The 54,873-nt window shown below is 65.8% G+C and carries 51 protein-coding genes, 1 tRNA gene and 1 pseudogene (1 of these 53 only partly in view); 21 read left to right on the plus strand and 32 right to left on the minus strand.

The genetic code is table 11. The annotated features are described in order from the left end of the window. Nucleotides 1–80 precede the first annotated feature (80 nt). The 4 genes from AS93_RS0110670 to gpmI all read right to left on the minus strand — a co-directional run bounded on the left by AS93_RS0110670 (nucleotide 81) and on the right by gpmI (nucleotide 5,142). Nucleotides 81–842 (minus strand): divergent polysaccharide deacetylase family protein, encoded by a 762-nt coding sequence (locus tag AS93_RS0110670; protein ID WP_155956142.1) that lies wholly within the window; start codon nucleotides 840–842, stop codon nucleotides 81–83. Nucleotides 843–909: 67 nt separating this feature from the next. Continuing rightward, nucleotides 910–2,229, minus strand: coding sequence for a S41 family peptidase (locus AS93_RS0110675; protein ID WP_027590605.1), 1,320 nt, complete (start codon nucleotides 2,227–2,229; stop codon nucleotides 910–912). A 31-nt stretch (nucleotides 2,230–2,260) separates the two neighbouring features. Beyond that, on the minus strand, nucleotides 2,261–3,499 hold the full coding sequence (locus AS93_RS0110680; RefSeq protein ID WP_027590606.1) for a peptidoglycan DD-metalloendopeptidase family protein: 1,239 nt from the start codon (nucleotides 3,497–3,499) through the stop codon (nucleotides 2,261–2,263). A gap of 110 nt (nucleotides 3,500–3,609) precedes the next feature. Beyond that, nucleotides 3,610–5,142 (minus strand): 2,3-bisphosphoglycerate-independent phosphoglycerate mutase, encoded by a 1,533-nt coding sequence (gpmI, locus tag AS93_RS0110685; protein ID WP_027590607.1) that lies wholly within the window; start codon nucleotides 5,140–5,142, stop codon nucleotides 3,610–3,612. Between the two features lie 145 nt (nucleotides 5,143–5,287). On the opposite strand from gpmI, the gene AS93_RS0110690 reads away from it, so the two are divergent. Genes AS93_RS0110690 through secB form a run of 3 tightly spaced genes read left to right on the plus strand, consistent with a single transcriptional unit; the run spans nucleotide 5,288 to nucleotide 6,438 of the window. Further along, on the plus strand, nucleotides 5,288–5,701 hold the full coding sequence (locus AS93_RS0110690) for a rhodanese-like domain-containing protein (protein WP_027590608.1): 414 nt from the start codon (nucleotides 5,288–5,290) through the stop codon (nucleotides 5,699–5,701). Nucleotide 5,702: 1 nt separating this feature from the next. After that, nucleotides 5,703–5,963: a glutaredoxin 3 gene (grxC, locus tag AS93_RS0110695; RefSeq protein ID WP_027590609.1), complete on the plus strand. Its 261-nt coding sequence runs from the start codon at nucleotides 5,703–5,705 to the stop codon at nucleotides 5,961–5,963. Beyond that, the gene (gene secB / locus AS93_RS0110700; RefSeq protein ID WP_256214736.1) at nucleotides 5,911–6,438 is read left to right on the plus strand and encodes a protein-export chaperone SecB; all 528 of its coding nucleotides are present in this window, start codon (nucleotides 5,911–5,913) and stop codon (nucleotides 6,436–6,438) included. Before grxC ends, secB begins: the two co-directional genes overlap by 53 nt. 78 nt (nucleotides 6,439–6,516) lie before the next feature. Here secB and AS93_RS0110705 read toward each other — a convergent pair whose 3' ends face one another. Next, nucleotides 6,517–7,011 carry a tRNA (cytidine(34)-2'-O)-methyltransferase gene (locus AS93_RS0110705; RefSeq protein WP_027590611.1) on the minus strand — a complete coding sequence of 165 codons (495 nt, stop codon included), beginning with the start codon at nucleotides 7,009–7,011 and terminating at the stop codon, nucleotides 6,517–6,519. Here AS93_RS0110705 and AS93_RS0110710 point away from each other — a divergent pair. Further along, nucleotides 7,010–7,459, plus strand: coding sequence for a hypothetical protein (locus AS93_RS0110710; RefSeq protein ID WP_027590612.1), 450 nt, complete (start codon nucleotides 7,010–7,012; stop codon nucleotides 7,457–7,459). The genes AS93_RS0110705 and AS93_RS0110710 overlap by 2 nt on opposite strands. 387 nt (nucleotides 7,460–7,846) lie before the next feature. On the opposite strand, the gene ntrC is transcribed toward AS93_RS0110710, so the two are convergent. The 5 genes from ntrC to glnA all read right to left on the minus strand — a co-directional run bounded on the left by ntrC (nucleotide 7,847) and on the right by glnA (nucleotide 13,204). Beyond that, complete coding sequence (ntrC, locus tag AS93_RS0110715) at nucleotides 7,847–9,283, minus strand: nitrogen regulation protein NR(I) (RefSeq protein ID WP_027590613.1); 1,437 nt, start codon at nucleotides 9,281–9,283, stop codon at nucleotides 7,847–7,849. Beyond that, a complete protein-coding gene (gene glnL / locus AS93_RS0110720; RefSeq protein WP_027590614.1) occupies nucleotides 9,280–10,359 on the minus strand; it encodes a nitrogen regulation protein NR(II) in 1,080 nt (359 codons plus the stop codon). The genes ntrC and glnL overlap by 4 nt, the downstream gene beginning before the upstream one ends. Nucleotides 10,360–10,513: 154 nt before the next feature. Then, the gene (locus AS93_RS19185) at nucleotides 10,514–11,104 is read right to left on the minus strand and encodes a DUF4124 domain-containing protein (RefSeq protein WP_051587443.1); all 591 of its coding nucleotides are present in this window, start codon (nucleotides 11,102–11,104) and stop codon (nucleotides 10,514–10,516) included. Beyond that, nucleotides 11,104–11,661, minus strand: a complete 558-nt coding sequence (locus AS93_RS0110730) for a DUF4124 domain-containing protein (protein WP_027590615.1) — start codon at nucleotides 11,659–11,661, stop codon at nucleotides 11,104–11,106. Before AS93_RS0110730 ends, AS93_RS19185 begins: the two co-directional genes overlap by 1 nt. 139 nt (nucleotides 11,662–11,800) lie before the next feature. Beyond that, a complete protein-coding gene (glnA, locus tag AS93_RS0110735; RefSeq protein WP_027590616.1) occupies nucleotides 11,801–13,204 on the minus strand; it encodes a glutamate--ammonia ligase in 1,404 nt (467 codons plus the stop codon). A 341-nt stretch (nucleotides 13,205–13,545) separates the two neighbouring features. Here glnA and thiI point away from each other — a divergent pair, with 341 nt between their 5' ends. Beyond that, nucleotides 13,546–15,003: a tRNA uracil 4-sulfurtransferase ThiI gene (thiI, locus tag AS93_RS0110740; RefSeq protein ID WP_027590617.1), complete on the plus strand. Its 1,458-nt coding sequence runs from the start codon at nucleotides 13,546–13,548 to the stop codon at nucleotides 15,001–15,003. A 146-nt stretch (nucleotides 15,004–15,149) separates the two neighbouring features. Beyond that, on the plus strand, nucleotides 15,150–16,970 hold the full coding sequence (gene typA, locus AS93_RS0110745) for a translational GTPase TypA (protein WP_027590618.1): 1,821 nt from the start codon (nucleotides 15,150–15,152) through the stop codon (nucleotides 16,968–16,970). A 162-nt stretch (nucleotides 16,971–17,132) separates the two neighbouring features. On the opposite strand, the gene AS93_RS19190 is transcribed toward typA, so the two are convergent. After that, complete coding sequence (locus AS93_RS19190) at nucleotides 17,133–18,206, minus strand: extracellular solute-binding protein (protein WP_051587444.1); 1,074 nt, start codon at nucleotides 18,204–18,206, stop codon at nucleotides 17,133–17,135. 275 nt (nucleotides 18,207–18,481) lie between these two features. On the opposite strand from AS93_RS19190, the gene AS93_RS0110755 reads away from it, so the two are divergent. Next, a complete protein-coding gene (locus tag AS93_RS0110755) occupies nucleotides 18,482–19,672 on the plus strand; it encodes a patatin-like phospholipase family protein (protein WP_027590619.1) in 1,191 nt (396 codons plus the stop codon). Between the two features lie 118 nt (nucleotides 19,673–19,790). Continuing rightward, nucleotides 19,791–21,695 (plus strand): autotransporter domain-containing SGNH/GDSL hydrolase family protein, encoded by a 1,905-nt coding sequence (locus tag AS93_RS0110760; RefSeq protein WP_027590620.1) that lies wholly within the window; start codon nucleotides 19,791–19,793, stop codon nucleotides 21,693–21,695. Here AS93_RS0110760 and AS93_RS0110765 read toward each other — a convergent pair. The 5 genes from AS93_RS0110765 to rpsU form a co-directional block, all read right to left on the minus strand. Continuing rightward, nucleotides 21,692–21,883, minus strand: coding sequence for a hypothetical protein (locus AS93_RS0110765; RefSeq protein WP_027590621.1), 192 nt, complete (start codon nucleotides 21,881–21,883; stop codon nucleotides 21,692–21,694). The two genes, AS93_RS0110760 and AS93_RS0110765, sit on opposite strands and share 4 nt — an antisense overlap. Before the next feature lie 106 nt (nucleotides 21,884–21,989). Continuing rightward, a tRNA-Ile gene (locus AS93_RS0110770) sits at nucleotides 21,990–22,066 on the minus strand. Nucleotides 22,067–22,160: 94 nt separating this feature from the next. Next, nucleotides 22,161–24,014: an RNA polymerase sigma factor RpoD gene (rpoD, locus tag AS93_RS0110775; RefSeq protein ID WP_027590622.1), complete on the minus strand. Its 1,854-nt coding sequence runs from the start codon at nucleotides 24,012–24,014 to the stop codon at nucleotides 22,161–22,163. 66 nt (nucleotides 24,015–24,080) lie between these two features. Beyond that, entirely contained in the window at nucleotides 24,081–25,940 is a 1,860-nt protein-coding gene (dnaG, locus tag AS93_RS0110780) for a DNA primase (protein ID WP_027590623.1), read from the minus strand. Between the two features lie 126 nt (nucleotides 25,941–26,066). Continuing rightward, complete coding sequence (rpsU, locus tag AS93_RS0110785) at nucleotides 26,067–26,282, minus strand: 30S ribosomal protein S21 (protein WP_003085057.1); 216 nt, start codon at nucleotides 26,280–26,282, stop codon at nucleotides 26,067–26,069. 203 nt (nucleotides 26,283–26,485) lie between these two features. Here rpsU and tsaD point away from each other — a divergent pair, with 203 nt between their 5' ends. Beyond that, nucleotides 26,486–27,511 (plus strand): tRNA (adenosine(37)-N6)-threonylcarbamoyltransferase complex transferase subunit TsaD, encoded by a 1,026-nt coding sequence (gene tsaD, locus AS93_RS0110790; RefSeq protein WP_027590624.1) that lies wholly within the window; start codon nucleotides 26,486–26,488, stop codon nucleotides 27,509–27,511. A 5-nt stretch (nucleotides 27,512–27,516) separates the two neighbouring features. Here the strand turns inward: tsaD and plsY are convergent, their stop codons facing one another. Beyond that, a complete protein-coding gene (plsY, locus tag AS93_RS0110795) occupies nucleotides 27,517–28,086 on the minus strand; it encodes a glycerol-3-phosphate 1-O-acyltransferase PlsY (RefSeq protein WP_027590625.1) in 570 nt (189 codons plus the stop codon). A gap of 75 nt (nucleotides 28,087–28,161) precedes the next feature. On the opposite strand from plsY, the gene folB reads away from it, so the two are divergent. Both folB and folK read left to right on the plus strand, forming a co-directional pair. Beyond that, on the plus strand, nucleotides 28,162–28,515 hold the full coding sequence (gene folB / locus AS93_RS0110800; protein WP_027590626.1) for a dihydroneopterin aldolase: 354 nt from the start codon (nucleotides 28,162–28,164) through the stop codon (nucleotides 28,513–28,515). Next, on the plus strand, nucleotides 28,506–29,045 hold the full coding sequence (folK, locus tag AS93_RS0110805) for a 2-amino-4-hydroxy-6-hydroxymethyldihydropteridine diphosphokinase (RefSeq protein ID WP_027590627.1): 540 nt from the start codon (nucleotides 28,506–28,508) through the stop codon (nucleotides 29,043–29,045). The genes folB and folK overlap by 10 nt, the downstream gene beginning before the upstream one ends. A 68-nt stretch (nucleotides 29,046–29,113) precedes the next feature. Here the strand turns inward: folK and AS93_RS0110810 are convergent, their stop codons facing one another. From AS93_RS0110810 to AS93_RS0110870, 12 genes and pseudogenes are all read right to left on the minus strand, one after another. Further along, the gene (locus AS93_RS0110810; RefSeq protein ID WP_027590628.1) at nucleotides 29,114–30,250 is read right to left on the minus strand and encodes a CCA tRNA nucleotidyltransferase; all 1,137 of its coding nucleotides are present in this window, start codon (nucleotides 30,248–30,250) and stop codon (nucleotides 29,114–29,116) included. Between the two features lie 48 nt (nucleotides 30,251–30,298). After that, on the minus strand, nucleotides 30,299–30,796 hold the full coding sequence (locus AS93_RS0110815; RefSeq protein ID WP_027590629.1) for a DUF4136 domain-containing protein: 498 nt from the start codon (nucleotides 30,794–30,796) through the stop codon (nucleotides 30,299–30,301). Between the two features lie 36 nt (nucleotides 30,797–30,832). After that, nucleotides 30,833–32,386 carry a SpoVR family protein gene (locus AS93_RS0110820; RefSeq protein WP_027590630.1) on the minus strand — a complete coding sequence of 518 codons (1,554 nt, stop codon included), beginning with the start codon at nucleotides 32,384–32,386 and terminating at the stop codon, nucleotides 30,833–30,835. Further along, nucleotides 32,386–33,657 (minus strand): YeaH/YhbH family protein, encoded by a 1,272-nt coding sequence (locus AS93_RS0110825; protein ID WP_027590631.1) that lies wholly within the window; start codon nucleotides 33,655–33,657, stop codon nucleotides 32,386–32,388. The genes AS93_RS0110820 and AS93_RS0110825 overlap by 1 nt, the downstream gene beginning before the upstream one ends. 91 nt (nucleotides 33,658–33,748) lie before the next feature. After that, a pseudogene (locus AS93_RS19195) lies at nucleotides 33,749–35,670 on the minus strand (PrkA family serine protein kinase). A 237-nt stretch (nucleotides 35,671–35,907) separates the two neighbouring features. Beyond that, nucleotides 35,908–36,237 carry a thiosulfate sulfurtransferase GlpE gene (gene glpE / locus AS93_RS0110835; RefSeq protein WP_027590632.1) on the minus strand — a complete coding sequence of 110 codons (330 nt, stop codon included), beginning with the start codon at nucleotides 36,235–36,237 and terminating at the stop codon, nucleotides 35,908–35,910. Continuing rightward, entirely contained in the window at nucleotides 36,234–37,169 is a 936-nt protein-coding gene (locus AS93_RS19200) for a symmetrical bis(5'-nucleosyl)-tetraphosphatase (RefSeq protein ID WP_051587445.1), read from the minus strand. Before AS93_RS19200 ends, glpE begins: the two co-directional genes overlap by 4 nt. Next, nucleotides 37,169–37,546 (minus strand): Co2+/Mg2+ efflux protein ApaG, encoded by a 378-nt coding sequence (gene apaG, locus AS93_RS0110845; protein WP_027590633.1) that lies wholly within the window; start codon nucleotides 37,544–37,546, stop codon nucleotides 37,169–37,171. The genes AS93_RS19200 and apaG overlap by 1 nt, the downstream gene beginning before the upstream one ends. A gap of 29 nt (nucleotides 37,547–37,575) precedes the next feature. Next, a complete protein-coding gene (gene rsmA / locus AS93_RS0110850; RefSeq protein ID WP_027590634.1) occupies nucleotides 37,576–38,388 on the minus strand; it encodes a 16S rRNA (adenine(1518)-N(6)/adenine(1519)-N(6))-dimethyltransferase RsmA in 813 nt (270 codons plus the stop codon). 95 nt (nucleotides 38,389–38,483) lie between these two features. Next, complete coding sequence (gene pdxA, locus AS93_RS0110855; RefSeq protein ID WP_027590635.1) at nucleotides 38,484–39,476, minus strand: 4-hydroxythreonine-4-phosphate dehydrogenase PdxA; 993 nt, start codon at nucleotides 39,474–39,476, stop codon at nucleotides 38,484–38,486. A 152-nt stretch (nucleotides 39,477–39,628) separates the two neighbouring features. Then, a complete protein-coding gene (locus tag AS93_RS0110865) occupies nucleotides 39,629–40,927 on the minus strand; it encodes a peptidylprolyl isomerase (protein ID WP_027590636.1) in 1,299 nt (432 codons plus the stop codon). After that, a complete protein-coding gene (locus tag AS93_RS0110870; protein ID WP_027590637.1) occupies nucleotides 40,908–43,640 on the minus strand; it encodes an LPS-assembly protein LptD in 2,733 nt (910 codons plus the stop codon). The genes AS93_RS0110865 and AS93_RS0110870 overlap by 20 nt, the downstream gene beginning before the upstream one ends. Nucleotides 43,641–43,769: 129 nt before the next feature. Between AS93_RS0110870 and AS93_RS0110875 the strand changes: the two genes are divergently transcribed. From AS93_RS0110875 to AS93_RS0110885, 3 genes are read left to right on the plus strand one after another with little or no spacing between them, the layout of a single operon-like run. Further along, nucleotides 43,770–44,798, plus strand: a complete 1,029-nt coding sequence (locus AS93_RS0110875) for a phosphotransferase (protein WP_027590638.1) — start codon at nucleotides 43,770–43,772, stop codon at nucleotides 44,796–44,798. Next, nucleotides 44,795–45,466, plus strand: coding sequence for an N-acetylmuramate alpha-1-phosphate uridylyltransferase MurU (gene murU / locus AS93_RS0110880; protein WP_027590639.1), 672 nt, complete (start codon nucleotides 44,795–44,797; stop codon nucleotides 45,464–45,466). The genes AS93_RS0110875 and murU overlap by 4 nt, the downstream gene beginning before the upstream one ends. 2 nt (nucleotides 45,467–45,468) lie before the next feature. Then, nucleotides 45,469–46,257: a DnaJ domain-containing protein gene (locus AS93_RS0110885; RefSeq protein ID WP_027590640.1), complete on the plus strand. Its 789-nt coding sequence runs from the start codon at nucleotides 45,469–45,471 to the stop codon at nucleotides 46,255–46,257. Nucleotides 46,258–46,272: 15 nt separating this feature from the next. On the opposite strand, the gene AS93_RS0110890 is transcribed toward AS93_RS0110885, so the two are convergent. Further along, a complete protein-coding gene (locus tag AS93_RS0110890; RefSeq protein WP_027590641.1) occupies nucleotides 46,273–47,340 on the minus strand; it encodes a DUF3530 family protein in 1,068 nt (355 codons plus the stop codon). A gap of 144 nt (nucleotides 47,341–47,484) precedes the next feature. On the opposite strand from AS93_RS0110890, the gene rpe reads away from it, so the two are divergent. The 6 genes from rpe (at nucleotide 47,485) to trpC (ending at nucleotide 52,961) form a co-directional block, all read left to right on the plus strand. After that, nucleotides 47,485–48,159, plus strand: coding sequence for a ribulose-phosphate 3-epimerase (rpe, locus tag AS93_RS0110895; protein ID WP_027590642.1), 675 nt, complete (start codon nucleotides 47,485–47,487; stop codon nucleotides 48,157–48,159). Further along, complete coding sequence (locus AS93_RS0110900) at nucleotides 48,156–48,857, plus strand: phosphoglycolate phosphatase (RefSeq protein WP_027590643.1); 702 nt, start codon at nucleotides 48,156–48,158, stop codon at nucleotides 48,855–48,857. The genes rpe and AS93_RS0110900 overlap by 4 nt, the downstream gene beginning before the upstream one ends. Before the next feature lie 179 nt (nucleotides 48,858–49,036). Next, the gene (gene trpE / locus AS93_RS0110905) at nucleotides 49,037–50,521 is read left to right on the plus strand and encodes an anthranilate synthase component I (protein ID WP_027590644.1); all 1,485 of its coding nucleotides are present in this window, start codon (nucleotides 49,037–49,039) and stop codon (nucleotides 50,519–50,521) included. A 3-nt stretch (nucleotides 50,522–50,524) separates the two neighbouring features. Next, a complete protein-coding gene (locus AS93_RS0110910) occupies nucleotides 50,525–51,121 on the plus strand; it encodes an aminodeoxychorismate/anthranilate synthase component II (protein WP_027590645.1) in 597 nt (198 codons plus the stop codon). Then, entirely contained in the window at nucleotides 51,118–52,164 is a 1,047-nt protein-coding gene (trpD, locus tag AS93_RS0110915; protein ID WP_027590646.1) for an anthranilate phosphoribosyltransferase, read from the plus strand. Before AS93_RS0110910 ends, trpD begins: the two co-directional genes overlap by 4 nt. Next, nucleotides 52,161–52,961: an indole-3-glycerol phosphate synthase TrpC gene (gene trpC / locus AS93_RS0110920; RefSeq protein ID WP_027590647.1), complete on the plus strand. Its 801-nt coding sequence runs from the start codon at nucleotides 52,161–52,163 to the stop codon at nucleotides 52,959–52,961. The genes trpD and trpC overlap by 4 nt, the downstream gene beginning before the upstream one ends. Before the next feature lie 51 nt (nucleotides 52,962–53,012). On the opposite strand, the gene crp is transcribed toward trpC, so the two are convergent. After that, nucleotides 53,013–53,657: a cAMP-activated global transcriptional regulator CRP gene (crp, locus tag AS93_RS0110925; RefSeq protein WP_027590648.1), complete on the minus strand. Its 645-nt coding sequence runs from the start codon at nucleotides 53,655–53,657 to the stop codon at nucleotides 53,013–53,015. A gap of 229 nt (nucleotides 53,658–53,886) precedes the next feature. Here crp and AS93_RS0110930 point away from each other — a divergent pair, with 229 nt between their 5' ends. Further along, nucleotides 53,887–54,309, plus strand: coding sequence for an OsmC family protein (locus AS93_RS0110930; RefSeq protein WP_027590649.1), 423 nt, complete (start codon nucleotides 53,887–53,889; stop codon nucleotides 54,307–54,309). Between the two features lie 55 nt (nucleotides 54,310–54,364). Here the strand turns inward: AS93_RS0110930 and coq7 are convergent, their stop codons facing one another. Then, nucleotides 54,365–54,873: the 3' portion of a 2-polyprenyl-3-methyl-6-methoxy-1,4-benzoquinone monooxygenase gene (gene coq7 / locus AS93_RS0110935; RefSeq protein WP_027590650.1), read on the minus strand. 139 nt of this gene lie beyond the right edge of the window; only the last 509 of its 648 coding nucleotides appear in the window; its start codon lies off the right edge, out of view — the gene reads right to left on this strand; its stop codon occupies nucleotides 54,365–54,367.

Below are 54,873 nucleotides of genomic sequence, written 5' to 3' on the forward strand. Positions count from 1 at the left end.
CTTCGACCCCAAACTGGCGCTTGCGCGGTAGGGAGCAAGACGGTATCTACGTCCCCTGGACGCCCTTTTCTACCTCAATCCTACCGATACTGGCCGTTGCGCCCATGCGCCGGCATGGCCTGGTTGCCGCGCAGGGCAATCATCGGCGGCACGTCGATCCAGTCGATGCCCTGGGCGGCCAGTTTGGGCAGCTCGCGTTCCAGCACCGCCAGGGTGCTGGCGTGCGGGTGGCCGATCATGACCACGGAGCCCTCGCGGCGGGCGATGTCGAGGCCGCGCTGGAAGGCGGCGGCGACTGCTTCCGGGCGGCTGTCGTGATCCAGAAACAGATCGCGGGACAGACTGGCCAGCGCAATGCGCTGGGCGTTGGCTGCCGCCACGGTCTTCGGCGTGGTACGGCTGTCAACGAAGAACAGGTGGCGGCGCTGCAGTTCCGGCATGAGCACCTGCATGGCGGCGTCATCGGCCGTCATGCGGCTGCCCATGTGGTTGTTCAGCCCGCTGGCATGCGGCACTTCGCGCAGTGCCGCCTCCAGGCGCTCCAGCCAGACGAAGGGCGGTTGGTTGGGCAGCCACGCGAAGGCGCCGTCGGCGGGGGCCATGGGCATGTGCAGCATCACCGTGCGCCCGGCGCGGTGGGCATCGCGGGCCAGGCTGGTCGCGTGCGGCGCGTCCGGCAGTATGGCCAGGGCGACCGGGCCGGGCAGAGCCAGCACGCGCCGGTCGCGCTCCGGGTCATGGCCCAGGTCATCGATGATCAGGCTCAGGCGCACCGGCTGTGCTGCCTGGGTAACGGCCGCGAACAGCAGGCCGAGCGCGACACACAACGCGCGCCAAGGCATAGGAAACCTCATTCGTGACGGAATTGCCTCTGTATCGGCCGCCACGGCCGCCGCAACAGGCCGCCCATCACTGACCGCGGGTGATATTCAGCCCCTTGAGCAGATTCAGCGCCTGACCCAGCTGGTAATCCTCATCCTGCGGGCGTGGTGTGCGGACGGCCTTGCCGTTGCTGGGACGGTCTGCGCCGCCATTGCCGTTGCCCAGGTGACCGGCCAGATCGGCTTCCTTCACGCCGGCCATTTCGTCCTCGCGGGTCAGGCGCGCACGCTGTACCTCGATGTCGGGCACGATGCCCTGGGCCTGGATTGAGCGTCCGTTGGGGGTGTAGTACAGCGCGGTGGTGAGCTTCAGGGCGCGGTCGTTGTTGAGCGGCAGAACGGTCTGCACCGAGCCCTTGCCGAAGCTGTCGGTGCCCATCACCACGGCGCGGCGGCTGTCCTGCAGGGCGCCGGCGACGATCTCGGCGGCCGAGGCGCTGCCACCGTTGATCAGCACCACCAGCGGCACGCCCTGGCTGGCATCGGCCGGGTCGGCCGAGAAGCGCAGCTCGGAGTTGGCGATGCGACCCTGGGTGTAGACGATCAGCCCTTTCGTCATGAAATGGTCGGCGACTTCCACCGCCGCCTGCAGCACGCCGCCGGGGTTGTTGCGCAGGTCCATCACCAGGCCTTTCAGGGGCGCCTTGTTGTCCTTGCGCAGGCTGGCCAGGGCCTTGCCGACTTCCGCGCCGGTGTTGACCTGGAACTGGGTGATGCGCAGGTAGCCGTAACCGTCCTCGAGCACCTCGGTGCGCACGCTCTGCACCTTGATGACCGCGCGGGTCAGCGTCACGTCGAACGGCTGGCCGCCTTCGCGCACGATGGTCAGCTCCACCTTGCTGCCGGGCTTGCCACGCATCATGTCCACGGCTTCCTGCATGCTCATGCCCTTGGTCGGCTGGCCATCGATGCGCACGATCAGGTCGCCCGCCTCGATGCCGGCGCGCGACGCGGGAGTGTCGTCGATGGGCGAGACGACGCGGATGAAGCCGTCCTCCATGCCCACTTCGATGCCCAGTCCGCCGAATTCGCCGCTGGTGCTTTCCTGCAATTCCTGGAAGGCCTGCGGGTCCAGATAGGCGGAGTGCGGGTCCAGGTTGCTGAGCATGCCGCGGATGGCGTTTTCCAGCAGGGTCTTGTCGTCCACCGGCTCGACGTAGGCGCTCTTGATGCGGTCGAGGACCTCGGCGAAGGTGCGCAAGTCGTCCAGCGGCAACTGCGCGCGGGCGGCCGTGCTGGTGGACGGATCGGTGGGTGCGCTGCTCTGCGCGTGGGCTCCCCCTGCTGCCAGCGCCAGGCACAGGGCCAGGCTCTGTGTAGTAGTGCGGAAAATGGGGCGCTGCTGCATGGGGAAACTCCAGGTTTGCGGGATGGCGCGCTCAGCCTTGCGCGCGGCACCACTGGGCCGGGTCGCTCGGGCGACCTTGCTGGCGAATGGCGAAGTACAGCGCGGGAACGCTCTGCCCGCCACTGCTGCCGACGGTGGCGATGGTATCACCGGCGGCAACGATGTCGCCGGCCTCCTTGAGCAGCGCCTGGTTGTGGCCGTAGAGGCTCAGGTAGCCGCCGCCGTGGTCGAGGATCAGCAGCAGGCCGGCGCCGCGCAGCCATTCGGCGAATACCACCTTGCCGCCGTGCACGGCGCGCACCGGCTGGCCGGCCGATGCGCCGATCAGTACGCCGTCCCAGGTGGTGCGCGAGTCCTCACCGCGTGGCGCGCCGAAACGGGCGATCAGTCTTCCTTCCACCGGCCAGGGCAACTTGCCCTGGGCCTGTCCGAAGGGGCCGCCGTAATAGCGCACCGCGGTATTGCTCAGCCAGGGCGCCTCGTCGGCGGGTGCCTGGCGGCGCTGCTCGGCAAGCTGCCGCTGACGCGCGGCTTCCGCCTCGCGTTCACGGGCCTGGCGGGCCAGGGTTTCCTCGATGGTTTTGAGCACCTGCTGCAGCTCGGCCTGTTCACGCTGGCGTTCCTGCAGGCGGTCGGCGCGGTTGGCGCTGTCGCGGTTCAGACGCGCCAGCACCTGCTGGCGTTCCTTGCGCACCTCGGCCAGGCGCGCCTGGCGCTCGCCCAGCGCCTGCTGCTTGCGGGCCAGGGCCTCGCTGTGGACAGTGCGCTGGCGCTCCAGCTCGCCCAGCTGTTCGCGGGTGCGGGCGTAGTCGGCCAGCTGCTCCAGGCGTGCCCGGTTCAGGTACTCGTAATAGGTCAGGGTGCGGGAGAAGGTGGCGGGATCCTGCTGGTTGAGCAGCAGCTTGAGGGGTTCGGCGCCACCGCTCTGGTACAGCGAGCGGGCCTGCTGGCCGATCAGTCGTTGCTGTTCGCGGCGCGATTCATCGATTTTTTTTTTCTGCCGCTCGAGGTCATCAAGCTGCTTCTGGTTGTCGCCGGCTTCGCGGCGCAGGTCGCGGATCTGCTTCTCCAGCGCGCCCGCCTCGGTTTCCGTCTGGCGCAGTTGTTGCTGCACCTGGGATTTTTCCCGCTGCAACTGCTCGAGCATTTTCTTCAGCTCCAGCACTTCCTTACGGGCGGCTTCCAGCTGCTGCTCGGTCTGCACCTTGGAATCGGCGCCAGCGGGCGGCGCGAGGCAGGTCAGAAGGGCAAGGAAAAGGGCTCGGAACATGGAGGACACGGCACCTGGATCTGGGGCGTCAAGTATGCCTGCAAACGCAGCCTGAGCGGCAAGCCGGCGACGTAGCGGGCCGAGGGGGCAATCCCCCTCGGCCTTCCAGCTTAGTGCAGTTCGATGATGCTGGTGCCGGTCATTTCCTTGGGCTGCGGCAGGCCCAGCAGTTTCAGCATGGTCGGCGCCACGTCGGCCAATACGCCGCCTGCGCGGATGCTGACGTTGCGCTTGCCGACATAAATGAAGGGCACCGGCTCGCAGGTGTGGGCGGTGTGCGCCTGGCCGGTGACTTCGTCTTCCATCTGCTCGACGTTGCCGTGGTCGGCGGTGATCAGCGCTTCGCCGCCGACCTTGTCCAGTGCGGCGACGATGCGGCCCATGCATTCATCCAGGCATTCCACCGCCTTGACCGCCGCCTCGAACACGCCGGTGTGACCGACCATGTCGCCGTTGGCGTAGTTGACGATGATCACGTCGTAGCGCTGGTGCTCGATGGCGTCGACGATCCGGTCGGTGACTTCCGGCGCGCTCATCTGCGGCTGCAGGTCGTAGGTGGCGACGTTCGGCGAGGGGATCAGGATGCGCTCTTCGCCGGGGAAGGGTTCCTCGCGGCCGCCGGAGAAGAAGAAGGTCACATGGGCGTACTTCTCGGTCTCGGCGATGCGCAGCTGGGTCTTGCCCTGGTTGGCCAGGTACTCGCCCAGCACGTTGGTCAGCGGCTCCGGCGCGAAGGCACTCGGCGCGTCGATGCTGGCGGCGTACTGGGTGAGCATCACGTAGCCCGCCAGTTGCGGCACGCGGGCGCGGGCGAAGCCGGCAAAGTCCTTCTCGACGAAGGCGCGGGTGAGCTCGCGGGCGCGGTCGGCGCGGAAGTTCATGAACACCACGGCGTCGCCATCTTCCACGCGCACCGGTGCGCCAATCACGGTGGCCTTGACGAACTCGTCGCTCTCCTCGCGGGCGTAGGCGGCTTCCAGACCGGCCACGGCGCTGGCGGCCTGGAACTGGCCCTGGCCGTCGACGATCAGGTTGTAGGCTTGCTCCACGCGGTCCCAGCGATTGTCGCGGTCCATGGCGTAGTAGCGGCCGATCAGGCTGGCGATGCGGCCTTTGCCCAGGCGCGCAAAGGTGGCGTCGAGCAGCTCGATGGACGGCTGCGCGCTGCGTGGCGGGGTGTCGCGACCGTCGAGGAAGGCGTGCAGATAGATGTGCTGGGCGCCGCGGCGGGCGGCCAGCTCGACCATGGCGACCAGATGGTCCTGGTGGCTGTGCACGCCGCCATCGGAGAGCAGGCCCATGATGTGCACTGCCTTGCCGGCGGTCACCGCCTTGTCCACGGCGGTGCAGATGGCTGGGTTCTCGAAAAACTCGCCGTCGCGGATCGCCTTGGTGACGCGGGTGAAGTCCTGATAGACGACCCGGCCGGCGCCCAGGTTCATGTGGCCGACCTCGGAGTTGCCCATCTGGCCGTCCGGCAGGCCCACGTCCATGCCCGAGCCGGAAATCAGCCCATGCGGCTGGGTGGCACGCAGACGGTCGTAGACCGGCGTGCTGGCCGCGTGGATGGCGTTGTACTCGGGGCGATCGCTGTGGCCGAAGCCATCCAGAATCATCAGAACCAGGGGTTTGGGCGTAGGCATGGGTCGACTCGCTCGGCGGCTGCACGTGGATGCGAAGGGCGGGGATTCTAAGCGCTGTAGCGCGCTGCGTCACGGCAGGGGCAGGGTGCCGCCCGCCAGGGGCCCTGTGTATACTGCCGGCATTTTACCGTCCGGGAACCTGTAGATGCTTGCGCAGCTGATTGAATTCGTCTCTAACCACTATGTACTGAGCACCCTGCTGGTCGTGCTGCTGATCCTGTTTGCCTTCAACGAGCTGAACAAGGGCGGCCGCAGCCTGAGCAACCGCGAGCTGACGTCGCTGGTCAACAGCGACCAGGGCCTGGTGCTGGATATCCGCGCCAAGAAGGACTTCGACGCCGGCCATATCGTCGGCGCCGTGCACATCCCCTACGACAAGCTGGCCACCCGCATGGTCGAGCTGGAGAAGCACAAGGACAAGACCCTGATCGTCGTGTGCGCCATGGGCCAGACGGCCGGTCCGGCGTGCGCCCAGCTGAAAAAGGCCGGGTTCACCGTGGCCAAGCTGGCGGGCGGCATGGGCAGCTGGCGTGGCGATAACCTGCCCGTGGTGAAATGACATGAACGACGTGGTGATCTATACCACCGCCTGGTGCCCCTACTGCATCCGCGCCAAGCAACTGCTGCAGCGCAAGGGCGTGGCCTTCAAGGAGATCGCCGTGGATGGCAACCCGAGCCTGCGCGCGGAAATGGCCGCCCGGGCCGGCCGCACCTCGGTGCCGCAGATCTGGATCGGTGAGCAGCACGTGGGTGGTTGCGACGATCTTCATGCGCTGGAGCGCGCCGGCCGTCTGGACGCGCTGCTCGCTCAACCTCAATGACAACAAGGCTCAGCCAATGACCGAACAAGCAACTCCGCAGTTCTCCCTGCAGCGCATCTACGTCAAGGACCTGTCCTTCGAAGCCCCGAAGAGCCCGGAGATCTTCCGCCAGGAATGGAACCCGAGCGTTCAGCTGGACCTCAACACCCGCACCAAGACCCTGGACAACGATTTCCACGAAGTGGTGCTAACCCTCTCCGTGACCGTGAAGACCGGCGAGGAAACGGCCTTCATCGCCGAAGTGCAGCAGGGCGGGATCTTCCTGATCAAGGGCCTGGACGCACCGTCCATGAGCCACACCCTGGGCGCCTTCTGCCCGAACATCCTGTTCCCCTACGCCCGCGAGGCGCTGGACAGCCTGGTGACCCGCGGCTCGTTCCCGGCCCTGATGCTGGCGCCGGTGAACTTCGACGCCCTGTACGCGCAGGAAATGGCGCGGGTAAACGCCGAAGCCCAGGGTGCGACCCAGCAGTAAGGGTTTCGCTGAAGAAAAAAGCGCCTGTGGGCGCTTTTTTCGTTTATGCCCCGGCGGCAGTGGGCCGGCACGGCACCTTCATTCGCCGCCGGCAAAGCCCTGCTGGCGCCAGGCCTCATAGACCGTCACCGCCACGGTGTTGGACAGGTTGAGGCTGCGGCAGCCCGGGCGCATGGGCAGGCGCACGCGCTGTTCGGGCGGCAGGGCTTCGCGGATTTCCGGGGGCAGCCCGCGACTTTCCGGTCCGAACAGAAAGGCATCACCGGGTCGGTACTGCACCGCATGGAACGGCTGCGAGCCCTTGGTGGTGAAGGCATAGAGGCGCGGCGCATCCGGCTGGGCAGGCGCGCCGAGCGTCAGCCCGAGGCTGTCGAGGCAGCGCTGCAGGTCGGGGTAACGCTTGAGCGTGGCGAACTCGTGGTAGTCGAGGCCGGCGCGCCGCAGGCGCTTGTCGTCGGTCTCGAAACCCAGGGGCTCGATCAGATGCAGGTGGCTGCCGCTGTTGGCGCACAGCCTGATAATGTTGCCGGTGTTGGGTGGAATCTCCGGCTGGAACAGGATGACGTGGAACATGCAGGACTCGGGACGCGAGGAAGGTGCGCATTCTAGCGCCGATGTGGATCCGCGGCGGCGGGTCTGGCCGCGCTTTCTGCTCGGCCTGGCGGCCACCGGGCTGCTGGTCGGTCTGATGCTCGGCAAATGGCTTAACCCGGGACCGGCCTACCTGCTGGAGGTGCGCGAAGCGCCGAATGGGCTGGTGCTGTGGTTCGATCGCGAGCCGCTGGCGCCGCGTCTGCAAACGCTGGATGGTGCGTTGCTGGTGCAGCTGGACGACGCCCAGGGCGCTGCCCAGGCAGGACGCCTGGCGCTGGACCAGGGCGAAGTGCGCTGGCGGTTGCGAATGGCGGATTCGGCGCTGCTGCTGTCGTTCGTCGCCACCCGGCCGCTGCGGGCCGAGTGGCGGGGCGAGGCGCGCGGCGGCCAGTGGCGCCTGGAGTTGCGCCTCGCTGGTGCGGAATAAAAGGGGGAGTCCCGGCCTGCCTAGTACCGAGGTCCCCAGAAACTGACGCAGGATATTAAGCAGAGAATGTGCCAGTTTCGTGACAGCTGGCATCGGCGCTGGATGCGCGAATGGCGCCGGGTTGTTGGTTCAGACAGAAATGGCTTCGCACGCTTTGGGTGCATGGCGCGGGGAATGGCGCCCTGCTGTGGACCTGTGGGACCGGCTTTACGCCGGCCGGCGAGGCCCGCATCTCGCACCTACGAGCGTCGGCCGGCGTAAAGCCGGCCCCACAGGGGATACGGCGGGGCATCCGCAGGAGCGGCTTGGCCGCGATGTTTTTGAGGCGGGCCGCAGCCAGAAGCTTGCGACTGAAGTCGCTCCTACAAAAGCAAAGTTCGCACGAGCCTAGACCTCGTCCGCGTCATCCTCGTCGCCGCCGGCGACGTTCATGCCCAGTTCCTTGATCTTGCGCGTGAGAGTGTTGCGGCCCCAGCCGAGCAGCAGTGCGGCGTCGCGGCGGCGGCCGGCGGTGTGCTTGAGGGCGGTCTCGATCATGATGCGCTCGAACACTGGCACGGCGACATCCAGCAGGTTGCTCTGGCCGCGCGCCAGCGCCTGGTCGGCCCACAGGCGCAGACCCTGTTCCCAGTTGCCAGCGGGCTGCGGCTCCTGGTTCTGGCTGAGCAGCTCAGGCGGCAGCTCATCGACGTGCACCTCGCGACCGGAGGCCATCACGGTGATCCAGCGGCAGGTGTTCTCCAGCTGGCGCACGTTGCCGGGCCATGGCAGGTTGCTCAGGTACTCCTCGGTGTCCGGCTTGAGCAGCTTGGGCTCCACGGACAGTTCGCGGGCTGCGCGCGCCAGGAAGTGCCGGGCCAGCGTTGGAATGTCCTCGCGGCGGTCGGCCAGGCGCGGGATGTGGATGCGGATGACGTTCAGGCGGTGGAACAGGTCCTCGCGGAACTTGCCTTCTCGGACCAGGGTTTCCAGGTCCTGGTGGGTGGCGGCGATGATGCGCACATCCACCTTGACCGGCGTGTGGCCGCCGACCCGGTAGAACTCGCCATCGGCCAACACGCGCAGCAGGCGGGTCTGGGTGTCGGCAGGCATATCGCCGATCTCGTCGAGGAACAGCGTTCCGCCATCGGCTTGCTCGAACCGGCCGCGGCGCTGGTTGGCGGCGCCGGTGAAGGCGCCCTTCTCGTGGCCGAACAGCTCGGACTCCATCAGGTCCTTGGGAATCGCGGCCATGTTGAGGGCGATGAACGGCGAATGGGCGCGCGGACTGTGGCGGTGCAACGCATGCGCTACCAGCTCCTTGCCGGTACCCGATTCGCCGTTGATCAGCACGGTGATGTTGGACTGCGACAGGCGGCCGATGGCGCGGAACACCTCCTGCATCGCTGGCGCCTCGCCGATGATTTCCGGGGTATGCGGCTGTACGGCCGGAGCGGCCTGGCTCTGTTGCTCGCGGGCGTGCAGGCTGGCGCGCTTGACCAGCGATACGGCCTCGTCCACGTCGAACGGCTTGGGCAGGTACTCGAAGGCGCCCCCCTGGTAGGAGGCCACCGCGCTGTCGAGGTCAGAGTGGGCGGTCATCACGATGACCGGCAGGCGCGGATGCTGGCGGCGGATCTGCGCGAGCATTTCCAGGCCGCTGGTGCCCGGCATGCGGATGTCGGAAATGATCACGTCCGGCTGTTGGCGGCTGAGCCGGCCAAGCAGGCTGTCGGCGCTGTCGAAGCTCTGGGTGGTCAGGCCGCCCTGTTGCAGGGCCTTTTCCAGTACCCAGCGGATGGAGCGGTCGTCGTCGACGATCCAGACGGTTTCGCTGTGGCTCATGAGGGGGCTGCTCCTTGTTCCAGCGGCAGGCTGATGGAAAACACGGTATGCCCGGGCTGGCTCTCGCATTCCACCAATCCCTGGTGCTGACTGATGATGCTCTGGGCGATGGCCAGGCCCAGGCCGGTGCCGTCCGGGCGGCCACTGACCATGGGGTAGAAGATGGTTTCCTGAAGCTCGGGCGGAATGCCCGGGCCGTTGTCGATGATCTCGATGCGCACCGCCAGGCGGTGGCGCTGGTGGCCGATGGTGAACTGGCGCAGGGCGCGGCTGCGCAGGGTGATCTGCGGCGCCGGCTGGCGGCTATCGCCGAGGGCCTGCAGGGCGTTGCGGGCGATGTTGAGCACCGCCTGGATCATCTGCTCCTGATCGATCAGCACCTCGGGAATGCTCGGGTCGTAGTCGCGCAGCAGCGGCACGCGTCCCTGGCTTTCCGCCTCGACCAGGCTGGCGACGCGTTCCAGCACCTCGTGGATGTTGGCCGGGCGCAGCTGCGGCAGCTTGTTGGTGCCGAGCATGCGGTCCACCAGATTGCGCAGTCGATCGGCCTCTTCAATGATCACGTTGGTGTAGTCACGCAGCGCCTCGTCGGGCAGCTCGCGGGCCAGCAGCTGCGCCGCGCCGCGAATGCCGCCCAGCGGGTTCTTGATCTCGTGGGCGAGGCCGCGCACCAGCATCCGCGAGGTCTCCAGCTGGGATTGCTGCGCCTCTTCCTTGGTGATGCGCAGCAGGCGATCCCGCGGGTGTACTTCCACTAGCAGGCGGTTGCGACCGTGCTCGACGATGGGCGTGACAGCGTAGTCGACGGTCAGCGGCTGGCCGCCGAGGGTGACCAGGGTGGCCTCGCGCTTGGTGAACGGGTGCGCCTGTTCGACCGCCTGGCGCAGGGCGCCCAGCGCTTCCGGCGATTCGGTGAAGAGCTCGCTGATGAACTGCCCATGGCTGCGCTGCCCACTGACGGCCAGTAGCATCTCGGCGGCCGGGTTCATGTATTCCAGGCACAGCCGTTCGTCCAGCAGAAGCGTGGCGGTGTTCAGGTTGTCGAGCAGCAGCCGGTGTGGGGCGTCGTTGGACATGGCGATCGCTTATCTCGTTCGAGGCCTCGTAAAAATGCAAGAAGCAAACCAGCAGGCCCGAAAAGGGCGCAAATCGGCGCCGGCAAGCCTGATGGATGTGCATCGCCGGTCAGGTCGCGAATAATCATGCACCACGATGGTGCGCGATGCCTGTTTATGGTGCGGGTTTCGTCGGCGGGAGATGGCGGGGATTGCATTCGGGGCGCTTGCGATCCTCGCCATCCGCCGCGCAGGGCCGCAGTCGGCGCTTTTGGATCAGCGAGGGGCGCTGGATATGGACGATCTGTTCGGCGCTGGCGGCCAGCACGCGTTCCGTTTCATCGATGATCTGTGCGACCAGTCGATGGCTGCCGCGGTCCAGGTTGCGCAGCTGCAGGCCGGACTGCGGCTGACCATCGAGCATCAGCCGATAGGCATGGCCGGGCAGCAGCGGCGGCTCGCTGCCCAGTTCCACCCGCAGGTCGCCGGAAACGTCGGGATGGGCGGCGTCCGGGCGCGGGGAAAGGATGGCCAGGTGCCGATAGGGCGAGCGTTGCTGCGTGCGCACCAGGTTGGGTGTCGTGGTGGGCGCTGCGGGTGCGGACAGCGCGGGCATCCGGTTGATGGGACGCGGGGCCAGCGGTTGTGCGCCATCGTGGGGCGGGCGGTCGCTGAACATCAGGGCGCCGCTGGCGTCGCGATAGCTGTACACCTGGGCCAGGGTGATCCCGGGCAGCAGGGCCAGTAACCAGAGAGTGTGACGCATCAGGGGGCGGGCCGGTTTGGGGTCGGACGAGGCGGGGCTGGTCGCGCCGGGCTGTTCACGCTGATGCGCTGCACCGTGAAGGTCAGTGCATCGCTTTGCTGAATCGGCCGGCCGCGGGCGTCCAGCACCTGCACCACCAGGCTGTGGGTGCCGCGGTCGGCCTGGCGGACTGTCAGGGGCGTGCCCTGAGTCGCGGGGCCGTGCGGATTGCCATCCAGCAGCAGGCGCAGACTGTGTCCCCGGGACAGCGGTGGCTCCACGGCGACCTCGACATCGAAGGTGCCGTTGTTGGCGCGCAGTGCCTCGTCATCCGGCAGGTTGGTGATCTCCAGCCGTGCGTAGCGCTGGGTTGTCGGCAGGGCGGGGCGCTCGGCGGGTGTGCTCGGCGCAGGTGGGGCGATGGGGGTGAGGGGCGACGGTTCAACGCGCTGGGCGGGCTGCCCTTGCGGCGGGCGGTCGCTGAACACCGTGCGGCCCTGTGCGTCGGTGTAGCGGTAGATCTCGGCGGCGGCCGGTGCGGCCAGCAGGCCGAGCAGGCAGGCGGTGAACAGGCGCATGGGGCATCTCCACGGATTCGGGACAAGCCTTGCACCGGCAGGCGGGACTGGCAAGGACGCCCGGCGCGGAATGTGGTGGAGATAAAACAAACCCCCGCGCGGCAGGGCCGGGCGGGGGTTCGTCATGCCGGGGAGGCGATCAGACGCTGTAGTACAGGTCGTATTCCAGCGGGTGCACGAAGGTGCGCACCTTGATCTCTTCCTCGGACTTCAGCTCGATGTAGGCATCGATGAAGTCGTCGGAGAACACACCGCCCTTGGTCAGGAAGGCGCGGCCCTTGTCCAGCTCTTCCAGGGCTTCCTTCAGGCTGCCGCACACCTGCGGGATCTGCTTGGATTCTTCCGGCGGCAGGTCATACAGGTTCTTGTCGGCGGCGTCGCCGGGGTGGATCTTGTTCTGGATACCGTCCAGGCCGGCCATCAGCAGGGCGGCGAAGCACAGGTAGGGGTTGGCCGCCGGGTCCGGGAAGCGCGCCTCGATGCGGCGGGCCTTCGGGCTGGTGACGTACGGGATACGGATGGAAGCGGAACGGTTGCGGGCCGAGTAGGCCAGCATGACCGGGGCTTCGAAGCCCGGGACCAGACGCTTGTAGGAGTTGGTCGACGGGTTGGTGAAGCCGTTCAGGGCCTTGCCGTGCTTGATGATGCCGCCGATGAAGTACAGGGCGGTCTCGGACAGGCCGGCATAGCCTTCGCCCGCGAAGGTGTTCTTGCCATCCTTGGAGATGGACATGTGCACGTGCATGCCGGAGCCGTTGTCGCCATACAGGGGCTTGGGCATGAAGGTCACGGTCTTGCCGTAGGCATCGGCGACGTTGTGCACGCAGTACTTCAGGGTCTGCACTTCGTCAGCCTTGGCGACCAGGGTGTTGAACTTCACGCCGATTTCGTTCTGACCGGCAGTGGCCACTTCGTGGTGGTGCACCTCGACGACCAGGCCCATTTCTTCCAGGGCGTTGCACATGGCAGTACGGATTTCGTGGTCGTGGTCGACCGGCGGTACCGGGAAGTAGCCGCCCTTCACGCCCGGACGGTGGCCCTTGTTGCCGCCTTCGATGTCGGCGTCGGTGTTCCAGGAAGCCTGCTCGGAGAAGATCTTGAACATCGAGCCAGAGATGTCGGACTTGAACTTCACTTCGTCGAAGATGAAGAACTCGGGCTCCGGACCGACGAAGACGGTGTCGCCGATGCCGGTGGACTTCAGGTATTCCTCGGCGCGGCGGGCGATGGCGCGCGGGTCGCGATCGTAGCTCTGCATGGTGCTCGGCTCGATGATGTCGCAGACCAGGATCAGGGTCGGTTCTTCGGTGAAGGGGTCGAGCACGGCGGTGCTGTCGTCGGGCAGGAGGATCATGTCCGAGGCCTCGATGCCCTTCCAGCCGGCGACGGAGGAACCGTCGAACATCTTGCCATGCTCGAAGAAGTCGTCATCCGCGTCGCGGGCCGGCATGGTCAGGTGCTGCTGCTTGCCTTTGGTATCGGTGAAGCGCAGGTCAATCCACTTCACATCGTGTTCTTTGATCAGTTGAAGCGACTTCGACATGGTGTCCTCCAGGGGGATCGATCTGGGGGTTCGCCAACCAGGCTGACGCCCCAGGGGATAGGTGATGCCGGGGCGGGATCATCCGTCAGGGCAACCTGCCTCACAAGGGAGCAATTAGTGTGCCAGCGCACCCGAATGCACCGGAGTTGGCGGGTGGCGCGGTTCTGATGCGCTTTCCGCGCCTGCGCACGCACGATAAACGCACCAAGCTGGTGCGCCCAGTAAAGGTCCGGCGCAAATTGGTGCGGCCCATGGGCCCTTGCGAATTCTTGATCAAGGGGTGAGCAATTTCCGGTATACTCCGCGCCCCTCTTTTTCGGCCCTTCCCGCCAGCGTTCTTCATGAAACTCATCGTCAAGCCCTTCGCGGAAATCACCATCAAGAGCCGTCCGGTGCGCAAGCAGTTCATCCGGCAGCTGGCCAAGAATATCCGCGCGGTGCTGAAGGACCTGGATCCGGCCCTCAGCGTCGAAGGCGAGTGGGACAACCTGGACGTGATCACCGCCGTCCAGGATCGCCGTGTGCACCAGGCCATGTTCGAGCGCCTGCGCAACATGCCGGGCATCGCGCATTTCCTCGAAGTGCATGAATACCCTTATGTGGACTTCGACGACGTCTTCGAGAAGTGCCGCGAGCACTATGGCGATCAGCTGGCCGGCAAGCAGTTCGCCGTGCGCTGCAAGCGTGCCGGCAATACCCACGATTTCACTTCGGTGGAGCTGGCCAGCCATGTGGGCAGCCGCCTGCGCCGCGAGTGCGGCGCGGCGGGTATCGACCTGAAGCATCCTGACGTCGAGGTGCGCTTCGAGGTGCGCTACGACCGTTTGCTGATCATCCATGCGCAGCACGAAGGCCTGGGCGGTTACCCGCTGGGCTCGGTGGAGCAGGTGGTGGTGCTGATGTCCGGTGGCTTCGATTCCACCGTGGCCGCCTACCAGATGATGCGCCGCGGCATGCTCAGCCACTTCTGCTTCTTCAACCTCGGCGGCCGCGCCCACGAGCTGGGGGTGATGGAAGTCGCCCACTACCTGTGGGAAAAATTCGGCCGCTCGCACCGCGTGCTGTTCGTCAGCGTGCCATTCGAGGAAGTGGTCGGCGAGATCCTCGGCAAGGTCGACAACAGCCAGATGGGCGTGGTGCTTAAGCGCATGATGCTGCGCGCCGCCAGCCAGGTGGCCGAGAACCTGCACATCGACGCGTTGGTGACCGGCGAGGCGATTTCCCAGGTGTCCAGCCAGACGCTGCCGAACCTGTCGGTGATCGATTCGGTCACCGACACCCTGGTGCTGCGCCCGCTGATCGCCGCGCACAAGCAGGACATCATCGACACCGCCACGCGCATCGGCACCGCCGAGTTCGCCAAGCACATGCCCGAATACTGCGGCGTGATCTCGGTGAACCCGACCACCCGTGCCAAGCGCAGCCGGGTCGAATACGAGGAAAGCCAGTTCGATATGGCCATCCTCGAACGGGCCGTCGAGCGCGCCCGTTTCGTGGCCATCGACAAGGTCATCGACGAACTCGGCCAGGATGTGCCCGTGGAGGAGGTCCGCGAAGCGCTGCCCGGGCAGATCGTGCTGGACATCCGCCACCCGGATGCCGCCGAGGACGAACCCCTGCAGTTGCCGGGCGTCGAAGTCAGGGCCATGCCGTTCTATGCCGTCAACAGCCAGTTCAAGGATCTCGACGCCAATCGCCAGTACCTGCTGTATTGCGATCGCGGCGTGATGAGCCGCCTGCATGCCCACCACCTGCTCAGCGAGGGGCATGCCAATGTGCGCGTTTACCGTCCGGCCTAAGCAGCCGGGCCTGTTCGGTGGCAGCATTCGCCACCGCCCTCCCGACCTGTCCTGAACCCTGTTGATCTGGCCTCCGCTCATGTCGAGCGGGGGGAACGCCTTCAGACGGGGGGCCGCCTGCCCGCCGTTTACATCGAGATAGAACCGTGATCGAAAAACTCCGCAACATCGCCATCATCGCCCACGTCGACCATGGCAAGACCACCCTCGTCGACAAGCTGCTGCGCCTGTCCGGTACCCTGGACCGCAAGGAGCTGGAAAACGAGCGCGTCATGGACAGCAACGACCAGGAAAAGGAACGTGGCATCACCATCCTGGCCAAGAACACCGCGCTGAAATGGAATGACTACAACATCAACATCGTGGACACCCCCGGCCACGCCGACTTCGGCGGTGAAGTCGAGCGCGTGATGTCCATGGTGGATTCCGTGCTGCTGGTGGTCGACGCCCAGGACGGCCCCATGCCGCAGACCCGCTTCGTGACCCAGAAGGCCTTCAAGGCCGGCCTGCGCCCGATCGTGGTGGTCAACAAGATCGACCGGCCCGGCGCGCGTCCGGACTGGGTTGTGGACCAGATCTTCGACCTGTTCGACAACCTGGGCGCCACCGACGAACAGCTGGACTTCCCGATCGTCTACGCCAGCGCCCTGAACGGCATCGCCGGTCTGGACCATGAGAACCTGGCAGACAACATGGACCCCCTGTTCCAGGCCATCGTCGACCACGTGCCGGCGCCCCAGGTCGACCTGGACGGCCCGTTCCAGATGCAGATCTCCCAGCTGGACTACAACAGCTTCCTCGGCGTGATCGGCGTAGGCCGCATCAAGCGCGGCAAGATCAAGGCCAACACCCCGGTGGTCGCCATCGGCGCCGACGGCAAGAAGCGCCAGGGCCGCATCCTGAAGATCATGGGTCACTCCGGTCTGCAGCGTGTGGAGGTACCGGAAGCCGAGGCCGGTGACATCGTCTGTGTGTCCGGCATGGAAGAGCTGTTCATCTCCGACACCCTGTGCGACATCAACAACGTCGAGGCACTGCCGCCGCTGACCGTCGACCAGCCGACCGTGAGCATGACCTTCCAGGTCAACGACTCGCCGTTCGCCGGCAAGGAAGGCAAGTTCGTCACCAGCCGCAACATCAAGGATCGCCTGGAGAAGGAACTGCTGCACAACGTGGCGCTGCGCGTCGAGCCGGGTGATTCTCCCGAGAAGTTCAAGGTTTCCGGTCGCGGCGAACTGCACCTGTCGGTGCTGATCGAAACCATGCGCCGTGAAGGCTTCGAACTGGCCGTTGGCCGTCCGGAAGTGGTGATCATCGAGAACGAGGCCGGCGAAAAGCAGGAGCCCTACGAGAACGTCACCATCGACATCGAAGAGCAGCACCAGGGCCCGGTGATGGAACAGATGGGCCTGCGCAAGGGCGATCTGACCAACATGATGCCCGACGGCAAGGGCCGTGTTCGCCTGGAGTACACCATCCCGGCGCGTGGCCTGATCGGCTTCCGCAATAACTTCCTGACCCTGACTTCGGGCACCGGCATCCTGACCTCGACCTTCAGCCACTACGGTCCGATCAAGGCCGGCGAAGTGACCAACCGCCAGAATGGCGTACTGGTTTCCATGGCTACCGGTACCGCGCTGACCTACTCGCTGGAAACCCTGCAGGCCCGCGGCAAGCTGTTCCTCGAGCCCGGCCAGGAGATCTACGAAGGCCAGCTGTGCGGTATCAACAGCCGCGACAACGACCTGGTGATCAACCCCACCAAGGGCAAGAAGCTCGACAACATGCGTGCGTCCGGCAAGGACGAAGTCATCGCCCTGGTGCCGCCGATCAAGTTCAGCCTGGAACAGGCGCTGGAGTTCATCGACGACGACGAGCTGGTGGAAGTGACGCCGAAGTCGATCCGCCTGCGCAAGAAGTACCTGAACGAAAACGACCGCAAGCGCTTCGAGCGCAGCAAGGTCTGATTCGGCCAGGGCTGAAATGAAAAACCGCCGGTAGCGATACCGGCGGTTTTTTTATGCTTATTGGCAAGGGCGGATCTTCGTGGCGCTGGCGTTCAGGCGCGATGTTTTGCCCATGCCCCATGCCCCATGCCCTGCGCAAGCCGCGCCACTTTGCGCGAGTACTCAATCCCGCGCGCCCACTGCCAGGCCTTCTTCGCTTTGGCCCACGAACGCAGCCCAGGAGTCGCTCACGTCCTGCCGGCGCTCGCCCGCGCCGATCGGCAGGCTCACCGACTTGCCGGCGCCGACCGGGCGCAGATTGCGCCAGCCCGCCTGGTCGCCCTTGGCGCGCACCAGGCGACGGTTCACCGATTTGTACGGCGAGTTGTACTGCACATGCTCGGCATTGCGGTAGGCGATCTCCGGCCGCGACATGAACTCGATGAAGCGCCAGGCCTGCTCGGCCATTCGCGACTTGGCCGGCACCACCAGGGCATCGACATACAGGGTACTGCCCTCGTCGGGGATGAAGAACTCCAGGCGCGGATGCGCACTGAGCATGGCGCGGGCATCGCCCTCCCAGGCCATGGCGATGCACTGGCGACCGGCAGGGACGTCCTCCAGATAGGCCAGGTTATCCACCTTGTTCAGGTGCGGTCGCAGATCGACCAGGGCTTGCTGGAAGGCATGCAGGTCGCGCCCGGAAGGCCGCTCGGCCAGCGCGCCGCGCCAGTTCATCCAGATGGTGAAGAACTCCGCCCGAGCATCCAGGATGGACGCGCCACAGCTGGACAATCGCGCCAGGGTTTGCGGATCGAGCAACAGGCCCCACGAGGTTCCCGGCGCATGGCCGAGCGCCTGCGCGACGCGTTCGCGATCCATGACGATGCCGACGCGGCCCCAGAGATAGGGCATGGCGTAGCGCCGACCGGGATCGGTGCTGCTCAAGCGGCTGAGGATCAGCGGATCGATGTCTTCGTACATCGGCAGCGAGCGTACCGCGATGGGCTTCAGCAAGCCGTCTCGGATCAGGCCTGGCAGGTAATGACTGTCCGGCACCAGCACATCCGGCGGGAACTCCTGACGCAGCAAGGCATCGGCGTCTTCATCGGTTTCGAAGGTGCGGTAGTCGACCGGGATGCCGGTTTCCGCGGTGAACTGGGCGACCAGATCGGGATGGATATAGTCGTTCCAGTTGGCGACCACCAGAGCCGGGGAGGCAGTGGCCAGCGAAGTGAAGAGCAGCGGGATCAGCAAAGCGAGGCACCGCTTGAGCGGGCATGGCGAATGAACACGTGCAGCCAACATCGACGTTCCCTTTTGTCTGGCCAGGAGGGCCGGCGTTCCAGGCCGGAGCGCGGAGACTAGCGTGCCATGATGGCCTTTAGCTATGGACTTTGGTCGAGGTGCGGCAACTAGGGGTAGGGGGCGGTCGGGACGGCAGTGTCACGCCGACCATGGCGTAATGCCATAGCCCTTGCGTTCGTGCGTAGAATCCGCCTCCGGAACAGGTAGTCACAGGTCGGATTCAGATGGAACGCGAAGGAAGCTACGACACCGGCGTCACCGGCCTGGTGCTGTCCGGTGGCGGCGCGCGCGCGGCATATCAGGCCGGCGTGCTGAGGGCAATTGCCGAGCTGCTGCCCGATGCCACGCACAATCCCTTTCCGGTCATCGTCGGTACCTCGGCCGGGGCGATCAACGCCGTGGGGCTGGCCTGTGGCGCGCTGCAGTTTGGCGAGGCGGTAGAGCGCATCCGCACGGTCTGGCACAACCTGCATTGCGATCAGGTGTTTCGTAGCGACTGGCCTGGCCTGTTCCTGCAGGCCGGGCGTTTCGTGCGACGTGGCCTTCTCGGGATGCGCCGCGACAAGCCCCTGTCGCTGCTCGACAGCTCCCCGCTGCGCGGCATGATCGAGCGGGAGATGGATTTCAATGGCATAGCCGCGGCGATCCGCCAGCGCAGCCTGCGGGCGGTGGCGGTCACCGCGTTCAGCTACGATTCCGGCCATGCGGTGACCTTCTACCAGGGGTGGGGCGCGATCGATCCCTGGTTCCGCCATCGGCGGGTCGGTGTGCCGACGCGCCTCGGCGCGGATCATCTGCTGGCCAGTGCGGCGATTCCCCTGGTATTCCCTCCGGTGCGTCTCAACCACGAGTACTACGGCGACGGTGCGGTGCGCCAGGTGGCGCCGATCAGCCCGGCGCTGCACCTGGGCGCCACGCGCATCCTGGTGGTGGGGGTAAGCAGCAACCCGGAGCGGGACGATGCCGCGGCCCCGGCCAGCAACCAGCCGCCGAGCCTGGCGCGCATCGGTGGGCACCTGCTCAACAGCACCTTCGTCGACAACCTGGAGTCGGACATCGAGCTGCTGGAGCGCCTCAACCATATCGGGCAGATCCTGCCGCCTGGGCGCGAGAGGCGGCAGCTGGGCTTGCGCAACGTGGATGTGCTGGTGATCAACCCCAGCCAGCCCCTGGAGCCCATCGCCGCGCGGCACCGCAAGGCCCTGCCACGCTCGCTGCGCACCTTCCTGCGCGGGCCGGGCGCGACCCAGGCGGGTGGCGCCGGCGTGCTCAGTTACCTGCTGTTCGAGCCGGGCTACTGCAACGAACTCATGGAGCTTGGCTACCGGGATGCGATGGCGCGGCGGGATGCGCTACGCGCCTTTCTGGGAGTGCAGCAGGCGCAGCCTGTTGCGGAGCTGGGCGTGCCGGGCTGACGGGGACGCACCGGTGGGTCGGATGAATTGTGCGGGGCGAACAAGGGTCTAGTCTGGGTGAGTGCGTTACGAACAACGCTCTGGAAGTTGTTCCGACAACCCTGACAGGAGTCGCTTCATGCCCTTCCGACACCCTCTGGGCCTCAGCCTGCTGCTGGTCCTGCCCACGCTTTCCCTGGCCTCCCCCTATTCCCAGCTGGTGATCTTCGGCGATTCGCTGAGCGACAGCGGACAGTTCCCGGACCTGCTCGGTCCGTTGGATGGCGTCGAGCCCATCGGCGGGCTGCGCATGACCAACCGCACCGGTCCCACCTATCGCGACAATCGAGACGAGGCATTCGCCGCCGTCGCGCCGCAGTATCTGGCGCAACGTCTGGGCCTGGCGGCATTGCCGTCCACTCCGGCGCTGCAGAACAACGACAACCCCGACGGCACCAACTATGCCGTGGCCGGCTATCGTACCGACAACATCCTCGATTCGATCATCGAGCCCGATGGCTCGGTGGTGGAGCGCGCCGGTGTCACCTTGCGCGAGCGTGACGGCTACCTGGTCGATACGCCGAGGGTCGACCCCAACACCCTGTTCCTGATCAACGGCGGTGGCAACGACCTGTTCCAGGGGCGCGTGGTGGATGCCACCAGCGCTGCGGTCGCGTCTGCCGACCTGGTGACCGGGGTCGCGGCGCTACGCCAGGCCGGGGCGCGCTACATCATTGTCTCGGATCTGCCGGACGTGGGCCTGACGCCTGCCGGCGCCGCGTCCGGCGATCGTGCCCAGTGGAGCAGTCTGTCCGCTGCCTTCAACCAGTCGCTACGCGACCAGCTGGCTGCCCAGGGAGCTTCGGTCATTCTCCTCAACGTACGTGGGCTGGTGGCGGAGGTGGTCGCCGATCCGGCGCGCTTCGGCTTCGATCCCGCCGTGGTACAGACGGATGTCTGCTTCAACGGCAATCAGTGCCAGATGGATCCCACCTGGGGTATCACCAGTCCGACCGCTGATCCCGATCGGCTGATGTTCTACGACGGCGTGCACCCCACCACCGCCGTGCATGCCATCAATGCCGACTACATCCATTCGATCCTCTCCGCACCGTGGGAAATCAGCCTGCTGCCCGAGATTGCGCTGGGCGGTCTGATGTCCCATCAGCAGCAGCTGCGTCACGAGTGGCAGTCTGCGCGTGGCGATTGGCAGCGTCGGGGTGACTGGCACACCTTTGTCGCGGCCACCGGCCACAGCCGCGATTTCGAGTCGGGCGCCGCGGTGAGCGAGGCGGACAACGACGGCCTGGGCATCACCCTCGGCAGCAGCTACCGGCTGGCCGACGCCTGGCGTTGGGGCTTCTCGCTGGGCCTGCAGGATCAGCGCCTGGAAACGCCGAGCGACTCCAGCTACAAGCTGGATGCCTACCTGCTGAGCACCTTCCTGCAGTACCAGCGCAGCCGGCTGTGGGCCGATGTCGGCCTGACCTACGGCAAGCTCGACTACCGCGACCTGGAGCGGCGCTTCGCGCTGGGCATCAGCGAGCGGGTGGAAAAGAGCGAGACGGACGGTGCGGTAGGCGGCGCCACGCTGCGTCTGGGTTATGCCCTGGGGCGCCGTGGGGCCTGGTCGTTCAGCCCGTTCATCAGCGCCGAGTATGCGCGGGTGGAGATGGATGCCTGGCGGGAACGCGGCGACAGCTCCAGCGCCTTGCGCTACGACGACCAGACCCGGGACAGCAAGCGCGCCGGTGTCGGGGTGGAGGCGCGCATTGGCATTGGCAGCCGTTCCGAGCTGTTCGGTGAGGTGGCCTGGGAGCGGGAGTCCGAGGACGAAGCGCGGGTGGTCGACATGGGGCTGGTGTCGGTGCCCGGCTTCGACTACGGCCTGCAGGGCTACACTCCGCATCGCGACCACACCCTGGCGACCCTTGGCGTGGCCACCGAGATTGGTCAGGCCTTCCAAGTGCGTCTGGCCTATCAGCTGCGCGACGCCGAAGAGCGCCAGCATGGCGCCAACCTGTCGCTGACCTGGGGCTTCTAGCTGGCCATATCCCAGCGACTGCGGTCCCGCAGCTGCCGCGAGGCGACGTAGCGGGGCCGGCCGCTGGTGTCCTCCAGTTCGGTGAGGCCGGCCAGCTGGCTGACGATGCGATAGCGGCGGCCGGCGGACTTGTCGGTGAGAGGGTAAAGCTGGGCGATTTGCTGGGCCAGTTCGGTAAGCGTGCTCATAACTGCGTGCGCTGCCAGGAATGTTGGCAGCGTATGTACAGGACGCAGGTTACAGCTTGAGGTCAGGGCGTGGGGGTGATGCGCGGCTGTGAACTGGCTTTGAAGATGGTGGGCCCGCTGGGACTCGAACCCAGGACCAAAGGATTATGAGTCCTCTGCTCTAACCGACTGAGCTACAGGCCCTCAGCAGGAGGGGCGGAGTATAACGGTCGCCTCGCCCGGGGCCAACTGCTTGAGCCACAAACGAAAACCCCCGGCAGGGCCGGGGGTTTGTCGATCACTCGTCGAGGAACGAGCGCAGGTGTTCGCTGCGGGTCGGATGGCGCAGCTTGCGCAGCGCCTTGGCCTCGATCTGGCGAATCCGCTCGCGGGTGACATCGAACTGTTTGCCGACTTCCTCGAGGGTGTGGTCGGTGTTCATGTCGATGCCAAAACGCATGCGCAGCACCTTGGCTTCGCGGGCGGTAAGGCCGGAGAGCACGTCGCGGGTCGCTTCCTTGAGGCTTTCCACCGTGGCCACCTCGATGGGCGACTGCATGGTGGCGTCCTCGATGAAGTCGCCCAGGTGCGAGTCTTCGTCATCACCGATCGGGGTTTCCATGGAGATCGGTTCCTTGGCGATCTTCAGCACCTTGCGGATCTTGTCCTCGGGCATCTCCATGCGCTCGCCCAGCTCTTCCGGCGTGGGCTCGCGACCCATTTCCTGCAGCATCTGCCGGGAAATGCGGTTGAGCTTGTTGATCGTCTCGATCATGTGCACCGGGATACGGATGGTGCGCGCCTGGTCGGCGATCGAGCGGGTGATCGCCTGGCGGATCCACCAGGTGGCGTAGGTCGAGAACTTGTAGCCGCGACGGTATTCGAACTTGTCCACCGCCTTCATCAGGCCGATGTTGCCTTCCTGGATCAGGTCGAGGAACTGCAGGCCGCGGTTGGTGTACTTCTTGGCGATGGAGATCACCAGGCGCAGGTTCGCCTCGACCATTTCTTTCTTGGCGCGACGGGCCTTGGCCTCGCCGATGGACATGCGGCGGTTGACGTCCTTGATCTCGGCGATGGTCAGATCGACCTCGTTCTGCAGATCGATCAGCACTTGCTGGTTGCGCTTGATGTCGTCCTGCAGGTTGCCAATGGCTTCGGCGTACTTGGCCTTGCCCTTGGCAATCTGGGTGCTCCAGTCGAGGTCGACCTCGTTGCCCGGGAACAGCTTGAGGAAATCGGTACGCGGCATGCGGGCGTCGCGCACGCACAGCTGCATGATCGCGCGTTCCTGCTGACGCACGCGCTCCAGTGCGCTGCGCACCTTCTCGACCAGGGCGTCGAACTGCTTGGGCACCAGCTTGATCGGCATGAACAGCTCGGCCAGGGCGAGCAGTTCTGCAACGCTGGTCGGATGGCTGCGGCCATGCTTGGCCAGAGCCTTCTTGGCGACGGCCAGTTGCTCGGCAACGGCATTGAAGCGGCGGGCGGCTTCTTCCGGATCCGGACCGCCATCGGTCTCGGTTTCGTCGTCGCTGCTCTCGCTGCTTTCTTCTTCCTCGTCCTCGTCGTCCTTGGCGGCGGGGGTTCCGCTCTTGACGATGACCGGCTCGACTTCCTCGGCCGGCAGGGTGCCGTCATCCGGGTCGATGTAGCCGCTGAGAACATCGGACAGGCGGCCGCCTTCGCTGACTACGCGCTGGTACTCGGCGAGGATGCCGTCGACGGCGCCGGGGAAGTGGGCAATGGCGCTCATCACTTCGCGCAGGCCTTCCTCGATACGCTTGGCGATCTCGATCTCGCCTTCGCGGGTCAGCAGCTCCACGGTACCCATCTCACGCATGTACATGCGCACAGGGTCGGTGGTGCGGCCGATGTCGCTTTCCACAGCCGCCAGCGCGGCCGCCGCTTCCTCAGCGGCAGCTTCGTCGGTATCGGCTTCGGCCAGCAGGAGGGCGTCCGCGTCGGGGGCCGTTTCGAAGACGTTGATCCCCATGTCGTTGATCATGCGGATGATGTCTTCCACCTGTTCCGGATCGGAAATATCCTCCGGCAGGTGGTCGTTGACCTCGGCATAGGTTAGATAACCCTGCTCGCGGCCGCGGGCGATCAACTCTTTCAGGCGAGATTGCTGTTGCGCTTTTACGGACATGGCACCCTATCCACTGACGGTCTGGCGGGCTGAAAACAAGCCGGGGATTATAGCCGAAAACCGCGCTTACAAGCCAGATGTGCTTGCGGGAGCGGCTTCGTTGTCGCGGCTCAACAGCCTGCGCAACTGGTCTTTTTCATCTGCGCTCAGGTCGGTTAGACGTGCTTTCTGCAGCAGATGTTCAAGGCGGCGTTCGCGCTGGCGGGTTACGAGCCTAGTTATAGTGTCGAAAAACTGTTGTTCAAGGTTGTCCGGCGCAATGAGCCACTCCTTCTCGGCCAGTGCGCGCAGCAGGCGACCCTGTTCGGTGCCATGCCAGCGGGCGATCAGATGCAGGGCCCGCAAGCGCGGATTCTTCTGCAGGGCTTCGAGCAGCGCCACCAGTAACTGGGCATAGGTATCGTCCTCGGCGGCGAAGCTGCCGGCGTTCTCCACCTTCTGAGCCAATTCCGGGTGATGCAGCAGAGTGCGCAATGCGCTCAGGTTCGGGGGTTCGACGCCGCTCGCGGCACGCGAGGCACGTGGCGACGAACGGCGCTGCCCCATGGGCGGTCGTTCGCTCCGCGGCTGCCCGTAGGGCGGCGGGGAATCCATGGGCGCAGCTTGCGTGGGTGCCGGAGGGGCGGGCTGCAGCTGCTGCAGGGCCTCGCCGCCGAGCCCGGTCAGATCGGATAGGCGCTGGCGCATCAGGGTGCGCAGGTTGGCGCCGGGAATCTTTTCGATGAGCGGTGCAGCCAGGGTCGCCAGGTGTGCCTTGCCCTCCAGCGAGCGCGGGTCGGCCTCCTCGCTGAGCTGCTCGAAGAAATAGTCGGCCAGCGAGCGCGCCTGCTGATGGATGCGCGCCTGGAAAGTCTCGGTGCCTTCGCGGCGTACCAGGCTGTCCGGGTCTTCGCCTTCGGGCAGGAACAGGAAGCGCGCGCGCCGTCCGTCCTGCAGGTTGGGCAGGGTGGCTTCCAGTGCGCGCCAGGCCGCCTTGCGGCCGGCGCTGTCACCGTCGAAACAGAACAGCACGCTGGGGACCAGGCGGAACAGGCGCTTGAGATGCTCCTCGCTGGTGGCGGTGCCCAGGGTGGCCACGGCGTTACGCAGGCCGAGCTGGGCCAGGGCGATGACGTCCATGTAGCCCTCGACCACCATGATCTCGTCGAGGTTGCGGTTGTGCTGGCGCGCCTCGAACAGGCCGTAGAGCTCCTGGCCCTTGTGGAACACCGGGGTTTCCGGCGAGTTGAGATACTTGGGCTTGTCATCGCCCAGCACGCGGCCGCCGAAGGCGATCACCCGGCCGCGGCTGTCGCGGATCGGGAACATGATGCGGTCGCGGAAGCGATCGTAGCGCCGGCCGGTTTCGGTGTTTTCGATCAGCAGGCCGGCGTCGATCATCGCCTTCTGCTGCAGTGGGTCTTCGCCCAGGTGCTTGAGCAGGCCGTCCCAGCCAGGTGGGGCGAAGCCGAGCGCGAAGTCGCGGGCGATGATCCCGGACACGCCGCGACCCTTGAGGTAGTCCACCGCCGCCTTGCGTGCCGGATGGCTCTTGAGTGCCTGGCGGTAATAGTCACTGGCGGCGGCGAGCAGCGGGTAGAGCGGCGAATCGACCGGCTGCCGGGAACGATTCCCGGGGCCGCGCTCCTCGCGGGGCACGTCCATGCCGATGCGCTTGGCCAGATCCTCGACTGCCTGGGGAAAATCCAGGTGGTCGTGGTCCATCACGAAGCCCAGGGCATTGCCGCCGGCGCCGCAGCCGAAGCAGTAGTAGAACTGCTTGTCGGGGCTGACCGTGAAGGAGGGGGTCTTTTCCTTGTGGAACGGGCAGCAGGCGCTGTAGTTCTTGCCGGTCTTCTTCAGTTGGACGCGCGAACCCACCACGTCGACGATATCGGTGCGGTTGAGCAGATCATCGATGAAGGACTGTGGGATCAGGCCGGCCATGGGGCGTCAGGATACGCTCGTGCAGACGGAAACGGAAAAGCCTCGTCCGCAGGACGAGGCTTGCGTGGCATCCAGAAATGCCAACGCCCGGCGGAGCCGGGCGTTGTGGTCAGCCAGCGCTGTAACTCAGTACAGGCGCTCGCGACGGCGCTGTTCGCGCTGAACCTTCTTGGCGTGACGCTTCACGGCGGCGGCAGCCTTGCGCTTACGCTCGGCGGTCGGCTTTTCGTAGAATTCGCGGCTGCGGACTTCGGCCAGAACACCAGCCTTTTCGCAGGAGCGCTTGAAGCGACGCAGGGCTACGTCGAAGGGTTCGTTCTCTTTAACTTTGACGGCGGGCATCCAGGTCGTACCTTTCAATTACCAGGTGTGGTGAACGCTCTCCTGCAAGCGGCACTGGAGGACGTCGGTTTTCAAGGGTTGCGGATGTTACCCCTTCGCCCTGCGGAATGCAAAGGGCCTTCATCGAAAAGCGCTGGTCGGGGCTGGGGGTGGGGATTATCATGCGCGCTCCATTATTTGCCAGGCTGGAAGCGGTGTACCCCATGCGCGTGCTGGGACTGGAAACCTCCTGCGACGAAACCGGCGTCGCCCTCTATGACAGCGAGCAGGGCCTGCTGGCCGATGCGCTGTTCAGTCAGATCGACCTGCACCGCGTCTACGGCGGCGTGGTGCCCGAGCTGGCATCGCGCGACCACGTCAAGCGCATGCTGCCGCTGATCCGTCAGGTGCTCGACGAGGCCGGCTGTGCGGCGGAATCCATCGACGCCATCGCCTACACCGCGGGTCCGGGCCTGGTCGGCGCCCTGTTGGTGGGTGCCTCCTGCGCCCAGGCGCTGGCCTTCGCCTGGGGCATCCCGGCGGTCGGCGTACACCACATGGAAGGCCACCTGCTGGCACCGATGCTGGAAGAGCAGCCGCCGCAGTTCCCGTTCGTCGCCTTGCTGGTCTCCGGCGGTCACACCCAGCTGGTGCGCGTCGATGGCATCGGCCGATACGAGCTGCTCGGCGAGTCCCTGGACGACGCCGCCGGCGAGGCCTTTGACAAGACCGCCAAGCTCATGGGGCTGCCCTACCCGGGCGGCCCGGAGATCGCCCGGCTGGCCGAGCGTGGCACCCCGGGACGCTTCGTGTTCCCCCGGCCGATGACCGATCGGCCGGGCCTGGAATTCAGCTTCAGCGGCCTGAAGACCTTCACCCTGAACACCTGGCAGCGCTGCCTGGCCGAGGGTGGCTATATCGAGCAGAGTCGCTGTGATGTGGCGTTGGCCTTCCAGACCGCCGTGGTCGAGACCCTGACCATCAAGTGCAAGCGCGCCCTCAAGCAGACTGGCCTGAAGAGCCTGGTGATCGCCGGCGGCGTCAGCGCCAACCAGGCGCTGCGTCGCTCGCTGGAAAAGATGCTCGGCGACATGAAGGGGCAGGTGTTCTATGCCCGCCCGCGCTTCTGCACCGACAACGGCGCCATGATCGCCTACGCCGGCTGTCAGCGGCTGCTGGCCGGCCAGCAGGACGGGCCGGGCATCGACGTGCGGGCGCGCTGGCCAATGGACACCCTGCCGGCGATCTAACCTGATCAGAAATGCCGTTCGCGGCCGGCCAGCAGATCGCGCAGGTTGGCGCGGTGGCGCCAGACGATCAGGAGCGTCAGCACACACGCAGGCAAGAGTGCCGCCGGCAGTTGCCAGGCCAGCAGCGGCAGGGTCAAGGGCGTGGCGATCAATGCCGCCAGCGAGCTGATGCGCGTCAGTATGAACACCAGCAGCCAGGTGGCGATCGCCAGCAGGGCGGCGGGCAGGTACAGGCCGATGAAGAGGCCGGCTGCGGTGGCCACGCCCTTGCCGCCGCGGAAGCGGAAGAACACCGGGAACAGGTGCCCAAGCACGGCGGCCACGCCGACCCAGGCCTGCTGCTGGATACTGAGCCCGGCGAGTTGGGCAAGCACCACCGGCAGCCAGCCCTTGAGCAGGTCGCCGAGCAGGGTGAGGATGGCCAGGCGCCGACCGGCGACCCGCAACATGTTGCTGGCCCCGGGATTCCCGGAACCCTGTGCACGCGGGTCCGGGCCGCCGCTCAGCTGGCTGAGCAGGATGGCGAAGGACAGCGAGCCCAACAGGTAGGCCAGGATTGCCAGCAACCAGAACATGAGAGCCGATCCGGGGCGAGGGAGTCCCGATTCTAGCGGGGTCGCACGCCCCTTGTCGTGCCGCGGAGAGCGCAGTTGGACAATGTGTTTATCGAGGGTCTGGAAGTGGACACCGTCATCGGCGTCTACGACTGGGAACGGGAGATCCGCCAGTGCCTGCGTCTGGACCTGGTCTGCGCCTGGGACAATCGCCGCCCCGCTGCGGGCGACGATCTGAATCTGGCGCTGGATTACGCCGCGCTGGCCGAGCGCATCCAGGCCTTCGCCGCCCAGGCGCGCTACCAACTGGTGGAAACGTTCGCCGAGCAGTTGGCTGCCGTGCTGATGGCCGATTTCCAGATCCCCTGGCTGCGCCTGAAGATCACCAAGCCGGGCGCCGTGCCGGCAGCTGCCGGGGTGGGTGTGGAGATCGAACGCGGATGTCGCTGAACCAGGTGCTGCTCGGCCTGGGCAGTAACACGGACCGGGAAATCCATCTGCGCGCCGGTCTGGAGGCGCTGGATGAGGTGCTTGACGACCTGCGCTGCTCGCCGGTGTTCGAGAGCCTGCCGGTGGGCATCCGCAGCGGGCCGTTCCTGAACATGGTGGTCAGCGGCACCAGCCGCCTGCCATTGACGGAGCTGGACCGCCGGCTGAAGTTCATCGAAGCCGACAACGGCCGCTATGCCCCGGAGCGCAAGGGCCTGACCCTGGATATCGACGTGCTGTTGTTCGACGACTGCATCGGCGACTTCCATGGCCTGATCCTGCCGCGCGCCGAAATCCTGCGTAACGCCTTCGTGCTCTGGCCGCTGGCGCTCCTGGCGCCCGAACGCCGCCACCCGGTGGCCGGCCAGACCTTCGCCGAGCTGTGGGCGCAGGCGCGCATCGACCAACAGCTGTGGCCGGTGCCCTTCCAGTGGCGTGGCCGCGAGCTGACGCCGGCGGCGCTGGTCGAACGGTATCCGCGTCCAGCCTGATCAGCTCGGTAGGGGGACAGCGCTTTTCCTGGCCGCCGAGCGGTGGCCAAGGCAGAGCCTTGACCACCCTACACGTGCCCGGTTTTCCGGTAGCCTTGCAGCGCCTCCAGGCGCTGACGCGCCAGGGCCTGCCCCAGGGCGGCGCCCTGGTAGCCCTGTTCCAGTAGCGGCTGGATGGCCTGGCCCCGCACGCAGTCGGCGGCGCCGCGCAGGTAGGCGGACTGCCTAAACTCATGCTCCTGTCCGGCACCGCGCGCCGCCATTTCGCAGGCGGCCAGGAACTGTTCGAAGCGTTGCGGACGGCGGTACACGTCGAAGCCCTGCAGCAAGGCCAGCAACGCCTCGGCGGACAGTTCCAGCGCGTCCTGCCATGCACCGCGATGCTGACGGGCCAGCAAGGCCAGCTCGGCGCATTCACGCGGTGCCTTGCAGCGGCTGTTGATGGCGGCAATCTGTTCCGCGCCGGTATCCAGCAGCAGGCAGGCCCAGCGCACCGCCAGCGGCTGCTCGCGCTCGGCGCAGGCGCGCAGCGTTTTCAATAGCGCTCCAGCCCGGTCGCTACCGAAGAGCGCATCCACTTCCGGCAATAGTTCAGCCAGCGCACCGCAGTCGTGCAGCACCTGCACGAAGACGTCCGGACGCGACTCCATCAGCGCCCGGGATATTTCTTTCCAGCTGCGTTCCGGGGTCAGGTCGCGCAGCTCGCCGGATTCGCTGAGCTGGCGCATCAGCGCCAGGGTTTCCGGAGCCACCGTGAAGCCGAGCGGCGCGTAACGGGCGGCAAAGCGCGCCACCCGCAGCACTCGCAAGGGATCCTCGGCGAAGGCCGGCGCCACATGGCGCAGCACTCGCGCCTGCAGATCGCCCAGTCCGCCATAGGGGTCGATGACCTGGCCGTGTTCGTCCTCGGCCATGGCGTTGATGGTCAGGTCGCGGCGCAGCAGGTCCTGTTCGAGGGTGACCTCGGGGCTGGCGTGGAAGGTGAAGCCACCGTAGCCGCGCCCGCTCTTGCGCTCGGTGCGCGCCAGCGCATACTCCTCACCGGTCTGCGGGTGCAGGAACACCGGAAAGTCCGCGCCCACCGGGCGGTAGCCCAGCGCGGCCATTTCCTCGGCGCTGGCGCCGACCACCACCCAGTCGATTTCACTGACCGGCCGGCCCAGCAGGCGGTCGCGCACCGCGCCGCCGACTTTGTAAATTTGCATCGCTCACCTCCGTGGCCGCGCAGGATAACAGGCGCGGCCGGCAGAGGTTCAGCGCGCTACCGGCAGCTTTTGCACCAGGGCGTCCACGGCCCGGTCGATCTGCTGCTGGCGCTGGCGCTCCGGACTCAGCTCGGTGCGTGCGGCGCCCTCCCAGAGCAGCTGTTCGTTGCGATCGGTCACACGCAGGTGCAACAGGCCGCGCACGTCCTCGAAGCGATGGATCGCCTGATACGGGCCGAGCGGGCTGGGTGGTGGCACATCGACCGGGTAGGTCAGCGGCTGGCTGGCGCTGGTCAATCGATACTGGATGAGCAGCGGCGCATCGCTGCCGCCCTGTCGATAGCCATGGCGGGCGAGGCTGCGCTGCAGCGACTCGGCGAGCAGGGTGGCTTCGGCGCCGGGCATGTCGGCATGGGGTGCGATGAGCTGGTACTCGCGCCGGGCACCGAAGTCGCTGGCGTCGTGGAGGATTTGTACCTGGGCGGGATCGGGCGTGCTGCAGGCGTACAGGCCGATGCCGAGCAGGAGGACGGCGGTATGGCGCATAGGAGCCTCCTCGGGAGGGCTCCGGCCGGAGCCCGGTCAGATCGGCGGCAGGGCAAGGTCCAGATGCGGGTACTCCTCGCCGGTCCCCTGCGGGGGCATGTGCTGGGATTGGATGACCTTGTCGCCGCGCACCGTCTCTAGATGGACATCGAAACCCCACAAACGATGCAGATGCTTCAGCACTTCCTGGGTGGAATCGCCGAGCGGCTTGCGTTCATGCTGGATGTGACGCAGCGTCAGCGAGCGGTCGCCCCGTCGGTCCACGTCCCACACCTGCACGTTCGGTTCGCGGTTGCCCAGGTTGTACTGCGCGGCCAGCTGTTCACGAATCGCCCGGTAGCCCGCCTCATCGTGGATGGCCGGCACCAGCAACTCGTCCTGCTGATCGTCGTCCAGCACGCTGAACAGACGCAGATCGCGGATCACCTTGGGTGATAGGAATTGCTGGATGAAGCTTTCATCCTTGAAGTTGGCCATGGCGAACTTGACCGTTTCCAGCCAGTTGCCGCCGGCGATGTCCGGGAACCAGCGGCGATCCTCGTCGGTGGGGTGCTCGCAGATGCGCCTCAGGTCGCTGTAGATGGCGAAGCCCAGCGTGTAGGGATTGATGCCGCTGTAGTAGGGGCTGTCGAAGGCGGGCTGATAGATGACATTGGTGTGGCTCTGCAGGAACTCCATCATGAAGCCGTCGGTGACCAGCCCCTCGTCGTACAGCGCGTTCATCAGCGTGTAGTGCCAGAAGGTGGCCCAGCCCTCGTTCATCACCTGGGTCTGGCGCTGCGGGTAGAAGTACTGGGCGATCTTGCGCACGATGCGCACCACTTCGCGCTGCCAGGGCTCCAGCAGCGGCGCGTGCTTTTCGACGAAGTAGAGGATGTTTTCCTGCGGTTCGACCGGGAAGCGCTGGTTGGCGTCGCGCTGCGATCCCTTGTCGGCGGCGCGTGGAATGGTGCGCCACAGGTCGTTGATCTGCTTCTGCAGGTGTTCCTCGCGGCTCTTCTGGCGCAGCCGCTCCTCCTCGGCGGAGATCGGGTAGGGGCGCTTGTAGCGGTCCACGCCGTAGTTCATCAGCGCATGGCAGGAGTCCAGCAGGTCCTCCACGGCCTTGATGCCGTGGCGCTCCTCGCACTCGCTGATGTACTGCCGGGCGAATACCAGGTAGTCGATGATCGAGCTGGCGTCAGTCCAGCTGCGGAACAGGTAGTTGCCCTTGAAGAAACTGTTGTGGCCGTAGCAGGCGTGGGCGATCACCAGGGCCTGCATGCACATGGTGTTCTCTTCCATGAGGTAGGCGATGCACGGGTCGGAGTTGATGACGATCTCGTAGGCCAGGCCCATCTGCCCGCGCGTGTAGCCCTTCTCGGTGGCCAGGAAATGCTTGCCGTAGGACCAGTGGTGGTAGCCGATGGGCATGCCCACCGAGGCGTAGGCGTCCATCATCTGCTCGGCGGTGATCACCTCGATCTGGTTGGCGTAAGTGTCCAGGCCGAAGCCGGCGGCAAGCCGGCCTATCTCGCGATCGTAGGCCTGGATCAGCTCGAAGCTCCATTCCGAGCCGGTTGAGATCGGCTGGCGTTTGCGGCTGCTCATCAGGCCATCCTCCGCTGGAACAGGTCGCGGAACACCGGGTAGATGTCGGCCGCCGAGATCAGCTGCTGCTGGGCGAAGCTGTCTGGGAAGACTTCATGCACCGTCTCGTACTCGTACCAGAGCGCCTGGTGTTCGCGCGGGGTGATTTCCACATAGGTGAAGTACTGGACGAACGGCATGATCTTCTCTTCCAGCAGTTCGCGGCACAGGGGGGAGTCATCGTTCCAGTTGTCGCCGTCGGAGGCCTGGGCGCCATAGATGTTCCATTCGTGCACCGGGTAGCGGGCGGCCATGATCTCCTGCATCAGTTTCAGGGCGCTGGACACGATGGTGCCGCCGGTTTCCCGGGAGTAGAAGAACTCCTCCTCGTCGACCTCCTTGGCGCTGGTGTGGTGGCGGATGAACACCACCTCGATCTTGTCGTAGCTGCGCTTGAGGAACAGGTACAGCAGGATGAAGAAGCGCTTGGCGATGTCCTTGGTGGCCTGGGTCATCGACCCGGAGACGTCCATCAGGCAGAACATCACCGCCTTGGAGGTCGGGTTGGGCTGCTTGATCAGCAGGTTGTACTTGAGGTCGAAGGTATCCAGGAACGGAATGCGGTCGATGCGCGCCCGCAGTTTTTCGATCAGCGCCTCGGTGGCCTGGATGTCGCTGAAGTTATCCGGCTCCTCGCGGCGCAGGCGCTCCAGTTCCGCGCGCGCGGCGCGCAGCTTGAGGCGGCTGCTGCCGGACAGCGCGATGCGCCGCGCATGGGCCGAGCGCAGGGTACGCACGATGTTGATGCGCGATGGGTTGCCTTCGTTGCTGATGCCGGCACGCACGGTCTTGAAACTGTCGGCGCCGGTGATGTGGCGCTTGACCAGGTTGGGCAGTTCCAGGTCCTCGAACATGAAATCGAGGAATTCCTCCTGAGTGATCTGGAACACGAAGTCGTCCATGCCTTCGCCGCTGTTGCCGGCCTGGCCCCGGCCGCCGCCGCCCCCGCCGCCCTCCTGCGGACGGGGGATGCGCTCGCCGGCGACGAACTCCTTGTTACCCGGGTGCACGCTGGTCTGCCGGCCGCCGCGGCCGTGGTGCAGGATGGGTTCGTCGATGTCGCGGCCGGGGATGGTGATCTGCTCGCCGTGCTCCATGTCGGTAATGGAACGCCGGCCGACGGCTTCCTCGACGGCTTTCTTGATATGGCCACGGTAACGGCTCAGGAACCGCTGGCGGTTCACCGTGCTCTTGTTCTTGCCGTTCAGGCGGCGGTCGATGACGTAGCTCATATACGCGCTCCGGGCTAGCGGGAAGCTGCAGGCCGGAAGCTGGCAGTGCGCTGCGGTGCGCACAGGCGTCCAGCTTCAGGCGTCAGCTGCGTTACTGCGATTTACGTACCCGCAGATACCATTCGGACAGCAGGCGAACCTGTTTCTCGGTATAGCCACGCTCGACCATGCGCACCACGAAGTCGTTGTGCTTCTTCTGGTCTTCCTTGCTGGCCTTGGCGTTGAAGCTGATGACCGGCAGGAGGTCCTCGGTGTTGGAGAACATCTTCTTCTCGATCACTACGCGCAGCTTCTCGTAGCTCAGCCAGCTGGGGTTCTTGCCGTTGTTGCTGGCGCGCGCGCGTAGCACGAAGTTGACGATCTCGTTGCGGAAGTCCTTCGGGTTGCTGATGCCGGCGGGCTTCTCGATCTTCTCCAGTTCCTCGTTGAGGGCCATGCGGTTGAGGATCTCGCCGGTTTCCGGGTCGCGGTACTCCTGGTCCTGGATCCAGAAGTCGGCGTACAGCACGTAGCGGTCAAAGATGTTCTGCCCGTACTCGCTGTAGGACTCCAGGTAGGCGGTCTGGATTTCCTTGCCGATGAACTCGATGTAGCGCGGCGCCAGGTATTCCTTGAGGAAACGCAGGTAGCGCTCGCGCACCTCCGGCGGGAACTGTTCCTGTTCGATCTGCTGTTCCAGCACGTAGAGCAGATGCACCGGGTTGGCGGCGATCTCGTGCGGGTCGAAGTTGAACACCTTGGAGAGGATCTTGAAGGCGAAGCGGGTGGACAGGCCGGTCATGCCCTCGTCGACGCCGGCGGCGTCGCGGTATTCCTGGATCGACTTGGCCTTGGGATCGGTGTCCTTGAGGTTCTCGCCGTCGTACACGCGCATCTTCGAATAGATGTTGGAGTTCTCCGGCTCCTTGAGGCGCGACAGCACCGAGAACTGGGCGAGCATCTTCAGGGTGTCCGGGGCGCAGTGGGCGCGCGACAGCGTGCTGCTGGCCAGCAGCTTGTCGTAGATCTTGATCTCGTCGGTGACGCGCAGGCAGTAGGGCACCTTGACGATGTAGATACGGTCGATGAACGCCTCGTTGTTCTTGTTGTTGCGGAAGTTGTGCCATTCCGACTCGTTGGAGTGGGCGAGGATGATGCCGTTGAACGGAATCGCCCCGAGTCCCTCGGTGCTGTTGTAGTTGCCTTCCTGGGTGGCGGTGAGCAGCGGGTGCAGCACCTTGATGGGGGCCTTGAACATCTCGACGAACTCCATCAGCCCCTGGTTGGCCCGGCACAGGGCGCCGGAGTAGCTGTAGGCGTCGGCGTCGTTCTGCGGGAAGTCCTCCAGCTTGCGGATGTCCACCTTGCCGACCAGCGAGGAGATGTCCTGGTTGTTCTCGTCGCCCGGCTCGGTCTTGGCGATGGCGATCTGGTTGAGGATCGAGGGGTGCAGCTTGACCACCCGGAACTGGCTGATGTCGCCGCCGAATTCCTGCAGCGCTTGGTGGCCCACGGCGACATTATGTTGCTCAGCAGACGGCGCGGGATGTTGTATTCCTCTTCGAGGATGGCGCCATCCTCGCTGGCGTTGAACAGGCTCAGCGGCGATTCGAACACTGGCGAGCCCTTGATGGCATAGAAGGGCACATTTTCCATCAGTTGCTTGAGCTTCTCGGCCAGTGAGGACTTGCCGCCGCCCACCGGACCCAGCAGGTAGAGAATCTGCTTTTTCTCTTCCAAACCCTGGGCAGCATGGCGGAAGAACGAGACGATCTGCTCGATGCTTTCTTCCATCCCGTGAAAGTCGGCGAAGGCCGGATAGCGGCGGATGACCTTGTTGGAGAAGATGCGCGACAGGCGCGGGTCGCTGGCGGTATCGACCAGTTCGGGCTCGCCGATCGCCAGCAGCAGGCGCTCGGCAGCACTGGCGTAGGCGCTGGGGTCGCGCTTGCAGAGGTCCAGATACTCCTGCAGGGAATATTCTTCCTCGCGAGTCGTTTCGAATCGCTGCTGGAAGTGGCTGAAAATGCTCATGACGTCACCTCGCTCGATTGATAGAGCCGGCGCGGCTCGTTCTTGCGGGTGCTGGCTGCCTGCCGAGGACTCGGTCAGGTCAAATCCCCCAGAACCTAAGGTCGCTTACGCCGGGAGCCGGTGGACCGGCTCTTCCATTTTTCGATGGTCTGGGAGCAAGGATAGTTCGTAATCGTGGCGGTCAATGGCGGGCCGTCCGGAGCGGTAGGCGGGTGGCCGCCCGGGAGGGGGCAGGGCTCAGTCGTTGCCGCGGCTCACCGACTGCGGATAGAGGCTGCGCCAGTGCTCGAAGCCACCGTCCAGGCTGTACACCTGGCTGAAGCCTTGGTGGGCCAGGTAGTTCGCGGCGCTCTGGCTGGAGATGCCGTGGTAACAGTTGACGATCAGCGGCTGGTCGAGGTCTGCCTGGGCGATGAAGTCGTGCAGCGAGTGGTTGTCCAGGTGGCGGGCGCCAGAGATGTGCCCGTTGGCGAAACTCTGTGCATCGCGGATGTCGACCAGTTGCGCGCCCTGCTCCAGCAGTTCACGGGCCTGCTCGGGGGCGATGCGCTGGAAGGTGTCGGTCATGGACGGCTCCTGAAGAGGCGGGACAGGTGGTTGAGGCCGGTCGCGAGCAGGGAGGCGCCCTGGCCCTGTTCCGGCTGGGGTGGCAAGGCAGAAGGCTCGTCGTGGCTTTCCCGCTTCGACTTCTGGCAATCGCAGTGGTGCAGTTCGCCGCTGTCGACGTTGAGCAGGGTCATGGCGCCGCCCCATACGCAGCCGGTATCCAGCGCATACAGGCCGGGCTCATCGCAGCGCCCCTCGAGTGCCGCCCAGTGGCCGAAGATCAGCTTCTGCCCGCGGGCCTTGCGCTTGGGGTGGCTGAACCAGGGGGCGAAGCCCGCCGGTGCGCTGGACAGGCCTTCCTTGCTCTTCAGGTCCAGCGTGCCGTCTGCGGTGCAGAAGCGCATGCGCGTGAAGTAGTTGGTGATGACCCGCAGGCGCTCGATGCCGTGCAGGTTCTTGCTCCACCTGGCGGGCTCGTTGCCGTACATGCCGTCGAGGAATTCCCGGATGCGGTTGTCGTCCCGCAGGACTTCTTCCACTTCGGCGGCGCGCAGCAGGGCCTTCTTCAGCGTCCACTGCGGGGGAATGCCGGCATGCACCAGTGCTATGTCGCGCTCGGCGTCGTAGTGCAGCAGCTTCTGCCGGCGCAGCCAGTCGAGCAGGTCATCGCGATCGGGCGCCTCGAGGATTTCGCGCAGCGAGTCGTGCTTCTTCAGACGCTCGATGTTGTAGGCGGCAGCCAGCAGGTGCAGATCATGATTGCCCAGCACCGTAGTGATCGAATCGCGCATGGCGTAGAGAAAGCGCAGGGTGCCCAGCGAGTCCGGGCCGCGGTTGACCAGGTCGCCAACCAGCCACAGGTGATCCCTTGCGGGCTGGAAATCCACCCGTTCGAGCAGGCACTTGAGGGGCTCCAGGCAGCCCTGGATGTCGCCCACGGCGTACAGGGCCATCAGTGCAACGCTCCGGGAACAGCGAGACGGAAGGGCGGGATCGGCGCTTCGAAACGGGAACCGTCGTCGGCGAGCATCTGATAGCTGCCATACATGCTGCCCACCTCGGTGTGCAGCAGGGTGCCACTGGTATAGGTGTAGCTCTCGCCGGGTTGCAGATGCGGTTGCTGGCCAACCACACCCTCGCCGCGCACTTCCTGAACCTGCCCGTCGCCGTCGGTGATGATCCAGTGGCGGCCCAGCAACTGGGCGCCGATCGGACCGCTGTTGTGCAGCGTGATGGTGTAGGCGAAAGCATAGCGCTGCGACTCCGGTTGCGAGCGATCGGAGAGGTAGCGGGTGACGACCTGGATGTCGATGCGAGGGCTTTCGGTCATGCGCGTGGGATACCTGCCTGTGGTCGGGACTAGGAAGTTTCGTCGCGGGGCGCCTGCAGGGCCAGGCGGTCTGCCAGACGCACGAAGGCGGCCAGATCCAGTTGTTCCGGGCGCAGCGAACCCTCCACGCCAGCCGCTTCGATGTCCTCGGCGCTGAGCAACCCCTTGAGGGTATTGCGCAGGGTCTTGCGGCGCATGTTGAAGGCCGCACGCACCACGCGGTCGAGCTGGCGCGGATCCTGTGCCGGGTGCGGCAGGGTTTCGTGGGGCACCAGGCGAACGATGGCCGAATCCACCTTGGGCGCCGGATTGAACGCGCCCGGGCCGACATTGAACAGATGCTCCACGCGGCAGTGGTACTGCACCATGATCGACAGGCGGCCCCAGTCACCGCCACCCGGCTCGGCAGCCAGGCGCTCGACCACTTCCTTCTGCAGCATGAAATGCATGTCGCGGATCAGATGGGCGTGATCCAGCAAGTGGAAGATCAGCGGAGTGGAGATGTTGTACGGCAGGTTGCCGACCACACGCAGGCTGTGCGGGCCATCGGCAAGGGTGGCGAAGTCGAACTTCAGCGCATCGCCCTGGTTGATGTGGAAATTCGGCCGGCCAGCGAAGCGGCTGTTGAGGATCGGGATCAGGTCCAGGTCGAGCTCCACCACTTCCAGGTTGGCGCCGCTGTCCAACAGGCCCTCGGTCAGCGCGCCCTGGCCGGGGCCGATTTCCACGAGCCGCTCGCCGGCACGCGGGCGGATGGCGCGCAGGATGCGGTCGATCACTCCCATGTCATGCAGGAAGTTCTGGCCGAAGCGCTTGCGGGCGCGGTGTTGGTAGTCGGACATGACAGGGTTCCGGAAGACTGCGCAAAGCGAAAGGGGCGCAGTTTAACAGGTGAGATCGGCTGACGGAAAAGCGGCGCCAGAGCGCCGCTGCGTTTTCAGCATGGCCGGCTGTCCGCCATCAGGTAGGCGGTGTGCAATGCCACGCGCAGGCTGCCGGTATCGATGCGTCCGCTGCCGGCCAGGTCCAGGGCGGTACCGTGATCCACCGAGGTGCGAATGATCGGTAATCCCAGAGTGACATTCACCGCTGCGCCGAAGCCCTTGTACTTGAGCACCGGCAGGCCCTGGTCGTGATACATGGCCAGCACCGCGTCGCAGTGCTCCAGATGCTTGGGCGTGAACAGGGTGTCGGCCGGCAGCGGACCCACGAGATCCATGCCTTCCTGGCGCAGCTGCTCCAGGGTCGGCTCGATGACCTCGATCTCCTCGCGGCCCAGGTGCCCGCCCTCGCCCGCGTGCGGATTGAGGCCGCAGACCAGGATGCGTGGCCGGGCGATGCCGAACTTGTCGCGCAGGTCCGCATGCAGGATGCGAGTGACGCGCGTCAGGCGCTCGGGGGTGACGGCCGCCGCCACGTCCTTGAGCGGCAGGTGGGTGGTCACCAGGGCGACGCGCAGACCTTCGGTGGCGAGCATCATCACCACCTGTTCGGTGTGGGTCAGCTCGGCGAGAAACTCGGTGTGCCCGGAGAAGGGTACGCCGCCTTCGTTGATCACGCCCTTGTGCACCGGCGCGGTGATCATGCCGGCGAAGGTCCCGGCCACGCAGCCTTCACCGGCGCGGCGCAGGGTTTCCAGCACATAGCCGGCGTTGGCCGGGTCGAGGCGGCCGGGCTGCGTCGGGGATTGCAACGGCGTGTGCCAGACATACAGGCTGCCGGCCGGAGCCGGTTCCGGCGGCCAGCGCCCCGGGCCGACGTCGAGCAGGGTGATCTCCATGCCCAGCTCACCGGCCCGCTGGCGCAGCAGCTCACGACTGGCGATGGCCACGAGGGCATGGGGCTGCGCCTCGCGGGACAGCAGCAGGCAGAGGTCGGGACCGATGCCGGCGGGCTCGCCGGGGGTGAGGGCAAAGATGCGGCAGGACATGATGGATACCCGTAAGGCCAGCGGATGCCGGCCGGCTTGGATTGACGTCAGGGCTCAGTGGAGGGCGCTGACCGACGGAGCCAGGCTGTTGCAGAATCCCCTCTCCCTGATCGGGGGAGAGGGGCCGGGGGAGAGGTGAAACGGCCTGGCAGCTAGATCTTGATCTCGACATACGCCTCGTCGCGGATCTGCCGCAACCAGGTCTGCAGTTCCTCGTCATACTTGCGGCCACGCAAGGCGTTGAGCGCCTGCTGCTCGCGGAACTGGTCGCTGCTGTCCACCGAGCGGCGGTCCAGCACTTCGAGGATGTGCCAGCCGAACGGGCTGCGGAACGGTCGCGACAGACGGCCCACCGGGGTGTTGCCCATGACGCTGCGGAATTCCGGCACCAGCGCATTCGGGTCGACCCAGTTGAGGTCCCCGCCATTGAGGGCCGAGCCCGGGTCTTCGGAGAACTGGCGTGCCAGGGTGGCGAAATCCTCGCCATTCTGGATGCGCTGGTAGAGACGCTCCGCCAGGCGCTGGCTGTCTTCCAGGCTGCGGATTTCGCTGGGCTTGATCAGGATGTGGCGCACACGGGTTTCCTGGCGCAGCATCTGCTCGCCTTCGCCGCCGCGGCGCTCCAGCAGCTTGATGAGAATGAAGCCGCCCGGCGTACGCAGTGGCTGGGTCACTTCGCCGACTTTCAGGGAGGAGACCATGGCGTCCAGCGGCGGGGGCAGCTGGGCAGCTTTGCGCCAACCCATCTCGCCGCCTTCCAGGGCGTTCTCGTCGGCCGAGCGGGCAATGGCCAGCTGGGCAAAGTCGGCGCCTCGGCGCAGTTGGGCATGGATCTCGCGCGCCTGGCGCTCAGCGTTCTGGATGGCGCTGCTGGAGGCGCCTTCAGGCAGCGGGATCAGGATACTGGCCAGGCGCAGGTCTTCGGACAGTTGCAGCTTGCCCAGATCGGAGGCGAGGAAGTTCTTCACTTCCTGGTCGCTGACCTGAATACGCTCGGCGACGCGGCGCTGGCGTACGCGGCTGATGATCATCTCGCGGCGCACCTGCTCGCGAGCGTCCTCATAGGACAACCCGTCGCGCGCCAATGCAGCGCGGAACTGGTCCAGGCTCAGGCCGTTGCGCTGGGCGATGCTGGCCATGGCCTCGTTGAGCTCGGCATCGCCGATGCGAATGCCGGAGCGCTCGCCGATCTGCAGCTGGATGTTCTCGATGATCAGGCGTTCCAACACCTGCTGGGTGAGCACATGCTCGGGCGGCAGGGCCGCGCCGCGCCGGCCGATGGTCTGCTGCACTTCGCGCAGGCGAGCCTCAAGCTGACTCTGCATGATGACATCACCGTCCACGATGGCGGCCACACGATCCAGCGGACGTACCTCGGCGCCGGCGGCGGCGGTGAACAGCAGGGCACCCAGCAGCAGCGGGCGCAGACAGTCAGCGAGCTTGTTCTTCACGTCTTCGGTAACCTTGAATGCCTTGATCGAGGAAGGACTCTAACCTGTTGCCGGTCACGCCGCCGAGCCCCTTGAGAATGATCTGCACGAAGAAACCGTGATCGGTTTCCTCGTTCAGCGCCGGATTGAGGCTGGTTTCGTCGCGGTCGATCCACTGGCGGTAGACCATGCGCAGTTTCCAGCAGCAGCTGTCGTATTCGAAGCCGCTGATGGCGTCCAGCGTGCGTTCGCGCCCGTAGTCGTACTGCCAGCGGGCCAGCAGGCTCCATTGCGGGACGATCGGCCAGACCACCGAGAAATCATGCTGGCTGACCTTGTAGTAGTCCTTGATGTAATTGTCCTGTCCTGGGGTGCCGTAGTCCGGGTCGGTCACATAGCGCCCGGTCAGGGGATCGAGACGCGTGGTCTCGTTGCTGTAGCGATAACCCAGGTTAAAGATCTTGTTGGGGTTATCGGCGGGCTGGTAATGGAAGAATGCGCTGCCCGAGCGCGTGCGGTGCACGTCCGGATCCCAGTTGAAGTTGGCCGTCAGTCGCCAGTCCTGATTGAAGCGGTACTGGTACTCAAGGGCGTAGGGCGATACCGACGCCTGTGCGTCGTCGCGGGTGCGGTAGTCGATATCCGGCATCTGCACTTCGCGATCCTGGAAGTACAGAATCTGCCCGATGGAGAAGCGCTGGCGCTCGAAACCGTTGGGCTGGATCCAGCGGTTGGTCAGGCCAAGGGACAACTGGTTGGCGTCGCCGATGCGGTCCTTGCCGGCAAAGCGGTTGTCGCGCCAAAGCGAGGAGTAGCTGAACCTGGTCTCGCCAGTGTCGAACACCGGAATCTCGTCCTGCTCTTCGTAGGGGGCATAGAGATAGAACAGCCGGGGCTCCAGCGTCTGGCGAAAATCCTGGCCGAACAGCCGAGTGTCGCGGTCGAAGTAAAGACCGGCGTCCAGGCTGGCGATCGGCAGGCCGCGGTCTGGAGCGTCGTTGAACTGACTGCGGGGGATGCCGCCTTGTGTGGAGTCATGGCCTTTGTCGTCGAGCTCCAGATCGTACTGGGTATGGGCGTACTTCAGCGTCGGCTTCAGGAAGCCCCAGGTCCACTCCATCGGTAGGGAAATACTGGGCTCCAGATGAATGCGCGATCCTTCTGCGCGCTTCAAGCCGCGCAGGTTCTCGTCATACCAGCGTTGTTCGGCAGTGCCCGTGTTGCCATCGATATCGGTGAAGAAGCCGCTGCGCAGACTGCGCTGGAATTGCACATATTCGGTTCCGTAGCCGAACACCAGCCCGCCGGGACTGAACGGCAGACGGCCATTCAGGGTGAGCTGCGGCAAGCGGTTGTAGGGCGTCACCCCTTCCACCGTGGTGCGTTCGTAGGCATGCGCCGCCAGGCGTGCCGTGTAGCTGTCACCTCGCCAGCTCAGCCCGGCGCGCTGGTTGAGGTAATCCGGTGTGCCGACCCCCAGGTTGGTATCCAGATCCTGGAAATAGTAGGGATCGCTGATGGTGGTGTAATCCACCTCTCCACGCAGGCGCGGTGTGAAGTCGCTGGTGTGTTGCCAGCTGTACAGCCAGCGGGTGGCTTCGTACTCCGACTGCAGGCGGCGGTCGTCGTTTTCGTCATCCAGCCAGGCGGCGCCCATCTGGCCGCGACTGTCGCGGGTCAGGTAGCGGAACTCGCCTTCCATCTGCAGGCCGCGCTCGGTCATGTAGCGCGGATACAGGGTGGCGTCGTAGTTCGGCGCCAGGTTGAAGTAGTAGGGCGTCTGCAGCGCGATGCCGCTATCGTCCGTGCTGCTGAGGCTCGGCGGCAGGAAGCCGGACTGGCGCCGGTCATCAATCGGGAAATAGATGTAGGGCGTGTAGAAGACCGGGATGTCCTTGACCCGCAACGTGACGTTCGTGGCGGTGCCGAAGCCGGTGGCCGGGTTGAGGGTGACGTTGTTGCCCCTGAGCTCCCAGGTGTTCTCGCCCGGTTCGCAGCTGGTGTAGGTGCCGTCCTTCAGGCGGATTACCGCGTTTTCGTCGCGGGTGGCATAGAGCGCGGTGCCCCGTGCGTGGGCGGGATGCATGACGTACTCGGCGTTGTCCACCCGGGCCTGGCCTGAGTCGAGCTGCAGCTCGGCCCGATCGCCCAGCACCAGCATGCCCCGGTCGCGCAGGCGCACCTGGCCCTCCAGTTCGCCCTGGCCGGTCTGTTGGTCGAGGGTGGCGGTCTGTGCCTCGGCCTGCAGGCCGGCCTGGCGCAGCACCACGTCGCCCTGCAGGACGGTGCGTTCGTTGCGCTGATCGTAGCTGGAGCTGTCCGCCGAGGCGTAGGTCGGGGCTTCGTCGGCGGGGGTGCGGTCATCCATGCCCGGGCGCGCCGGCTCCGCATAGCCGCCCCGGCACCAGGGGCCGATTTCGGCCTGCTGTTCGGCCGTCAGCTGGTCACGTGGCACCCAGTCCAGATGCTGGTGCGGGTTGAACGACGGGCGTGAGGAGGGCGCGCGTTGCGGCGCTGGCGCAGCTGCCGACGCGCCATCGGAACTGCTATGCTCCGGCCGCGGCGGAAGGTCGGCCGGAGCAGGCTCGGCGGCACAGACCCAGGTGCCATCTTCGGCGCTTCGGCAATCGAATTGTTCCTCCGCCCCGAAGCTGTTCGTCAGCGGTTGCAGCGCCAGCAGACCGCCGGCCAGCAAGGGAAATTTCCTGCGAAATGCGAAGATTCTTACGGCCATCTTTCGGGTCCGACTGCTTTGCGCGATGGGCCTGCGAAGAGCTGTCGCATGCTTCTCGATGGGCTGATAAAAGGCGTTGGATGATAAAACATGACCTGCACAACGGCCAGCGCCGTCGGAGACTCCCGAATGATTGATCACGATGTCCGCCTCCAGCGGCTGAGTGCCTGGTTCGACCGGCTTTTGCCTGCACTGTTCGCGTCGCAGGGCTGGGGAGACGTGATTCCGGGTGAGCTGACCCCGGCCAGTAGCGACGCCAGTTTCCGCCGCTATTTCCGCTGGCAGGGTGGTGAGCGCACCTTGATCCTCATGGATGCGCCGCCGCCGCAGGAAGATTGCCGCCCCTTCGTGAAGATAGCCGGCCTGTTGGCCACTGCCGGTGTGCATGTGCCGCGCGTGCTGGCCAGCGATCTCGAAGAGGGCTTCCTGGTGCTCGATGACCTGGGCCGCCAGACTTACCTGGAGGTGATCGACACGCAGAACGCGGATCGCCTGTTCGACGACGCTGTCCGCGCGCTGCTGGCCTTCCAGCAGCTGCCGCAGGATGCCGGTCTGTCCGCCTATGACGAAGCCCTGCTGCGCCGCGAGCTGCAGCTGTTCCCCGACTGGTACCTGGCCTGCGAGCTGCAGGTGAGCCTGAGTGTTGCACAGCAGGCAGCCTGGGAGCGCAGCTGCCGCGTGCTGATCGACAGTGCCCTGGCGCAACCGCGCGTGCTGGTGCACCGCGATTACATGCCGCGCAACCTGATGCTCAGCGAGCCGAATCCCGGCGTGCTGGACTTCCAGGACGCCGTCTACGGCCCGGTCAGCTACGACATCACCTGCCTGTTCAAGGACGCCTTCCTCAGTTGGCCGCTGGACCGCGTGGATGCCTGGCTGGAGCGCTACTGGCTGCGGGCGCGTGCGGCCGGCATCGCGGTGCCGGAACGGTTTGCGGATTTCCTGCGCGACTGCGACCTGATGGGCGTGCAGCGTCACCTCAAGGTGATCGGCATCTTCGCGCGCATCTGCCATCGCGATGGCAAGCCCAGGTACCTGGGCGACGTGCCGCGCTTCTTCGCCTATATCGATGCCGTGACGGCGCGGCGCCCGGAGCTTGCTGAACTGCGCGAGCTGCTGGAAGAGCTGTCGGGGCGACCGGCTGGGTGTTCTGCATGAAGGCGATGATCCTGGCCGCCGGCAAGGGCGAACGCCTGCGCCCGCTGACCCTGCATACCCCCAAGCCGCTGGTGCGCGTCGGTGGCAAGCCGCTGATCGAGTACCACATCGAGGCGCTGGCCCACGCCGGTTTCCGCGAGCTGGTGATCAACCATGCCTGGCTTGGCGCACAGATCGAAGAGTATCTGGGTGATGGCGCGCGCTTTGGCGTGAGTATCGCCTACTCCGCCGAAGGCGAGCCGCTGGAAACCGGCGGCGGCATCCGCAAGGCCTTGCCGCTGCTCGGCGACCAGCCTTTCGTGGTGGTCAACGGCGACATCTTCACCGACTACGATTTCGCCCGGCTGCGCGACATTGAGGTCGCTTCAGTCCATCTGGTTCTGGTCGATAACCCTGAGCATCATGCCGATGGGGATTTCGCCTGGCACGCGGGTCGGCTGGTGGCGGACCGGGAGGATGTGGCGCGACTGACCTACAGTGGTATCGCGGTGCTGCATCCCCGGCTGTTCGCGGGCAGTCCGGAAGGAGCTTTCAAACTGGCTCCGCTGCTGCGCCGCGCGCAGGCCGAAGGAGCGGCCAGCGCGGAACATTTCACCGGGCGCTGGATCGACGTCGGCACCCATGAGCGTCTGGCGCAGGCGGAGCGCCTGCTGGCGGGAGAGTCTTGAACATGCGTTGGCCTGTCACCCTGTTGGGCGCAGCCGCCGGATTGGCGCTGGCGAGCATTCCCGGCGCGCTGTTGGGTGGCGTGCTCGGCCATAGCCTGGATCGCCGTCTGCAGATCCGCTCCTGGAAGGGTCTTATCCAGCGCCTGGGCTGGAGCGGTGGCGAGCTGGATGACAATGACCTGCTGTTCATCCTGCTTGGGCGCCTGGCGAAGAGCGACGGGCGGGTCCAGGAGGCGCACATCGCCCAGACCCGTGCGGAAATGCGCCGCCTGAGCCTGGACACCGAGCAGCAGCGCCGCGCCATCGAAGCGTTCAATCGTGGTAAGACTGGCGACGACGGCCTGTTGTTGCCGTTGCGTCGGCTGCGCAAGCGGCCCGAAAAGGTCCGCAGTGTGCTTTCCAGCTGCTGGCGGCTGGCGGCTGCCGAGCCGCAGATCAGCGAGCGCAAGCGCAATCTGATTCTGCTCTGGGGCCGCTGGGCCGGCTGCACACCGGGCGAGGTGTTGGATCTGCAGCCGACCGCCAGCCAGCACAATCCCGGCAAGGCGCGTGAATCGGCGGTGGCGCCGCGCGCGCGTAACCCCTACGAGGAAGCCCTGCAGCTGCTCGGTGTGCGGGAAACCTCCGAGTCCGGGGAGATCAAGCGCGCCTACCGTCGCCTGCTCAGTCAGTACCACCCGGACAAGCTGGCCGGCGCCGGCGCCAGCTCCGACGCGGTGCGCCAGGCCACCGAAAAGACCCGCGAACTGCACAGCGCCTACACGCTGGTGCGCGAGCGCCACGGGTTCTAAGCGGTCTGCCCTGGTTCAGCGCTGCGCCGAGCGTGCGTCCAGCTCCAGCCAGCCGCGCACGCGGCGTACCAACTGCTCCTGCTCGGCGCGAGCGTCGCTCGGCAGGCTCTGCAAGCCGACCTGCATATAGGCCGGATGCTGCTGGCGCTTGCCGGCGTTCAGGCGTTCACGGGCGGCAGTCGACTGGTGCGCCTGGTCACGGTAGTAGAAATCGGCGGTCGCCAGGCGCAGCTGCGGCAGCAGCTCGTCGAGTCCTGTCTTGGCGTCCCCGGGTTCGCGGGGGGAGACAATCACCAGTTGCGCCACCTCGCCCGGCTGCTGCTCCTGAAGGAAGCGCGCGGCCCAGTAGGCGCCGGTGCCGTGGCCGAGCAGGACCAGCGTGCGCGGCTGCTGCTGGCGCGCAAATTCCAGTGCGGCGCGCAGGCGTGCCTGCACACGTTGGGCGTGGTCCGGTTCCGCCGGGGCCAGGTCGTCCAGCGCCGCGCTGGCGCTGGCTGTGTCCGGAGTGAATTCGGCGGCAACGGTCGGGGTGCTTGCCTCCTGCTCGGCGCGGGCCGTTTCGGCTGCCGGCTCGCCCTCCGTTTCCAGCGCTTCGGGTGCTTCCACTTTTTCCACACCTTCCAGCATCACGGTCACCGGCTTGCCCTTGCGTGCTTTCACACCGGCGTTCGGGCCGTCCGGCAGGGTCAGGCTCAGGGTGCTCCAGCCGAGGTCCGGCAACTGACGGCGCAGCGGACCAATTGCGGTGGGCCAGTCTGCGGTTTCGCCCTCGCCCGGCAGGAGGATCACCAGCCCGGCGGGCTGCGCTTGGTTGGCCGGCAGCCACAGGGACAGGAACGGATCGGCGCCACCGTCGAGGGTAAGTTGCTGGCGCGCCGGCAACTGGCGCTGCAAGGCCTGCTGCTGCGCCTCGCTGCGGCTGTCCAGCATGGGGCGCGGCGGCACGCTGCGTGGCGCGGGCTCAACGCTGAGAGGCGCGGCTTCAGGGGCGGTGGCTGCGTTGTCCTCGGCCAGGGCTGGCAGGCCGTGCAACAGCACAGCCAGGGTCAGAGGAGAAAGCAGGGCGGCAGGGTGGCGCAGCATGGCAACGAACCGGCGATGGGGGAGACGCACGGAGTCTAAAGGGCAATTGCCGGCTTGTCAGGCAAGGTGTCGGCGGACAGCGCAAGCCCGCCAGCGGGAGTACAATGCGCGCTTTTCCGGAATTGCCCTGCCGAGGTCCGTCCCATGCAACCCTTCGCCATCGCTCCGTCGATTCTCTCCGCCGACTTCGCCCGCCTCGGCGAAGAGGTGGACAAGGTGCTCGCCGCCGGCGCCGACATCGTGCACTTCGACGTGATGGACAACCACTACGTGCCCAACCTGACCATCGGCCCGATGGTCTGCAGCGCGCTGCGCAAGTACGGCATCACCGCGCCCATCGACGCGCACCTGATGGTCAAGCCGGTGGACCGCCTGATCGGCGACTTCCTCGAGGCGGGCGCCAGCTACATCACCTTCCACCCTGAAGCCAGCGAGCACATCGACCGTTCCCTGCAGCTGATCAAGAGCGGCGGCGCCAAGGCTGGCCTGGTGTTCAATCCGGCCACCCCCCTGGACTGCCTGAAGTACGTGATGGACAAGGTCGACATGATCCTGCTGATGAGCGTCAACCCCGGTTTCGGCGGACAGAAGTTCATCCCCGGCACCCTGGACAAGCTGCGCGAGGCACGCGCGCTGATCGACGCCAGCGGCCGCGACATCCGCCTGGAGATCGACGGTGGCGTGAACGTGCAGAACATCCGGGCCATCGCCGAGGCCGGCGCCGATACCTTCGTCGCCGGCTCGGCAATCTTCAACCAGCCCGACTACAAGGCGGTGATCGACGCCATGCGCGCCGAGCTGGCGCACGTCGCGCGATGACCCTGCTGGAAGCACTGTTCGGCGGCCGGCTGCCGCGCCTGGTGATGTTCGACCTGGACGGCACGCTGGTGGATTCCGTGCCGGACCTGACCGCCGCCGTGGACAGCATGCTGCGCCAGCTGGGCCGGGCTCCGGCTGGCATCGAAAAGGTGCGTGATTGGGTCGGCAATGGCGCGCCGGTGCTGGTGCGCCGCGCCCTGGCCGGGCAGCTGGACCATACTCGAGTGTCCGACGAGGAGGCCGAGGCGGCGCTGGCGCTGTTCACCGAGGCCTACGCCGGCAGCCATGCGTTGACCAGCGTCTACCCCGGCGTGCCGGAATGCCTGGAATGGCTGAGCGCCCATGACATCTCGCTGGCCGTGATCACCAACAAGCCGAGCCGGTTTGTCGCTCCGCTGCTGGAAGAAAAGGGCCTGGCGCAGCACTTTCGCTGGACGGTGGGCGGCGACACACTGCCCGTGCAGAAGCCCGATCCCGCCGCGCTGTTCTGGGTGATGGACAAGGCCGGGGTATCGCCCGCCGATTCTCTGTTCATCGGTGACTCGCGCAACGATGTGCTGGCCGCACGTGCCGCCGGCGTGCGCTGCGTGGCCCTGAGCTACGGTTACAACCATGGCCGGCCCATCGCCGAGGAGATGCCCGACCGGGTTCTCGACGATCTGCGCCTGCTGGTTGCCAGCGTTGCGGGGCTGCGCTAGTGTGGCCGGCACCGTATCACCCCCTGGAAGAGATCAGATCGTGGTGGTCACCCGCAAACAGTGGATGAAAGTTCTCAAGGCCCTGGCCCGTTGGCGCTGGCGCGCCTGACTTTCTCCTGCCGGCCGCGCCGGCCCGTTTGCCCGACCTTTTGTTTTGCCCCTCCGACCACGAGGCTGACATGACCCGCGAAGAATTCCTGCGTTTGGCCGCCGACGGCTATAACCGCATCCCGCTGGCGTTCGAGACGCTGGCTGATTTCGATACCCCGCTTTCCCTCTACCTCAAGCTGGCCGACCAGCCACATACCTACCTGCTCGAATCCGTGCAGGGCGGTGAGAAATGGGGGCGTTACTCCATCATCGGTCTGTACAGCCGCACCGTGCTGCGCGTGCACGGCCACCAGGTTCAGGTGCACGACAACGGCGCGCTGGTCGAAGAGGCCGAGGTCGACGATCCTCTGGACTTCGTCGAGCAGTTCAAGGCGCGCTATCGCGTGCCGACCCTGCCCGGCCTGCCGCGCTTCGACGGTGGCCTGGTGGGCTACTTCGGCTACGACAGCGTGCGTTACGTGGAGCGCAAGCTCGCGCAATGCCCGAATCCCGATCCGCTGGGCACCCCGGATATCCTGCTGATGGTGTCCGACTCGGTGGTCGTCTTCGACAACCTCGCCGGCAAGCTGCACTGCATCGTGCTGGTCGATCCGGCGCAGGCGGATGCCTACGACGCCGGCAAGCAGCGTCTGCAGGCCCTGCGCGAGCGGCTGCGCCAGCCGATCACGCCACGTCCGGGGCTGGACTTCGACCGGGCGAAGGGGCCTGAGCCGGTGTTCCGCTCCAGCTTCAGCCAGGAGGCCTTCGAGCAGGCGGTTCGGCAGATCAAGGAATACATCCTGGCCGGGGACTGCATGCAGGTGGTGATCTCCCAGCGCATGTCGATTCCCTTCCAGGCCGCCCCCATCGATCTCTACCGCGCGCTGCGCTGCTTCAACCCCACCCCCTACATGTACTTCTTCAACTTCGGCGACTTCCACGTGGTGGGCTCCTCGCCGGAAGTGCTGGTGCGCGTCGAGGACGGCGAGGTCACCGTGCGGCCGATCGCCGGCACCCGTCCGCGCGGCGCCAACGAGGAGGCCGACCGCGCCCTGGAACAGGACCTGCTGTCCGACGCCAAAGAGCTGGCCGAGCACCTGATGCTGATCGACCTGGGCCGCAACGATGTGGGCCGGGTGTCGAACACCGGCTCGGTGAAGGTCACCGAGAAGATGGTGATCGAACGCTATTCCAACGTGATGCACATCGTTTCCAATGTCACCGGTCAGCTGAAACCCGGGCTGTCGGCCATGGATGCGCTGCGCGCCATTCTGCCGGCCGGCACCCTGTCCGGGGCGCCGAAGGTGCGCGCCATGGAAATCATCGACGAGCTGGAGCCGGTCAAGCGCGGCATCTACGGCGGCGCGGTGGGTTACCTGGCCTGGAACGGCAACATGGACACCGCCATCGCCATCCGCACCGCAGTGATCCGCGACGGCGAGCTGCACGTGCAGGCCGGCGCCGGCATCGTCGCCGACTCGGTGCCCGCGCTGGAGTGGGAAGAAACCCTGAACAAGCGCCGCGCCATGTTTCGCGCGGTGGCGCTGGCCTCGTCCGAAGCGGAAGGAGCGTAAGCCATGCTGTTGATGATCGATAACTACGACTCCTTCACCTACAACGTGGTGCAGTACCTGGGCGAACTGGGTGCCGATGTCCACGTGATCCGCAATGACGAGCTGACGATCGCGCAGATCGAGGCGCTCAAGCCCGAGCGCATCGTCGTCTCGCCGGGGCCCTGCACGCCGACCGAAGCCGGCGTGTCCATCGAGGCGATCCTGCACTTCGCCGGCAAGCTGCCGATCCTCGGCGTATGTCTGGGCCACCAGAGCATCGGCCAGGCGTTCGGCGGCAAGGTGCTGCGCGCGCGGGTAGCCATGCATGGCAAGACCAGCCCGGTGTTCCACGCGGACCAGGGCGTGTTTGCCGGGCTGAACAATCCGCTGACCGTGACCCGCTACCACTCGCTGGTGGTCGAGCGCGACAGCCTGCCCGACTGCCTGGAGATCACCGCCTGGACGCGACGCGACGACGGCGGCGTCGACGAGATCATGGGCCTGCGCCACAAGACCCTGAATATCGAGGGCGTGCAGTTCCACCCGGAATCCATCCTCACCGAACAGGGCCACGAGCTCTTTGCCAACTTTCTGAAACAGTCCGGAGGCGTGCGCCAATGAACATCAGGGATGCCCTCAACCGGGTGGTCAACCACCTGGACCTGAGCACCGAGGAAATGCAGGACGTGATGCGCCAGATCATGACCGGCCAGTGCACCGACGCGCAGATCGGCGCCTTCCTGATGGGCCTGCGCATGAAGAGCGAGAGCATCGACGAGATCGTCGGTGCCGTGCAGGTGATGCGCGAACTGGCCACCCCGGTCAACGTGCCGGGCGCCAACCTGGTCGACAACTGCGGCACCGGCGGCGACGGCATGAACATCTTCAACGTCTCCAGCGCGGCGTCCTTCGTGGTGGCGGCGGCCGGCGGCAAGGTGGCCAAGCATGGCAACCGAGCGGTGTCCGGCAAGAGCGGCAGTGCCGACCTGCTGGAAGCCGCCGGCGTGTATCTGGACCTCAAGCCCGAGGAAGTGGCGCGTTGCGTGGACACCGTGGGCGTGGGCTTCATGTTCGCCCCGGCGCACCACGGCGCCATGCGCCATGCGGGCAACGCCCGCCGCGAGCTCGGTTTGCGCACGCTGTTCAACATCCTCGGGCCGATGTCCAACCCGGCGGGCGTCAAACGCCAGGTGCTGGGTGTGTTCAGTAAGGAACTGTGCCGGCACATGGCCGAGGTGCTGCGCCGGCTGGGCAGCGAGCACGTGATGGTGGTGCATTCCAAGGACGGCATGGACGAGATCAGTCTGGCCGCACCCACCCACGTGGCCGAGCTGCGCAACGGGGAAATCCGCGAGTACGACATCTTGCCGGAGGACTTCGGCATCAGGAGCCAGAGTCTGATCGGCCTGACCGTCAACGATGCCCAGGAATCGCTGGCGCTGATCACCGACGCGCTGGGTCGGCGCAAGACCGAGAACGGTCAGAAGGCCGCAGACATGATCGTGCTCAACGCCGGTGCGGCGCTGTATGTCGCCGGTGTGGCCGGCACGCTGAAGGATGGCATCCACATGGCCCACGATGCGCTGTACAGCGGCCTGGCCCTGGACAAGCTGCAGGAGCTGGTGTCCTTCACCGCCGTGTTCCGCCAGGAGGCTGCGCAATGAGCCTGAGCGTGCTGGAGCGGATTATTGCCCGCAAGGCCGAAGAAGTCGCTGAACGCCGTGGCCGGGTGAGTCTGGACGAGCTGGAGCGCCTGGCGAAGCAGGCCGATGCGCCGCGTGGCTTCGCCCGTGCCCTGCAGGAGCGTGCCGCGCGGCGCGAGGTGGCGGTCATCGCCGAGGTGAAAAAGGCCTCGCCGAGCAAGGGCGTGATCCGTCCGCACTTCGCGCCAGCGGAGATCGCGCGCAGCTACGAGGCCGGTGGCGCCGCTTGCCTGTCGGTGCTGACCGACATCGATTTCTTCCAGGGTAGCGACGCCTACCTGCAGGAGGCGCGCGCCGCCTGTTCGCTGCCGGTGATCCGCAAGGACTTCATGATCGATCCGTACCAGATCGTCGAGGCCCGCGCGCTGGGCGCCGACTGCGTACTGCTGATCGTCGCCAACCTGCAGGACGGCCAGATGGCCGAGCTGGCGGCGGTGGCCAAGGCGCAGGGGCTGGATGTGCTGGTCGAGGTGCATGACGGCGCCGAACTGGAGCGTGCGCTGCGCCTGGATACCCCGTTGTTGGGCATCAACAACCGCAACCTGCACACCTTCGAGGTCAGCCTCGACACCACCTTGGCGCTCAAGGAGCGGGTGCCGGCCGACCGAATGGTGATCACCGAAAGCGGCATTCTTGGCCGCGCCGACGTCGAGCGGATGGAGGCCAACGGGGTGTATGGTTTCCTGGTAGGCGAGGCGTTCATGCGCGCCGAGGATCCGGGCGCCGAGCTCAAGCGCCTGTTCTTTCCCGCGCGCTGAAACCGCCCATAAAAAAACCGGCCCTGAGGCCGGTTTTTTTATGGCTGGGTTTCAGCGGGTGCCGAACACCACCATGGTCTTGCCTTTCACGTTCACCAGACCCTGTTCCTCCAGGGACTTGAGCACGCGGCCGACCATTTCCCGCGAGCAACCGACGATACGGCCGATCTCCTGGCGGGTGATCTTGATCTGCATGCCGTCCGGGTGGGTCATGGCGTCGGGCTGCTTGCACAGATCGAGCAGGGTGCGCGCGACGCGGCCGGTGACGTCGAGGAAGGCCAGGTCGCCGACCTTGCGGGTGGTGTTGCGCAGGCGTTCGGCCATCTGGCTGCCCAGGGCGAACATGATTTCCGGGTCCTGCTGGATGAGTTCGCGGAACTTGGCGTAGCTCAATTCCGCCACTTCGCACTCGGTCTTGGCACGAACCCAGGCGCTGCGCGGCTTCTCCGAACCTTCCTTCTCGAACAGCCCCATCTCGCCGAAGAAGTCCCCGGTGTTGAGATAGGCGATGATCATTTCGCGACCGTCGTCATCCTCGATGAGGATGGTGACCGAGCCCTTGATGATGAAGAACAGCGTTTCGCAGCGATCCCCCGCGTAGATGATCGTGCTTTTGGCGGTGTAACGCCGCCGGTGGCAATGCACGAGCAGCTTGTCCAGATGTTTGTTCTTGGAAGCGAGACTGATAGCGACCATGCCCTGAATCCCCAATACGTGGTACGTCCTGTGGAACGTATTTGTTTTAGTTATGCCCGGTGAGTGTGCCATTTAAGTAGTGGCAACTTAACAGCCAACAGGGGGCGATGTTAAACCTTCGTGAGGGTAATCACACGGAACACGTCGCCTGGGTCACAGTGCTTTGGCCAAGAGGCCCACGCGCGCTGTGCTAAGCTGCGCGCCTTTTCCAGTGGGACGAGCGGGACGAATGAAAGCACGCATCCAATGGGCCGGCGAGGCCATGTTTCTCGGCGAATCGGGTAGTGGGCATGTGGTGGTGATGGATGGTCCGCCGGAAAGCGGCGGTCGTAACCTGGGCGTGCGGCCCATGGAGATGCTGCTGCTGGGTCTGGGTGGGTGTTCCAGCTTCGACGTGGTAAGCATCCTGAAAAAGTCCCGCCAGGCGGTGGAGAGCTGCGAGGCGTTTCTGGACGCCGAGCGCGCCACGGAGGACCCGAAGGTGTTTACCCGGATCCACCTGCGCTTCGTGGTGAAGGGGCGTGGGCTGAAGGAACCGCAGGTCAAGCGGGCGGTGGAGCTGTCCGCCGAAAAGTACTGCTCGGCATCCATCATGCTGGGCCGTGCGGGCGTAGATATCACCCACAGCTACGAGATCGTCGAGCTGGGCTGATGGCCGCAAGAACGAAAAAGGCGCCTGCGGGCGCCTTTTTCGTGGGCCGGTGGATTCAGATCCGGTACGTGCTCTTGGTCATGACCTTGGCCATCAGTGACATGCCGAACTTGATCGGGGCGGGGAAGCGATAGCCACCGGCTGCCAGGGCATTGCTGGAGTGCAGCTGCTCGTCGGTGCGCATCTGTTCGAGGATGGCGCGGCTCTTGGCGTCTTCGCGGGGAATCTGCGCCAGATGCTCGTCGAGGTGCTTGACCACCTGGTCCTCGGTGGCGGCCACGAAGCCCAGGCTGACCTTGTCGCTGATCAGGCCGGCAGTGGCGCCGATGCCGAATGACAGGCCATAGAACAGCGGATTGAGGAGGCTGGTGCGGCTGCCCAGCTCACGGACACGCTGTTCGCACCAGGCCAGGTGATCGATCTCCTCATCAGCGGCCTGCTCCATGGCTTCGCGAATGTGCGGCAGCTTGGCGGTCAGCGCCTGGCCCTGGTAAAGCGCCTGTGCGCACACTTCGCCGGTGTGATTGATGCGCATCAGTCCGGCAATGTGGCGTTTGCTCTGCT

The organism is Pseudomonas sp. RL (genome assembly GCF_000647775.1).
In the GTDB taxonomy this organism is placed as follows: Bacteria; Pseudomonadota; Gammaproteobacteria; order Pseudomonadales; family Pseudomonadaceae; genus Serpens; species Serpens flexibilis.

Excerpts from the sequence above, each read along its gene's own strand:
- AS93_RS0110670 (WP_155956142.1), bottom strand. The coding sequence starts at position 842 with ATGCCTTGGCGCGCGTTGTGTGTCGCGCTCGGCCTGCTGTTCGCGGCC.
- AS93_RS0110675 (WP_027590605.1), bottom strand. The coding sequence starts at position 2,229 with ATGCAGCAGCGCCCCATTTTCCGCACTACTACACAGAGCCTGGCCCTG.
- AS93_RS0110680 (WP_027590606.1), bottom strand. The coding sequence starts at position 3,499 with ATGTTCCGAGCCCTTTTCCTTGCCCTTCTGACCTGCCTCGCGCCGCCC.
- gpmI (WP_027590607.1), bottom strand. The coding sequence starts at position 5,142 with ATGCCTACGCCCAAACCCCTGGTTCTGATGATTCTGGATGGCTTCGGC.
- AS93_RS0110690 (WP_027590608.1), top strand. The coding sequence starts at position 5,288 with ATGCTTGCGCAGCTGATTGAATTCGTCTCTAACCACTATGTACTGAGC.
- grxC (WP_027590609.1), top strand. The coding sequence starts at position 5,703 with ATGAACGACGTGGTGATCTATACCACCGCCTGGTGCCCCTACTGCATC.
- secB (WP_256214736.1), top strand. The coding sequence starts at position 5,911 with ATGCGCTGGAGCGCGCCGGCCGTCTGGACGCGCTGCTCGCTCAACCTC.
- AS93_RS0110710 (WP_027590612.1), top strand. The coding sequence starts at position 7,010 with ATGCAGGACTCGGGACGCGAGGAAGGTGCGCATTCTAGCGCCGATGTG.
- AS93_RS0110705 (WP_027590611.1), bottom strand. The coding sequence starts at position 7,011 with ATGTTCCACGTCATCCTGTTCCAGCCGGAGATTCCACCCAACACCGGC.
- ntrC (WP_027590613.1), bottom strand. The coding sequence starts at position 9,283 with ATGAGCCACAGCGAAACCGTCTGGATCGTCGACGACGACCGCTCCATC.
- glnL (WP_027590614.1), bottom strand. The coding sequence starts at position 10,359 with ATGTCCAACGACGCCCCACACCGGCTGCTGCTCGACAACCTGAACACC.
- AS93_RS19185 (WP_051587443.1), bottom strand. The coding sequence starts at position 11,104 with ATGCGTCACACTCTCTGGTTACTGGCCCTGCTGCCCGGGATCACCCTG.
- AS93_RS0110730 (WP_027590615.1), bottom strand. The coding sequence starts at position 11,661 with ATGCGCCTGTTCACCGCCTGCCTGCTCGGCCTGCTGGCCGCACCGGCC.
- glnA (WP_027590616.1), bottom strand. The coding sequence starts at position 13,204 with ATGTCGAAGTCGCTTCAACTGATCAAAGAACACGATGTGAAGTGGATT.
- thiI (WP_027590617.1), top strand. The coding sequence starts at position 13,546 with ATGAAACTCATCGTCAAGCCCTTCGCGGAAATCACCATCAAGAGCCGT.
- AS93_RS0110755 (WP_027590619.1), top strand. The coding sequence starts at position 18,482 with ATGGAACGCGAAGGAAGCTACGACACCGGCGTCACCGGCCTGGTGCTG.
- AS93_RS0110760 (WP_027590620.1), top strand. The coding sequence starts at position 19,791 with ATGCCCTTCCGACACCCTCTGGGCCTCAGCCTGCTGCTGGTCCTGCCC.
- AS93_RS0110765 (WP_027590621.1), bottom strand. The coding sequence starts at position 21,883 with ATGAGCACGCTTACCGAACTGGCCCAGCAAATCGCCCAGCTTTACCCT.
- rpoD (WP_027590622.1), bottom strand. The coding sequence starts at position 24,014 with ATGTCCGTAAAAGCGCAACAGCAATCTCGCCTGAAAGAGTTGATCGCC.
- dnaG (WP_027590623.1), bottom strand. The coding sequence starts at position 25,940 with ATGGCCGGCCTGATCCCACAGTCCTTCATCGATGATCTGCTCAACCGC.
- rpsU (WP_003085057.1), bottom strand. The coding sequence starts at position 26,282 with ATGCCCGCCGTCAAAGTTAAAGAGAACGAACCCTTCGACGTAGCCCTG.
- tsaD (WP_027590624.1), top strand. The coding sequence starts at position 26,486 with ATGCGCGTGCTGGGACTGGAAACCTCCTGCGACGAAACCGGCGTCGCC.
- plsY (WP_027590625.1), bottom strand. The coding sequence starts at position 28,086 with ATGTTCTGGTTGCTGGCAATCCTGGCCTACCTGTTGGGCTCGCTGTCC.
- folK (WP_027590627.1), top strand. The coding sequence starts at position 28,506 with ATGTCGCTGAACCAGGTGCTGCTCGGCCTGGGCAGTAACACGGACCGG.
- AS93_RS0110810 (WP_027590628.1), bottom strand. The coding sequence starts at position 30,250 with ATGCAAATTTACAAAGTCGGCGGCGCGGTGCGCGACCGCCTGCTGGGC.
- AS93_RS0110815 (WP_027590629.1), bottom strand. The coding sequence starts at position 30,796 with ATGCGCCATACCGCCGTCCTCCTGCTCGGCATCGGCCTGTACGCCTGC.
- AS93_RS0110820 (WP_027590630.1), bottom strand. The coding sequence starts at position 32,386 with ATGAGCAGCCGCAAACGCCAGCCGATCTCAACCGGCTCGGAATGGAGC.
- AS93_RS0110825 (WP_027590631.1), bottom strand. The coding sequence starts at position 33,657 with ATGAGCTACGTCATCGACCGCCGCCTGAACGGCAAGAACAAGAGCACG.
- glpE (WP_027590632.1), bottom strand. The coding sequence starts at position 36,237 with ATGACCGACACCTTCCAGCGCATCGCCCCCGAGCAGGCCCGTGAACTG.
- AS93_RS19200 (WP_051587445.1), bottom strand. The coding sequence starts at position 37,169 with ATGGCCCTGTACGCCGTGGGCGACATCCAGGGCTGCCTGGAGCCCCTC.
- apaG (WP_027590633.1), bottom strand. The coding sequence starts at position 37,546 with ATGACCGAAAGCCCTCGCATCGACATCCAGGTCGTCACCCGCTACCTC.
- rsmA (WP_027590634.1), bottom strand. The coding sequence starts at position 38,388 with ATGTCCGACTACCAACACCGCGCCCGCAAGCGCTTCGGCCAGAACTTC.
- pdxA (WP_027590635.1), bottom strand. The coding sequence starts at position 39,476 with ATGTCCTGCCGCATCTTTGCCCTCACCCCCGGCGAGCCCGCCGGCATC.
- AS93_RS0110870 (WP_027590637.1), bottom strand. The coding sequence starts at position 43,640 with ATGGCCGTAAGAATCTTCGCATTTCGCAGGAAATTTCCCTTGCTGGCC.
- AS93_RS0110875 (WP_027590638.1), top strand. The coding sequence starts at position 43,770 with ATGATTGATCACGATGTCCGCCTCCAGCGGCTGAGTGCCTGGTTCGAC.
- murU (WP_027590639.1), top strand. The coding sequence starts at position 44,795 with ATGAAGGCGATGATCCTGGCCGCCGGCAAGGGCGAACGCCTGCGCCCG.
- AS93_RS0110885 (WP_027590640.1), top strand. The coding sequence starts at position 45,469 with ATGCGTTGGCCTGTCACCCTGTTGGGCGCAGCCGCCGGATTGGCGCTG.
- AS93_RS0110890 (WP_027590641.1), bottom strand. The coding sequence starts at position 47,340 with ATGCTGCGCCACCCTGCCGCCCTGCTTTCTCCTCTGACCCTGGCTGTG.
- rpe (WP_027590642.1), top strand. The coding sequence starts at position 47,485 with ATGCAACCCTTCGCCATCGCTCCGTCGATTCTCTCCGCCGACTTCGCC.
- AS93_RS0110900 (WP_027590643.1), top strand. The coding sequence starts at position 48,156 with ATGACCCTGCTGGAAGCACTGTTCGGCGGCCGGCTGCCGCGCCTGGTG.
- trpE (WP_027590644.1), top strand. The coding sequence starts at position 49,037 with ATGACCCGCGAAGAATTCCTGCGTTTGGCCGCCGACGGCTATAACCGC.
- AS93_RS0110910 (WP_027590645.1), top strand. The coding sequence starts at position 50,525 with ATGCTGTTGATGATCGATAACTACGACTCCTTCACCTACAACGTGGTG.
- trpD (WP_027590646.1), top strand. The coding sequence starts at position 51,118 with ATGAACATCAGGGATGCCCTCAACCGGGTGGTCAACCACCTGGACCTG.
- trpC (WP_027590647.1), top strand. The coding sequence starts at position 52,161 with ATGAGCCTGAGCGTGCTGGAGCGGATTATTGCCCGCAAGGCCGAAGAA.
- crp (WP_027590648.1), bottom strand. The coding sequence starts at position 53,657 with ATGGTCGCTATCAGTCTCGCTTCCAAGAACAAACATCTGGACAAGCTG.
- AS93_RS0110930 (WP_027590649.1), top strand. The coding sequence starts at position 53,887 with ATGAAAGCACGCATCCAATGGGCCGGCGAGGCCATGTTTCTCGGCGAA.